The sequence below is a fragment of the Streptomyces sp. NBC_01264 genome (assembly GCF_026340675.1).
In the GTDB taxonomy this organism is placed as follows: Bacteria; Actinomycetota; Actinomycetes; order Streptomycetales; family Streptomycetaceae; genus Streptomyces.
The window spans coordinates 1-56,016 of the sequence record NZ_JAPEOX010000006.1; the positions used below are offsets into that span (position 1 = coordinate 1).

Consider the following 56,016-nt stretch of genomic DNA (forward strand, 5'->3'; position numbering starts at 1 on the left):
TCATGACCGCCGGCCGGTACCGCTTCGAAATGAGGGTCCGCTTCACCATCTGGAACCACATCACCGGCACCACCGGCCTGCCCGTCACGGCCTGAACAGCAGACCGCCGGCACCCCACCACGCCCTGACGCGCCATCAAACGATCATGCCCTCGATAACGTGACAGTGCCTCGCCGCCGGACTCCGCCACGCCTCCTCCGACCCCTTTCAGGAGGCCGGTCCGCCGATTGGAGGACTACGGCAGGGCCAGGGAGGAGGGGACGATGTCGAACCGAACCTCGAGAGACTCCGCAAAGTCGGGTGCCTCCATCCCCTTCAGAAATGGAGTCAATCCATGACTATCAAGACAACAGCTTCCAGGGTTGCCGTACTTCTCGCCACGGCCGCGCTTACCAGTGCCGGTGCCGGTTCTGCCTGGGCCGCCACCCCGACCGCCACGCGGGCCGCCGGCGCGCACTACCCCAATGCCAAGACGGGCGACTACATCTTCTTCAATGGCACGCCGTGGACAGCGAGCCTGGGGCAGAACGAGGACCCCCTCTACGATCCGATCAAGATCGCACCGGGTGCAAGCGCACTCGTCACAGCTGCCCAGATGGCCACTCTGGCCCCTGGTGCCGGCGCCAACGTAGTCATGGCCGTCACACCTTCGGACTACGCGAACGGCCACGATCTGGCAATCATCGACCCCCACGGCAACACGCCAGGCGTTCAGACATGTGCCACCGGGCCCAGCGGTCTCCTGTCCGGCCTCGGCTGCATCGCGCAGAGCCCGAACGTAGTGGCCGGAGAGACGGGCCCCACACAGATCTCGATCTACGGCAAGGACTCCACCAACCAGACCGCGCCGCTGACGCTCGATGCCACCGCACCCGACGGCGACGCGAACGCGATGGGCAACTTCCTGTCCGGCATGGCCCTGCTCGACCCGAACTCGATCAGCTTCACACCCGATCAGGCCAACCCTGTCAGCTGGGGCCATGGCCCGCAGGTCCTTGCCGGGTCGCCGGCCTGGAACTGCGGCGACGGTGAAGCCTCCGAGCAAATTGGCGGCCAGGTCCAGAACTCCGAGACCACCAACATCTCCAGCACGGTCTCCGTTCAGCAGCAGATCAAGCTGTTCGACACGGTCAACACCAGCATCACCGCCAGCGTGAGCGTCGGGCATGCCTGGACTACCACCGACATCACCACCCACACCGAGACCAAGAACGTCGACCCGTGGAACGTGGGATGGATCAACTCCATCCCGAGCACCCAGAACGTCACCGGTAACGTCACGATGACCGGCGACGCCGCCCAGCCGATCAAGTTCAGCAACGTCACGTTCTCCGAGCCCGGCCGCAACGCCTCCAACAACCCCAACCTGAACTACACCTACGTCATGCACTCCCGGAAGATGACCCAGGACGAGATCCAGACCATGTGCGGCGGCCCTGGACCGGATGGCAACCACGTCGTCGTCGGAGGCACCCTGCCCGACATCACCGCCGGCAAGACCAGCCACTGAGGGACTGTAAAAGTAACGGTGTAACTCTGATCATGGAGGATTGCACCTGTGACCAGCGAGAACATAGCGACACCGTCCGAGGCGGAGGCCGTGTCGGCGGGCGTGGATGACCGGTTCCTGAACGAGCTCGTGGCCCGGGCCCAGGCCGAGGGCCTGCAGCTGACGGGCGAGGGCGGTCTGCTCCAGCAGCTGACGAAGGTGCTGTCACGTTGTCGGTGGTGTGATCTCTGGGGGCGTGAGGAAGCCGTCGGCGGCTGGTTGTTCAGGCCGCGGAGGGCATGCCGGCGACGCCGGTGATCTGGTTCCAGATGGTGAAGCGGACGGTCATCTCGAGGCGGTGGCGGCCGGCGGTCATGAGGTGGCGTCCGGTTCGGAAGTGGGGCGAGATCCCGGTGAACGCGGACAGGAACCGCTGCGCCCCGCCCATGCTGCGGAAGCCTTTCATCGCACGTTCGCGCTGACGGGTGGGCTGGTGGGAGTTCTCCGCCCGGTTGTTCAAGCCCTTGTGCGAACGGTGCTCCACCGACGGCATCACCTCACGGTGCGCGGCCCCGTACGACTTCAGCTTGTCGGTGACGACCACCCGGGGCACCCGCCCGGTAGAGGTGAGGAGCCGACGGAAGAAACGCCTGGCCGCAGCCTTGTCACGCCGGTTCTGGACGAGAATGTCGAGGACGTTCCCGTCCTGGTCGACGGCCCGCCACAAGTACTTCGACGCCCCGTTGATCTTGATGAAGGGCACTGTCACGTTGTCGGTGGGGGTCTGGGATGATCTTGGGGTTGTCCGTCTGGGGAGGGGATCCGTTCGTGTCATCTGGGGTGCCGTCGTACGCGAATCACCGCGACCCGGTGGAGATCATTGCGCACTGCGTGTGGCTGTACTTCCGCTTCCCCCTCAGCTACCGGGAGGTGGAGGAGATGATGCTCGAGCGGGGCGTGGTCGTCTCCTACGAGACGATCCGCCGGTGGTGCCTGAAGTTCGGGCAGGCGTATGCGAACAGCCTGCGCCGCAGGCGGCCGAAACCGGGCGACAAATGACACCTGGACGAGGTCTTCATCAAGATCCGCGGGGAGCAGAAGTACCTGTGGCGGGCCGTGGACGCCGACGGCAACGTCCTGGACATCCTGGTCCAGAGCCGTCGTGACAAGGCTGCGGCCACGCGTTTCTTCCGCCGGCTCCTCACCACCACCGGGCAGGTGCCCCGGGTGGTCGTCACCGACAAGCTCAAGTCCTACGGCGCCGCGCACCGCGAGGTGCCCGACAGGCCCTCCTCGAAGCCGCCTTCCACGAGCGATCTACTGGCCGTGTCCTTGGCGCAGTCGTACGCGTTGGAGGGCATGACGCGTGCACGAGGCTGGACCCCCACGTTGGGTCCTGTGCGGTCCGCGGCTCCGATTCCTGCGCGGCGTCGGAGCCGTGGCAGTTTCCCCGGCGCCGAAGGTCCCTGATCTCCCGAGCGGTCGGGGCCTTCGTGCTGTGGGAGCTGTCCCGTGCGGGCTTGGTGATGGGGGCTGTCGGACCGGGGGCCCAACCACGGTGCCCGTCCGACAGCCTCGGAAGCGCGGCGAAATCGCCATCGCGGAACTATTGGGGCGGAATCAGCGGCTGGGCCAGGGGTAGCGGCGGGCGAGGATCGTCCCCTCCTCGTCCGCGCGGCCTGGCACCAAGCGGCCGGCACTCTTCCAGTGCTCGGGGAGCTCGCTGAAGATCGGTTCCAGGTCGGGGCGCGGAACCGCCGGTGGTTGAAGAGGTGTCTTCAGGGGCTGCCCTGGCCTGAGGTCTTCACGCTGTATGCCCACACCAGCAGTGGTGTGGGCATACAGGCCTGTGCCGCATTTAGGGGTTCGTCAGTCGGCGATCCTGCCGAAGAGGTGGTTGGCGGGAGCGTCTGGATTGTTGCCGTAGAAGAACTCCGTGAGTGCTTGGTGGAATTCGCCGCGGTCCAGCGCGCCGGAGCCGTCCCGGTCCAAAGCGGTGAAGACGGCGGCGCAGTCGTCTCCGGGAACGCCGGCGACCGAGTCGAACATCTGCTGGAACTCCGCCTGGTCGATCTTGCCGTCTGCGTTGAGATCGACGAGGTCGAAGAAGCAGTTGGTGACCGGCTCGATCTGTTCCGGGTACAGGGCGGGGTCGGTCAGGACCCGCCTGAATCCTTCCGTCATCTCCCGCAGGTCGACCTTGCCGTCACCGTCCTGGTCCATGGGGGCGATCACGTTGGTCCAGAACGCGTCCATGCCATCGGTGAGCAGACGGGCGGTCGCGGGGGCCGGCGTGGTGCTGCGGGCGGCGATGTAGCGCTCGCTCATCATGCGGACGTCCCGCTGGGTGATGAACCCGTCGCCGTCGATGTCGGCGCCCCTGAACCACTGGCCGTACTTGAGGTCTTGAAGTGCAGTCACAAATGCGCACAGTATTCATACGGTTACTCAAGCGCAAACGTGCATGTGGAGAGCCTCCCGGCAGGCGGGCGCAGCCTGCCACGCACGTGACGATGGAGGGCGCGGAGATCGGCCCGAAGAGGCCTGCAACATTCGTGTCAGTGTTCGATATCGGGTGGTGTGAAGGCGAGCACCTCAGGAGGGGGATCGGCGTACGGCTCGACGTCGACCAGCGCACTGAGGGCGCTGGGCCCTTGGGAGAGGCGCGAGCAAGGCCGATCTGCCGTGAGGACGTTCGGATTGCCGTGGCGGTCCAAGGTTCCGCTCAGGCCCGGCTGGACCGGATCCCACCATGCTCCGGTGGACAGTTGTACGACGCCTGGCATGACGTCGTCCGACAGGACTGCGCCCGCGAGGCAGCTGCCGCGGTCGTTGAAGACGCGTACGATCATGCCGTTCTCGATGCCACGCGACGCGGCGTCCGATGAGTTGAGGGTCACGGGCTCACGGCCACGGATCTTCGAATCGAGGCTGTGGCCGCCGTTGTCGTACTGGCTGTGCAGGCGCGAGGCGGGCTGGTTCGAGATCAGATGCAGTGGGAATCGGTCCGCCAGGTCAGCGTGGAGCCACTCTGCCGGCTCGTACCAGGTCGGATGCCCGGCGCAGTCGTCGTAGCCGAACGAGTCGATCTCCTCGGAGAAGATCTCGATCCTGCCCGACGGGGTCTGCAGGGGGAAACGCCGTGGATCCGAGCGGAGTGCCTCGAAGCTCCCGGGAAACGGTCCGGCCAGCGCCGGCAGCTCAGCGGTGGAGCTGCGCCAGAATTCCTCGAAACTCGGCAAGGCGGCCTCGTCGCCGAGCTCGGCTCTCGTCTGCTCGTAAAGGTGCCGGACCCATTCGGTCTCGGAACGCGACTGTGTGAACTCCTTCTCGTATTCGAGCCGGGCGGCCAGGGCGGCGAAGATCTGGTGGTCGGTGCGCGACTCGCCTTCCGGCTCGCGGACCTTGGGCATCGCGACGAGGTGGGGGTCGGAGAATCCGGCTGCGAAGTCGTCGCGCTCCAGCCCGGTGGCGACGGGCAGGACGATGTCCGCGAACTTGGCCGTGGTGTTCCACCAGGCTTCGTGAACGATCACCGTGTCGGGCCTCTGCCAGGCACGGGTCAACCGGTGCAGGTCCTGGTGGTGGTGGAACGGGTTTCCTCCGCACCAGTACACGAGGCGCAGCTCGGGCAAGGTGAGCCGTTGCCCGTCGTAGTCGATGGTCTTCCCCGGATGCAGCAGGGTGTCGGCGATCCTTGCGACCGGGATGAAGTCCGCAACGGGGTTGGACACCGCCGGAATCGTTGCCACCGAGGGGCGTCCTGGGGCGACCCCAGTCGCGTCCATCGTCGCGTAACCTGCGCCCCAGCCGCAGCCGGGCCGGCCCATAGAGCCGGCCATGGCGGCCAGTACGACGGACATCCAGATCGGCTGTTCGCCGTGGTCCGCCCGTTGCACCGCGTAGTTGACCATGATGAGGGAACGCTGTGTGGTCAGGCGGCGTGCTAGGTCCGTGAGCGTGTCGCGGCTGATGCCCGTGATCTCCGCTGCCCATGCGGCGTCCTTGGGGACGCCGTCGAGTTCGCCGAGCAGGTAGGAGGCGAAGCGGTCGAACCCGGTGCAGCACCGGCGCAGGAAGTCCTCGTCGTGCCACCCGTTGACCAGCATCGTGTGGGCGATGCCGAGCATCGCGGCGGTGTCGGTGTTGGGGATGACGGGCAGCCACTCGGCGTCGAGGAAGCCGGCGACGTCGCTGCGGATAGGGCTGACGTTCACGAACCGCACCCCGGCTTCACGGCACTGGCGCTGCAGGTCCTGCGTCTGGTGCCTGGCCAGCCCACCAGGGTTGATCTGGCTGTTCTTCAGGGCCAGCCCCCCGAACGCCACCACGAGCTCGCACTTCTCGGCTATCTCGTGCCACATCGGCATCCGGGACTGGTAGCTCCACGGATGCCCGCCGATCACGTGGGGGAGGATGACCTCCAAAGCCGCGGTGCTGTACGTGTTCCGCGAATCGGTGTATCCCCCGCCTAACGACAGGAACCGGTGGAGTTGCCCCTGCGCGTTGTGGAACGCGCCCGCACTCGCCCAGCCGTAGGACCCGCCGAACACCGCACTGTCCCCGTACTGTGAACGCACCCGAGACAGTTCATTACTGACCAGGGTGAGCGCGTCGTCCCAGCTCACTTCCACGAAGGCGTCCGCGCCTCTGGCCGTGTCGTGGACGCGCGGCAGGCCGTTCAGCCAGCCCTTGCGCACCGCGGGGCGCAACACGCGAGCGTGGTCGTTGGCGGCCGTCACCATTCCGGGGCCGATAGGCGACGGTGCAGGGTCGTCGCTCGTCGGCTCGATTCGCACCAACCGGCCGGATTCGACCACCGCGACAAAACTGCCCCAGTGCGTCGCAACCGACATGCGTCGTTCCACCATGCACCAACCCCACCCTGGAAGTTTCCCCTGCTCCCGCACAGCGGCTGCCTACGTCACAGGGACCCCCTGTCCAGCCGACGGTCCGCAGGGCAGAGACTTCCCCTGAGGCCTGCTGATCAACCCCACCTGTCAGTGTTTCGGCGCCGGCGCAGGGGCGTGCCCCTGGTGGCCGCTCCGCGGATCGTGGCGAGTGCCGTCCGCTCCCGCCGCACCCCCTTACCCCGGTCGTCGTCCCCGGCTCGCTCGGTGGTGCGCCGCCCAGTCCGATCCGGTCATGCCCGCGCGGGGCCGGCGGGCCGCGTCGGCGCGCGGGACAGGCCGCGCCGAGCAGCCGGGAGCGGATGAAGCCGGGTCGGGTGTTCACCCTGGCGCGTGGTCCCGAAGGCGGCCGGCCCCTCGGCCAGGGGGCCCGGCTCCAGGGCATCGCTCGATCCTGGGCCGGGCCCCAGGCCCGGATGTGTGCCGCGGGCTGGGCCCACAGCTGTCTCACCGACCAACACCCGCCCCGCCAGGGACGGCCAGGTGGCCGTCATCGACTACGCGCTGGCCTACGCTTCCCGCCCCCGACACGGCTTGCCTGCGAGCTCCGAGCCGGTGGTGCGCCGGGAGTGCACAGGGCCGGGGCCGTGACCAGGATGCGCTCCGGGAGCCTACCGAGTCACCCGCTGGGGCGGTCTCCCGCATGAGGAGGACGAAGCAGACGATACGGATATCGAGGGAACTACCCCGGCATCCATGCCGACCAGGGTGGTTCTACCGAGAACTGTCCGATCGGGAGTGCGAGATGCAGGAAGCCGAGACACTTGAGGAGCGTGTCATGGGGTTCGTTCGGTGGTGGGACCGGGAGCAGGGCAGGGGCGAGATCATCCCTTTGGACTCGCAGGTCCCGGTCCCCGTGGTCCGGGCCGACCTGCGGAGCAGGTCGGGGAGCCTGTCCGCGGGCCAGCAGGTCACCTTCACCCTCGAACTGGGCCCCACACGCTTCGAAGCCAGAGACGTTCGCCCCTGACCTGCCACGCCCCGCCCCTCACAGACTCCAGCCGACACGGCCACAGCCATGCTGCACACTGCACGGCACCGTCCGGCTCCTCCCGTCCTCGCGGAAAGACCTCGTCATGACCGGCAGCCCCGTCCACCTCATCCACATCGCCGACGTACTGGAACGCGCTCTGTGCGCAGTCAGCAAGCCGGACGGCGGACCAGCGCTGATCGTGCCAGTCGTCCTGGCCGACGGCACCCGCGGGGCCTGGCCATGTCGGAGCTGGTGGCCGCCCGTCTGTGGGGTGCTCTCGACGGCCGCGACCCCGCCCTGCTCGACACACCACCCGCACACAGCCCCTGAGGAGCAGACAGATACAGGTCCGCGGAGCGCGTCTTGGCGAACGCTGCGCCATGGTCAGGTGCCATGGACTCCAAGCCGCCCGGGAGAGGCTGGCCGGCGACTTCGAGCCTCATGCCCCGGAAAGCCCTGAGGTCAGGAGGGGGGACCTGCGCTGAGCGGCAGAGGATGCTGCACTCCAACACGAGTACGACGGCATCGAGGGCACCTGATCCGGTTGGTCTCGTCGATCGCGGCGAGGACCTCAGCAGGAGCAGTATGAGGTCCAGACCACCGTACGGTCTGGGTCGGCGCCTCGACCTGTGAGCCCAGCGGCCCGCGTGGGTTTCAGCGGGCGGTGTATCCGCCGTCGACGAGCTCCGCAGCTGGACGCGAACCGTGGTGACGGCCGGGGTAGTGCCACCGCGTTGCCCCGGCATGCGGGTGGGTGCCCCCGCCGACTGAAGCACCCACAACGATCAACCCGGCCCGCGCGGCGGCGCGTTTGCCCGGAGCTCGGGAAAGCCGGGCGGCAGGACTGATCCCCGTACAGGTAACGAACGCGAGGAGAACCGGTTTTGCACTGGAAGTCCGCAACACCCATGGGATCGAATCGAACAGGGTCGGGAAGGTGACTCCTTCCGGGTTTTTCGCTCGCGCTTCGTCTGCGAGGCCGGTCCGCCGCCAGTGACCATGGGGGCCTTGTCCAGTCGGTGAGAGGACCCTGGTGCCCGACCGTTTCGACCCTGTTCTCGACGCCGCCTGGGAGACGGCGGTATGCCGCCTGGCGTCCGGAGCGGAGGTCCTCGGCGGCGTCTACCCGATGTCCCTGGCCGGCGGGGTGGTCCTGCTCGCGGTAGCAGACGACGAGAGCCGCGCGGCCCTGGAGACGGCGGAATGGAAGCCCCGCCTGCTCATCCTCCTCGGTGAATGCCTCGGAGCCAGCCGCAACGTCACCGCCCTGGCCGGGGTCGTTGACCATCATCAGCAGGAACCGTCCTTCAGAACGGTTCCGCGGTGAACACCGGGCCGCCCGAAGCCGCGAGCCACCGCACGGCCCACCCCGCGGGCAGGGGCACTGCCCGCACTGCTGGGGCGGAGGAACCCGCAGACGCGACACCGTTCGCGGATCCTCATAGAGACCGCAGCGCGACGCCCATCTACGACACGGTGGAACGGCTGTGGATTCGGCAGGGCCGCGAGGTCCCCCGCGGTGCGCCGCACGTACGGGAAGATCAGACCTGCGACCTGTTCCACCGGGCCTGACCCGACCTTCTGGCCCTCTGTCACAAACCGCCCGGTCGACACGCTCTAGGGCCGGTGTGATGTCGTGATCAGTCGGCGGCTTTCAGGAGGTCGTCGATCCAGATCATGGCGGCGCGGAGGTGGAGACCGGCGAGGTAGCTGTCCGGGGACTTGTCGTAGCGGGTGGCGATCCCTCGCCAGGCTTTCAGCTTGTTGATCAGGCGCTCGACGGTGTTCCGTTCCTTGTAGAGGTCGGCATCGTGGACGACGGGCCGACCACCTCGTGCGCCCTTCTTCTTGCGGTTGGCTGCCTGGTCCCGTTTCTCAGGGATGACGGCCTTGATTCCGCGTTTGCGCAGGTAGGCGCGGTTGCCGCGGGACGAGTACGCCTTATCCGCGGCGACCGGGCCAGGCGTTGTGCGGGGACGGCCGACCGGCAGGCGGACTCTGACCTTCGCGAGTACGGGGATGAACTGCGGGCTGTCCCCGGCCTGCCCGACAGTCAGGACCAGCGCGAGCGGACGACACCGGCGGTCCGCGGCGAGATGGATCTTGCTCGTGAGTCCGCCCCGGGACCTGCCGAGCAGGGCTTCCTTCAGGCGGAGCTTGCGCCGGTGGCGAATCCGTCGGCGTTCGTCCTGTCCGTTCTGTTCCTCCGTGCCGCCCCCTTTTGCCGGGCTGTCTCCTGCTCCCGCACGGCTTCTTCCAGGGCCTTCATCAGGTGCTTGCTGACCCGCATCCCGGCGGCGTCGTGGTGGGCACGGACCGTGGTGGAGTCCACGCTGACCAGCGACAAGTCCGTCCTTCCCACCCGGGCACCCTCGGCGATCAGGCCTTCCAGCAGGGCCGTGAACACACCGGCGTCCCGCCACACGCGGAAGCGTCCATAGACGGTGGCCCAGGGGCCGAACTCGGCGGGCATCTCCCGCCACTGACCACTGGAGCGGAACCGCCAGATCACACCCTCGAACTGCTCCCGCAACCGCTCCGGATACGGGCCGTACCTACCGATCGGCAGATACGGCTCGATGAACTTCCACTGAGCATTGGTGAGTTGCCTACGCGTCACAACCCCAGTCCTACCGGACCCCACCCCTCAAACAGGCCAGAACCCAGTAGTTGATCACGACATCACACAGGCCCTAGGTCCTCACTGAGGAAGGGCGCCGCCAGACCCAGCACCGTCGCATCGACCGTCACCAGCAGCACACCGAGGACAAGAACCCCCAGTGCCAGCCAGCGCCCCTTCACCAGCGGACCATCCATCACCACCAAAGACCATCACATATCCGGACAGAGGCCGCGTATGTCCTGCCCCGCCCCGATCCGTGTCCTCATCAGGAAAACGAACCTCCCCGGCCAGGGCTCAGTCCGTGTCGATGCCTCGCGTGGCGAAGACCTCCGCCGCGTCCGGCACCGCCAGGACGCCGTCCTCCACGAAAGTGACCTCCCGCAGGTTAGGCAGCAGGACGAGGTCCTCGAGGGAACGGACGTCGAACAGGTCGTCCTCGCCGTCCCATGCCGGGGCGCAGTGCCGGAAGACCTCCGCCCCTGCGTCGAAGCACAGCTCCTCGATGCCGGCGAGCAGCTCGGCCGGTATCTCCAGGGCCTCGAAATAGGACCGGGACTCCGGCAGCACCTCCGCATGGAGGCCGTTGTCCAGGGCGTAGGACGCTGGATCGCCGATCCCCTGCTCGGCCAGCCGCGCGGGCAGGTCGTAGAGCGGGAGGAGCGGCTCGGGGCCATACATGAGCTCCTCGATGACGAGCAGCTTGAAGTTGAAGTCGCGGAACTGGCTCATGGGAGATGCGTACCACGGAGAGACGAAAGGTCCCGAGCCCGGCCCCCGGCCAGGTATAGCCCTCCCGCTGCGCTCTCGGCAGCGCACACACGGACCTGGGCGCCGAGCGCCCTCGCCTGCCCCGTCCTCAGCCGGCCCGCGGTGCGGGGCCGCCCGGACACGGCGATCCCGCAGCCGGGCCACGTGGCAGCCGGGTTTTCACGAAATGGTGCCGGGGACTTCTGCGGCACCGCCGGCCAGGACGGCCTCGACCACCTGCTTGTGGAAGGCGGCGAGGCCGCCCGGTGGGAGCGGGGCGGGGCTGCCGGTGAGGGTGTACCACTCCTCGGCGCCCGTGTACTGAATACGTACCGAGGCCGTTCCGTCCGGGCCGGCCTCGGTCGTCAGGGTGACATCGCCGGTGATGACGCCGACCTCATCGGTCATCGCTCCGCCCGGGCCCGCCTTCACGTGGTCGGTCAACGGGACCGACCCTTCCGGGATGGCATCGCGGTCGGGCTGCGTGGGGTGGTCGGGCTGGTCGGTCACGAGCAGGTCTCCAGCATCTCGTTCAGCTTCTTCTTCTCCGCCTCGGTCACCGTCAGCTGGTAGGTGGACTTCACGTTCGTCCACACCGTCGCGTAGGTGCACCAGTAGCCCTTGGCCGGGGGCTGCCACTCGTCGGGGCCCTGGTCACCCTTGGCCCGGTTCGTCGCCGCCGATACCGCGAGGAGCTGGGGGCGGGTCAGGTCGTTCGCGAACTCCTTGCGCCGCTCCGCCGTCCACGCTCCGGCCCCCGATCGCCAGGCGTTAGCTAGGGGGACCATGTGATCGATGTCCAACTTCCCGGCGTCGGTGACGGTGATCCCGTCGTAGACGGAGACCCAGGTGCCGGAGACGGCCTTGCACGCAGCGTCGCGCTTCACGTTCTTGCCCGCACGCTCCAGGACAACTTCGCGGGTGTCGCAGCTGTCGCCCTGCCCGGCCCAGTGCGTGAACTTCTCCCGGGAGTACCCCGTCATCGCCTTCTGACCGGCGACCTTCAGCCCGGCGAGCTGGGTACGGGCCATCGCGGTCGTCGACAGACCCGGGAGCGCCGGCGCCCCCTGAGCACCCTGCGCTCCGCCCTTGCCCTGACCGGGCAGGGACGGCTTGCCGTCACCTCCAGCGGATGCCCCCGGATTGCAGGCCGCGAGACCCGCCGCCAGCAGAACAGCCGTCACCGTGCGCACACCCGCACGCATCTGACGATGCATGCCGAGTAGCCGGAGGGAGTCTCACCCTCCGGCTCTCACAGAACCGTGCGTAACAGTCTCCCGTTACACGGCTCTTGTCGTTCTGATCATCAGATCGCCACAGCGTTCGCGGTTGGAGTGAGTCGCCAGTGCGCAAACATGCGGGGGTGTCGCCGGGCGATCTCCTGCATTTTCGCGATGGCCTTCCGTTCGGCCGCGAGCCGTTTGTACTTCTGGCGGATCCAGCGCACCAGGTAGGCATTGATGCGCATCACGAGAGGGATCAGCTCTCACGGCCTGAATCGGCTGTAGTAGTTGATCCAGCCCGCCACGACCGGGTTGACCCTGCGGGCGAGCTCGTGGAAGGACAGGTCCGAACGGGTATGCAGGTGCCAGGACCGCAGCTCCCGCCCCATTCTCTTCAGGGCTTCCTTACTGGCTGCCGGCTCGAACGACAGGAACAGGCTCCCGTGCCGACTCCGGTTCTTCCTGGCTCGGAACGTGTACCCCAGGAAGGTGAAAGCCGTGTGCTCGTAAGAGCCGCGACGACTGCCGTCCCTGCAGTAAACGATCCGGGTCTTGTCGGGGTGCAGCCGCAACCCGACCTCGACCATCCTGTCCGTGAGCGCGGCCATCACCTGGCGGGCCTGCCGCTCAGTCACGCAGTGCACCACCGCGTCATCCGCATAGCGTTCGAACCAGACGGACGGGAACTCCCGGCCCATCCAGGCGTCGAACGCATAGTGCAGGAACAGGTTCGCCAGGACAGGAGATACGGGGGCCCCTTGCGGAGTCCCGCACTCCCGCTCCAGCAGGGAGCCGTCGGGCATCGCGAGCGGCGCTTCAAGCCACCGCCGCACATAAAATCTCACCCAAACGGCGTCGGTGTGCGCATCCACCGCCTTGACCAGCAGGTCCCAGGGCACACTGTCGAAGAACTTGGCGATGTCGAACTCCACCACCCAGTCCCGCTTCCAGCATCGCTCCCGGCATTTACCCACCGCGTCCAAAGCGGACCGCCCAGGCCGGTATCCGAAGCTATCCGGGTGGAAAAGAGGCTCCACCCTGCGCATCAGATGCCGGGCCACCACGGTCTGAGCAACACGGTCAGCAACAGCAGGAATGCCAAGCATTCTTGATCACCTACGCCGATACCGGCGGGCGCGACACGAAGCGCGGCCGGCCTTACCGGCCGGAGCTGGCCGCGCAGCTCGGGGTTTCCGTGAGCACCCTGGACCGAACGGTTTTCGGGGGTGAGTGCGCTGGCCTTTGGCGGGTCAAGCCGCGCGTCCACAAGGCGGCGACCGGCAACAAGATGAACGACGCGAACGTCTACTACCTGTTCGACGCCGAGTTCTGGCGCGGTGAGTGGACCGACCCTCTGCGACCCGGGCAGGCGGCGGCAGACGTCGCAAAGGAGCGCTTGGCCGAGCGACGCGCGGCCAAGAAGGCAGCCGGAGTCGAGCCCCTGGGCGGGCGCAAGCGACAGCCCCCCTCGGAGGGGGGTGGCGTCATGGGTGACGCCCATGTCTATATCCCTACTGACTTCAGCTCTTTGGGGTGAATGTTTGCGAAGTCCCTGATGGGTCTGGGTGGGTGGCTGTATCCGTGGTGTGTGAAATATGCGGATGGGGGCGGGCTGACTCCTGCGGGACGTCGGCGCCGGGAGACGGTTCGTATGCAGGCGGCTGAGCTGTTCGAGCAGAAGATCAATCCGTCGGAGGTCGCACGGCGGCTTCGGGTGAGCGTGAAGTCGGCTTATCAATGGCATCAGTTGTGGCGGGATGGTGGTGTTCAGGCTCTGGCCTCCCGCGGTCCGAGCGGTCCACGGTGCCGTCTGTCCCCGCGGTGTCTGGAGAAGCTGGCCGCGTATCTGGAGCAGGGCCCGGCCGCTCATGGCTGGGTGGAGGACCAGGTGTGGACCGCGTCGAGGGTGGCCACGCTGATCGGCCGGAAGTTCCACGTCACCTACAGCGTCTCGGGCGCTACCCGGTTGATGCACCGGCTCGGCTTCAGCCCGCAGGTCCCCGCCCGGCGGGTCGCCGAACGCGATGAGCAGGCCGTGAGTATGTGGCGGGAGGCGACCTGGCCGGAGGTAAAAGGGCGAGGGCGGCCTGCGGGGGCTACGTCTGCTTCGAAGACGAAGCCGGGTTCACCCGCAGGCCGCCCCGGGGGCGTACCTGGGGCCGGCGAGGAGTGACTCCGGTCGTCACCATCAGCGGCCGGCGGTCGGGACGGCTGTCGGTGGCCGGGCTGATCGCGATGCGGCCAGGCTCGAGGACCCGGCTGTGTCACCGCCTACGGACCCATCCCGCGGGCAAGGGAACACGTCGCAGCATGAGCGAGCGGGACTTCATCGCGCTCGTCGACGGAGTCCACCAGCTGGTCAGGGCACCGATCGTGCTGGTCTGGGACCGGCTGAACACCCACGTCTCCCGCAGGATGCGCGACTTCGTCGCCGAGCGTGAATGGCTGACCGTGTTCCTGTTGCCCGCCTACTCACCCGAACTCAACCCAGTCGAGTGGGTATGGGCCCACGTCAAACGCAGCCTCGCCAACCTCGCCGTCATGGCCCTCGACCGCCTCGAAGCCCTCGTCCGCAACCGCCTCAAACGCCTTCAATACCGGCCCCACACCCTCGACGGCTTCATAGCCGGCACCGGCCTGACCCTCGACGCACCACCCTCACCCTGAAAAGCCGAAGTCAGTAAGCGCACGGGACGTGGTGCTGTCGTAGCCGCGGTCGAGGTTGACGTTGACCGCCGTCGGCATTGCGCCGACCTGTGCCTTCGCCGCCTCCAGGGTGGGGCCCAGCAGGGGTGAGTCGTGCCGGTTCGCGCCGGCGGAGACGATTCCGATCGGGACACCGCAGGCGTCGGAGGCGACCGAGCGTTTCAGTCCTTGCTTGCCCCGGTCGACCGGGGAGCGTCCCGCCTTCTCACCGCCGGACGGGGCCTTGGTGATGCAGCCGTCCACCGAGATCTCGCCCAGCCCGAGACCGATCATCCGGTCGTGCGCCTCGAGAGCCAGTGCGTGGACCTTCTCGGATATCCCCAGTTCAGACCACTCCTTGACGCGGCGTCTGATGGTGCGGTCGGAGCATCCGGGGGTGGAGATGCGCTCGTAGCCTGAGCCGTGGACCAGCGCGAGCACGACGTGCTCGAAGACCGTCCGGTCAGCGATCCGGCGGCGGTGGCAGCCCAGCGGGTGGTCCGCAGCGAACTCTCGCCGGGCGGGCAGGAGGGCGGAGAACTGGTCCCAGAGGGGTTCGAGCAGGCAAGATGGCAGCGCGGGCACGGCCGTCCTTCGTGATCACTGAGCGTAGAGAACTCCATGATCACGTGGACCCGTGCCCGCACTGCATCCACCGCGCTCGATCACTCGACAGAGGCTGCCTATTGCCGGTCGGTCTTACAGACTCTGATCTTCCGGACAAGCCCTCGCCCCGCCCGGACACAAGAGCCGTTCAGGATGCGGACTCCCGCTTGTCAGCGCTGGAGGTGGACGATGTGTTCGCCGCCCCCGGGGTCCAGTGAAGTGCGGACGGTGCGGATGTAGCCGCGGGCGGTGGAGTAGGCGCCGGTGCCGCCGGTGATCGCGGCGTCGAAGTCGGTCGGAGGAGTGGTGTGGGGCGGCGCGAAGTGCTGGAAGCTGATCTCGCCGTCGCGCAGGCGGAAGCTGCCCTGGCACACCTCGGCGACGGTCGGTGTCACTTGAGTGCACACGGTCGCCTCCTTCCCGTATTCGACGTCGCCATCGCGGGCAAGGTTGGCAGTGACCAGGAGCCGGTTGCCGATGCCGTCCGACTGACTGCTCGGAATATGGGTGCTGCCCGTATTCGTCGCGTTCAGCGTGAACACTTCGGCACCCGGCTTCGCCTTGCCCGTCTGGCCTTCAGCCTCGTCCGCGAAGGCCGGCCCCGCGAGGGTGGCGGTGGACAGTACGAGCACGGCGGCGCCCCATGCAATGACAGAGAACATGATCCTCACCTGGTTCGGGCCGCTCTCGAGCGGCGATCAGCCCTCCACAGCCGCGACAGGGTCGGAACAGCACGTGGAGGCTCTACTGGTGTCGAGCTTCGCTGCGTTGGAGGCAGGGGGCGAACCGGGAGGGGCCATCGAGGCTCGAGTGCGGCGCCCTCCCGCGACTTCAGCGCTTCTTGAGGAACACCTGATATTCGCCCGGTCCGTCCAAGGAGGTGCGGATGATGTGGGCGTAGCCGGCGGCGGTGGAGTAGGCGCCGGTGCCACCGGTGATGGCGATGTCGAAGCCGGTGGGCGGGGCGGCGTGGGGCGGCTCGTAGTGTTGCCAGCTGATCTCTCCGTCACTCAGTCGCCAGGTCCCGTTGCACAGCTCGCCCCCCGCAAAGGGAGCGGGCCCGGTCATCTGGACGCACATGGTCGCCTCCTGCCCGGTAACGGCGTCGCGGTCGCTGGTGAGGTTGGCGGTGGTGAGGATCTGACTGCCGATCCCCTGGTCAGCCGAGCGTTCGATGCGGGTGCTCTTGACGAGTACCGAGGTCAGCGTGAACGTGGGTTCATGCTTCGGATTGCCCGCCCCGGCCGCGGCTTCGGCCGCGAGGGCCGGGCCGGCAAGGGCGGCCGTGGAGAGTACTAGCCCGGCGGCGGCGCCACGCGCAGCGACAGAAATCATGATCCTCACCTTGTTCACGCCCGGTTTCGGGCAGCCGATGCCCTCCAACGTTGTCCCGGTGGCGGGGTGGCGGTGAGGGCTCTCCGGCGATCCTCCCTACGACACCGGCCGACGGCGACCGGAGGGAGCCATCGGAGGGGCGTTGATGCCCCTATGGATGTCAAGGTGTGGGTGGAGCGGGTGTCGCGGGGCTGGTTGCCGTCGTGGTGGGGATGAGGAGTCGGTAGATCTCTCGTGCGACGTGGCGTTTGAGGCATCGGATGATCTCCCGCTTGGTTTTGCCTTCTGCTGTGCGTCGTTGCAGGGAGTGCTGGGTGTGTGGCTCCCAGCGGAGGCGGGAGAGGGCGGCGCGGTAGAGGGCGGCGTTGGCTTGGCGGTCGCCGCCGCGGTTGAGTCTGCGGCGTTGGGTCTTGCCGGAGGGCTGTTCGACGGGGCTGACTCCGCACAGGGCGGCGAAGGCGGCCTCGCTGGTGAGGCGCTCGGGGTTGTCTCCGGCGGCAATGAGCAGGGCGGCGGCACTGTCGGGTCCGATTCCGCGCACGTCGAGGAGGCCGGGACGGCTGGCGTTAACGGCCCGGGTTATCCGTTTGACCAGGTCGTCGATCTCCTCGGTCAGATGCTGGATGCGGCGGGCGAGCAGGCGCAGGGTGTGGCGGGCGGCGCCCGCAGGGCCGTGGTCGAGCGCGTCGTCGAGTCGGGCGCAGCGTTTGGATCAGGTGGGGGTTGGCCAGTCGGGCGAGGTCCTCGCGCAGCGCCGGGTCGGTGCAGATCAGAAGGCTATTGAGCTGGTTGATGGCCTGGGTTCGGGCTTTGACCGCGGATCCTTTCGCGATCTTGAACATGCGCAGGGTCTCGACCGGGCCGTTGCCTGTCTTCGCGGTTGCGGTGGCGCGTCCAGAGAGGACCGCGCGGGCGGCGGCCTCGGCGTCGACGGCGTCGGTCTTGCCGTGGCGGCGCCGGGCGGCCTTGTCGGGCTGGTTGACCTCGGTCACCTCGATGCCTTCGGCGTTCAGGTGACGGGCCAGCGCCTTGCCGTAGGAGCCGGTGCATTCCACCCCGGCCCGTCGGAGCGTGCCGGCCGAGCGGCCCCAGGCGGTGAGCTGGCGGTATCCCTCGGCCGTGGTCGGGAAGCTGCGGCGGTCCACGATGGCACCGAGGACGGTGATGACGGCCGCGGCGTGGAGGTCCTTGTGGGTGTCGACGCCGAGCACGATCTCTTCGGTGCGCTGGTGCGGGATGTGACACGGGACGGCGGGGTGCGGGATGCTGGGCAAGGCTGCTGGTCTCCTGATCGCCTCGGGAACGGTGGCCGTCGCCGGGCCGGGGGCGGCCAAGACTGTGACGGTGCCTGTCGCGAGGCCCCTATCGGGACACACCCCTCTGCCCGGCGGCAGCAGTACCACCCGAGCGATGGCCGACAGATCAACACCAAGGCACCATGGCCAGTCACGTTGCGGGTCAGACCACCGCCCGAAGCAGCACCTACATCCTCACAGTCACGTTGTCGGCGGCATGATCGTCTGAAGGTACGTCAGGGTGTGTCGAGGCTTTGCGTGGCCCGTTGCTCAGGCCATGGCGGACATGCCGGCGGACCCGGTGATGTGGTTCCAGATGGTGAAGCGGACGGTCATTTCGAAGCGGTGGCGCTTGGCGCTCATCAAGTGCCGGTGGGGCCAGAATTGGGTGAGATCCCGGTGAACGCGGACAGGAACCGCTGCGCGGAGCCGGGGCTGCGGAGGCCTTTCATTGCGCGTCCGCGCTGCCTTGTTGGCTGGTGGGAGTTCTCCGCCCGGTTGTTGATCCCCTTGTGCGCGCGGTGTTCTACCGAGGGCATCACCTCACGGTGCGCGGCCCCGTAGGAGGCGAGCTTGTCGGTGACGACCACACGCGGCACCGTCCCGGCGGCCTTCATCAGCCTGCGGAAGAAACGCCTGGCAGCAGCCTTGTCCCGCCGGTTCTGCACCAGGATGTCTAGGATGTTCCCGTCGGCATCGACCGCCCGCCAGAAGTACTTCTGCACCCCGTTGACCTTGATAAAGACCTCGTCGAGGTGCCACTTGTCGCCGGGCTCTGGGCGGCGCCGGCGCAGCGCGTTGGCGTAGGCCTGGCCGAACGTGCGGCACCAGCGGCGGACCGTCTCGTAGGAGACAATCGCGCCGCGCTCGAGCATCATCTCCTCCACCTCGCGGAAGGAGAGCGGGAAGCGGAAGTACAGCCACACGCAGACACGCAGTGGGAGATGATCTCGGCCGGGTAGCGGTGGTTCCTGTACGAGGGCACCACAGACGACACGAGCGGTTCCCCTCCCCGGACGGAGAACCCCAAGATCATCCCAGACCCCCACCGACAACGTGACAAGGCCCCATCGAGTAAGCAATCAAGCAGTTTCTACTCAATAGCTACGTCGCTTCCCCACCCTCAAGTCCTTATCAGATCACGACTCCACACTAAATGAGGGGAAGGCCATACCGAACCAACAGGGCCCCTCGGGCGCTGGTGTGATGAGTGAAGTCAGCACTCCAGCGACCAGGGGCCCTGCCACGTCACCTTCGGCCTGCCTGACCCCGCGCAGTCATCCCATCAGAGCCGGGATGACTAGGGTTCAGTCACGGCAGCTGTAGTTCTGGTTCAGGGCTGATCGTGGCGGTGGTGTCGTTGCTGGTGGCGGGTGGTCGCGACGGCTTGGTGGTGGCGCCGCCAGGCGATCCAGTGCAGGACGTGGTCACGGTCGCGGGCTGGTGGGGGTAGCACAAGGGCCCGGAGGAGACGGATGAGCTCGGGGCAGGTCAGCGGGACGAGTCCGGGCGGCGGCTCGGAGTCTTCGTGGACGGCTGCGGTGGTGAGGGCGAGGACGGCGGCGGCGATCAGGGAGAACAGTGACCAGCGCATCCAGGAGTTCCAGCAGGTCACCTGGCCCTGGTCGAGTCCGGTGAAGCCCTTGCCGAGCTGGAAGGCTTCCTCGATGCGCCACCTGCGGCAGATCACTTCCACCAGCGTGGCCAGCGAAACGTCGCCGGGCGCCCAGCAGCGGAAGAAGGACACCTCACCGGTGTAGCGGTGCCGCCGCGCGACCAACACACTCGTCCCGGCCCCGGCCCCGGCCCCGGCCCCGTTCTCGTTCTCGTTCTCGTTCTGGTCGGGAGTGTCGTCGGGGCGGACGTCGAGCCAGGCCCAGTCGTACTCCCGGGTGCCCTTGGTGCCATGCCCGGTCTGCCGGCGCATCCACTGCCCGGGCCGCACCCTGTTGACCAGTTTGCGGGCCTCCCGCCGGTGGCCGGCCCCGTCGGTGACCTGGTACGAAGCCGGGATACCGACCACGTAGCCGAGATCCAGCGCGCGTATGCCCCGGCGCAGTTCGCGTCCGCAGTACACCTCGTCGCCCGCGAACCAGCGGGCCTCGATCCCCGTGGCGAGTGCGTCGGTGACCATGGCCAGTGCCTGCTGCGGTTTCGTCGCGAAGGTGACGTGCTCCGGCACCCCGGCCATCTGGCGGCGTTCCTCGTCCGCGGCCCAGTCCGCCGGGAGGTACAGGGCCCGGTCAAGGATCATCTTCGTGGTCGAGGTGACCGCCGCCAGGTGGACCGCCACCTGGCACAGACCCACACCGCCGATCGCCCCCGAGTACTGCCTGCCGGCCCCCACGCAGTCCGTGGACGACTTCGCATCGCCCGTCTCGTCCACCACCAGCACCACTTCCTGCCCGGCGAGTTCACCGGCAAGCAGACCGGCGATCTCCCTGCGGGCCAGATCGTGATCGAACCGGGCCCGGGACAGCAGATGCTGCAACCGGTGCGGCCCCGGATGTCCCAACGCCTGCCCGAGAGTCCAGCAGTTCCGCGTGTCCACCTCGAGCAACAGCCCCGTGACCAGCTCCGCCGCCGTCGCCCGTGCCTCACGCCGCACGAAACAGCCCGCGACCACACTCATCGCCCTTCCGAAGGCCTCGCCCCACGCCTTCTCGGCTACCGTGGCCTCCACGGCCACCGCGTCTCGATACGTCGTCACAAACGTTCATGATCACGGTAGCCATACCCATGCCTGCACCCACCCCAGCAAGTCCCTGAACAGCGACAACGACGGAACTACAGCTGCCGTGTCAGTGCTCAGGTGTCGGAACTTCGAGGTCACTCAAATCTCCACCCACACCGGCTCAGCCCGCCCATACAGGCGAAATGCCCCGGACGTGTCCTTTGTAGCATCCTTTAATTGCAGGATGCGGTGACGGTGGCCGTGCCGTTCGCGGGGCGGCCGGGAAGCTTGACCCAGCTGGACGTGGCGGCGAGTTCGGTGCATTCGTTGAACCGACCCTGCTTCACGGCCGCCGACATCAGGCGGCGGGCTTCGGCGAGAGCTGCCTGGGGGTTTCCGGCCGACCCGGTGAAGGTCTGTATCCCTACGCTGAGCTCGCCGATCCAGCCGTTGGTCACGCTGGCAACGACCCGTGCGGCAGAGGGATCCTGCGTGCTGCCGTAGCGCACTTCAGTACGGGGGACGCTCAGGTCGGGGGCGAAGACAGCGCTCCTCCAGTTGCGCACAGTGGGGCGTGCGACGTCACCGCCGAATATGAACGAGCCGGCCCTGGACTGCGTGTCCGGGTTGTAGAGGAAGTAGACGCCGCCAGGTTCCACCTGCGGGTCCTCGGAGACCTTGAGCATGTGGGTGATTCCGCCGAGCGTGTGTACCAGGGTCCATTCCAGGTTGACGAGCTCTGTTCCCTGGAGGGTGCTGGCGTACGAGGCAGACGCGGAGGAAGGAGCAGGAGCAGCGAAAGCAGCAGAAGCGCCTCCGCCTGCAATCACTGCAGCGGCTGCCACGGCTGTGATGGCACGATTCCTGAGTTTCATTTCATTCTCTCGGTGTGTGAGACGGGTACTTTTACTTCGCTGATGCCGTCGACCGGGCCGGAACGGAGCGTTCCTGACGGCCGCACGGCCGCCGGTCAGGAGTTCCTGGTGTGCAGGAGTGAGGTTCCCCCGGGATGCGGAGAGTGTTGACATCGGGTCAGATGGGACTCATGAGAGGACCAGTGGCCATGGCTGCACCCCGGAAATACTCGCTCGAGTTGCGTGAGCGTGCGGTACGGATGTATCGCACCGCGGAGCCGAAGCCCCAGATCAAGAAGCTGGCTGTCGACTTCGGCGTGCATCCCGAGGCCCTGCGCGGGTGGATCCGCCAGGCGGAGGCGGATGCCGGCGAACGCGATGACCGGCTCACCACCGACGAACGCGCCGAGCTCGCGGCCCTGCGCAAGGAGAATGTCCAGCTCAAGCGGGCCAACGACGTACTGCGGACGGCCTCGGCGTTTTTCGCGGCGCAACTCGACCCGACCCGGCCCAGGTGACGGCGCTCGTTGACGAGCACCCGTGCCTGGGAGTCGAGTGCGTACTTCGGGAACTGCACATCCCCTCCTCCACCTACTACCGCTGGCGCCGTGCAGAGGCCGAGCCGTGCGAGCGAAGGCGCCGTGACGTCGAGCTGACCGAGCGGATCAAAGAGATCCACGCGGATTCCGGCGGCAACTACGGCTCGCCGCGGGTACACGCCGTCCTCAAGCGTGAGGGTGTCCACGTGGGCCGCAAGCGGGTCGAGCGCCTGATGCGCGAGGCCGACATCGCGGGGGTCAGCCCACGGCGCAAGGGCTTCACGCGCCGGGACCCGAAGGCCACCCTGGCCCCGGACCTGGTCAACAGGGACTTCACCGCACCGGCTCCGAACCGGTTGTGGGTCACCGACCTCACCATGATCTCCACCGGTGAGGGGCCTCTGTGGCTCTCGGCGATCCGCGACGCCTTCTCCCGCCGGGTGGTCGCCTGGGAGACTTCCGCCCGCGCGGACGCCGACCTGGTGCTGACCACCCTGGAGTACGCCCTCGCGTCCCGCGAGGTCGAGCCCGGCCAGCTGATTCATCACGCGGACCACGGCTGTCAATACACGTCTATCAAGCTCACAACCCGGCTAATGAGAGCTGGAGTTGAAGCGTCCATGGGCTCGATCGGCGACTCATACGATAACGCTCTCGCGGAGAACCTCTGGATGCTCATCAAAACCGAGGGCCTCCGTGGCCGGACCTTCACCACCCGGGCTGAGGCGAACCTCGCGCTCTTCGAGTACATCGATGGCTTCTACAACTCCCGTCGCATCCAGGAACGGCTCGGCTTCCTCAGCCCGATCGAGTACGAAGAGAAGCACTACGCCAACCAGGCGACGGCCGAACCAGCGAACCTGAACACCCGTCAACCCCTCCTGACCAGCTAATCAGCAACTCCCGAACAACGGGGGAACCTCAGAGCTTGGTGACCGAGCCGACGAACGTGGCGTTCCACGGGTCGTCGGAGTCGCCATGCATCACCTGGAAGAGGCGCATCCCGGATGGCACGGCGAAACGGACATCCTGCCAGTCCTGAACGCTCATCGACCCGTCCTGCATCGGCACGATGCGCCTGGTGAGGATGTCGAACACGAAGAACTCGCCGCCCTCGCACGCCTGCGGCGCGCCGGAGAGCGAATAGGAGGCAAACGCGTTCTTCTTCGGGGCATCCGTGCGGTAGTCGGCACGGATATTGGTCAGGGCGTAACCATCACCGGTCACCGATACGTTTCTCGACTGAACAGCACACTGCTGCGGACCTTCGGAGTCCGCCAGCGCTGCCGTGGCGGTACCCATGCCGATCGCTCCGGCGGCCACAGCCGCAATCGCTGCACCGGTGATTAACTTGCGAACTCTGAGCACGGTCAACCTCTCTTAGAAGTCGGGGGTCTTGCGGGACACGGGGGTGTGTCCTGCCATCCCGAAAACCATATGCCGACAACTGGCTTGGTAAATCCCCCAGTTGGACTCTCACACTGCGAAACCTGTGCATGGAAACAAGCCACCCCGGCAAGCCCGGGGAGGAACCACGGCGTCTCCACACCACAGCCGCGACACCTTCGGCAGACGCCCCTGAACGCTCCGCGCCGGGTCGCGCAGCCATCGCAGACGACACTGCCGAAGCAGGAGCCAGACACACGAGATGGCGAAGACAAGCCACAAGAAGGGCCTAGTGCTTGATCTCTAAGAAGTCATCTCATTTGGGCTTCGCGGTAGGCTGTCGGCCATGGTGGGGATCGTTGAACGGCTGGTGCCGGACGAGTTGTGGGAGCTGTTCCAGCGGGTGGTGCCGCAGGCGCCGTCGCGGCCGCAGGGCGGTGGTCGGCGCCGGCACGGCGACCGGGAGGTGCTTGCCGCGATCGTGTTCGTGGCGACGTCGGGTTGTACCTGGCAGCAGGTGCCTTCGGCATCGTTCGGGCCGTCGGGGGCGACAGCTCACCGGCGGTTCACCGAGTGGAGCAAAGCGCGGGTGTGGGCCAAGCTCCACCGCCTGGTCCTCGACGAACTGGGCGCCCGCGGCGAGTTGGACTGGTCTCGCTGCGCGATCGACTCCGTGAACATGCGGGCCCTGAAAAAGGGGACCTGACAGGTCCGAATCCTGTCGACTGGGGCAAGTTCGGGTCGAAGATCCACTTGATCACCGAGCGGACCGGTCTGCCCCTGTCCGTCGGCATCTCGGGCGCCAACCTGCACGATAGCCAGGCCCTTGAGCCCCTTGTCCGTGGCATACCGCCCATCCGCTCACGCCGCGGACGCCGACGGCGCCGACCCGGCAAGCTCCACGCGGACAAGGCCTACGACTACGCCCACCTGCGGCGATGGTTACGTGAACGCGGAATCAGGCACCGCATTGCCCGCCGAGGCGTTGAATCCTCGCAGCGGCTGGGCCGCCACCGCTGGACCGTCGAGCGCACCATGGCCTGGCTCTCCGGCTGCCGCCGCCTACACCGCCGCTACGAACGCAAAGCCGAGCATTTCCTTGCCTTCGCCAGCATCGCCTGCACTCTCATCTGCTACCGCCGGCTCACCAAATGAGATGACGTCTCAGCTTGAGTTTTATCCTGTTCGGCGGGGTTTGGTGCCGACCTTGTGGTGGGCGGGTCGCTGGTAGGGCTGGCCTGTGACGAGGACTCTTCCCACGTTGTGGCGTGCTGCGGGGTGCCGGTTCTTCGATCCGGGTGGCCGTCCGGGGCCGGGGCGGGCGGGTTTGGGTGCACCGGCTGGTGAACCAGTGGCGGTTCGGATGTTCCTGAACCCGCGTCGGACCCGGGCGGGGGTGAGTCGTTCGGGTGGGGTCGGCTTCTCCCAGGGATGCCGGAGGTCCTGTGCGAGCGGCCGGGCGAGATTGAGCTGGGTGTGGGCGGCAGCCAGGAGCCATGTCCACCGGTCTGCGGCCTCGGGGCTGCGGAGCTTGGGGCGGGTCCAGCCCAGGGTCTGCTTCCAGAAGCGGAATGTGTGCTCGACGTCGAACCTTCGCAGGAAGGCCTGCCAGCAGCGGTCGACGTCAGCCGCGGTGGCGCCGGTCCTGGACCACCACAGCCACACCGGCTTCGGGTCTCCGCCCGAGGGCAGGTGCCCGACCTTCAGGCGGATGACGGTGCCCTCGATGACGGGCAGCTCGGCAGAATGGTCGATCCAGGCCGCCCGGCGGGTCAGCCGAGGATGGAGCCGGTCCCACGCTTGCGCGGTCGCTTTCCCGTAGCGGCGGGTGTCGGTGACGGTGACCGCCTGCTCGCCGCCCCAGGTGTCCGGCCGGCCGAAGACGAACTCGCCTCCGTGCCTGGGCGGGCGTCCGCCGGCGGGGTGGTCCCGGTGGAATTCCTCGCGGGAGGGCGCCGGCCGGCGCATCACCCGGTCCGATCGCGTCCGGCCCAGGATCTCGAGGGGCAGGTCGGCCAGCAGGTGGGCCAGGCGCGGAGCGTCATAGCCCGCGTCGACCACGATCATGATGTCGGGATCGCCCTCCCGCCACTGGCCCGCTTCGACGAGGCGATCGACGACCTCTCTGATCTGGGCGGTGGTAACCGCGGCGACGTCGGCGCCCGGCTCGATCCGGATCGCGTCCAGCACGGCGGTCCACGAGGTCCGGCCCGTCTCCAGAGCGGCCACGATCTGGTAGGGCCAGCCCGGGATCATCAGATGCTTGTTGTCGCCGTACCCGTAGGTATGGCAAAAGCACCGCTCAGGGGCGGTGTCCGCATCCGGCCGCAACCACGGCGAGACATCGACGGCCAGGACCAGACGGCCGTCGGCCGCCTTCGGCAGCGGGACAGAGACCAGGGCCCTCCGTAGCCGGCCCACATCCAGTCGCCCATGATTCAGCCCGGCATACAGGGCTCCATGGCCACGCCGGTGCTCCGGCGCAAGTGCCAGACCGACCAGCGTCTTCACCGGACCGTCCGCACACAGCACCGCGTCGGTCAACTCGAACAGTGCGTCGCCACGGGCCGTCATCGACGCGTACAACTCCGTCCGGAAGCGTGACAACACCCCGAACGGCTCCCGCTGGACATCGTGATACAGCAGACTCACCCCTACGGCCTTCGGCTGATTTCGTGCCTCTGTGACGGAGCACAGGATCAGACGAAGGCCGCCCTGCCGTACGGGAGTTACCACCACGAGTGGTCGAGTTCGAAGAACGATTCGACCCTCGAGGATAAAACTCAAGCTAAGAGCTTGTAAAACGATCATGATTCGGGCTTGTTTGAGGCGTCGCCAGCAGATGAGGCTGAAAGTCAGGGAGGCGAATGCGGCGTGGAGTTCGGTGCGGCGTTCCCAGCGGCAGGGCGGCTGCAGGTTCCGGGGTGGTGGGGATTGGGGTCATGTCCCCTGGAGTGGTGTACTGATCTTTATGGCTTTGCTTGACCATCTGTCGGTTCGGGCATACGGGCGGCATGGGGACTTGAAATGCCGTGCGTTCGGGGCTGGTTGAGCGGGAGGCGCGGCGGATGCGGGCCGCCGGTCTGTTCGAACAGGGTGTGAGGCAGGTGGAGGTCGCCCGGTTGCTGGGGGGTGTCCCGAAAGACGGTCGGCCAGCGGCATACGGCGTGGCGGGAGGGCGGTCCTGAGGCGCTGGTGGCGCGGTCGGGCCGAACTCACTTCCATCTGACGGAGTAGCAGGAGCATGAGTTGCTGTGCCTGCTGCGGCTGGGGGCGTCGGCGCATGGCTGGGAGGGCCAGGGCTGGACGCTGTCGCGGATCGCGTGGGTGATCGAGGAGAGGTTCGGGGTGCGGTTCTCGGTGCCGGGTGTGTGGTACCTCATGGACCGTCTGGGCTGGTCGTGGCAGGTGCCGAAGACGCAGGCCCTCCAGAGGGACGAGGAGGCGATCGCCGCATGGCGCACGAGGACGTGGCCGGCGGTATCCCATCCGCGCAGGCCGTGACCGAGGGACGCTGGATCGTCTTCGAGGACGAGTCAGGGGCGGCGCTCATCGGGGTCGTGCGGCGTACCTGGGGGCAGCGGGGCGTCACCCCGGTGATCAAGTTGAACGGGTCGCGCGGGGACCGGGAGAACATAGTGGCGTGCGTGGCCTGCCGGCCCGGATCCGAACCGCGGCTGTTCGTGTGGCACAAGAGCGGCGAGGGTACATCAGGAAGCACTTCCCGCTCCTGCTGACCATGCTGCACGCCCGCCTCGGCGAGCCCGTCACACTCGTATGGGACAACTACTCCAGCCACACCAGCGCCGAGGTACGTGAGTGGGCTGCGGGGCAGGAGCGCTGGCCCAGGATTGTCCAGTTGCCCCCCTACGCGCCCGAGTTGAATCCCGTGGAACACATGTGGAAGATCGTCAAGGACCTCCTCGCGAACCGCGCATTCCGTTCGATCCGGGAGCTGGCAGACGCCGCCGACGCCGCGCTCAGCTACGGCAGCTGTAGATAGCAGCTGGCGTGGTTTCTGATCATGGTGTGGTGTCGGAGTGGGCGTGCCATCGCCGGTGGCAGAGGCGGGCTAAGGGCTGTCCCGTAATGATCAAGGGAAAGTGCGGCTCCGCCCTCTGGCTAGTTGACACCTGGGGCTCCGGGAGCGGTTGAATGCAGTGGTGACGGACTGGACGCAGGTGGTGGACGCCCACGGGGAGACTGAGCGAGTGCCGGTGCTTCTCGATTTGGTCGAGCGGGAGGAAGTTCCCGAGGCATGGGAGGAGCTTTGGGATCGTCTATGCCTACACGGTGAGACTGTCTCGCCGGCGAGCTTTGCCGCTCTGTCCCGGTTGGCTGGCCTGGCCCCCGCAACTGCGCAGGCTCTTGAACTGGCGGGCGCCATCGCGCGCGGCACTTTGCAGCATCCTGACGGGGAAGTCCTGCTCGCGGGCCGTCCAGAGGTGCTCAGCCGGCTGCGCGACCTGGCGGACCAGCGACTGCGGAGCCGCCCTGCCGAGTACCACCGGGTCTTCGGTGATCTGCTCGCGCTCGCGGGGCAGTACCACTGGAGTGCCGCCCTGGAGAACTTCGCCGACGACTTCTACACGGTGTCCTGTCCGCACTGCGTGGCGGAGGTGACCATCGCGATCGGGGACTACGGCTTCTACTCGGCCATCCGCGACTGGGATCGCGGCGACGTCGAGCGGCGGGAGCTGCTGCCGGCCAAAGTGGAGGGGCTTCCTGACCCCGGCCGCTGGATGCACGCCACTGCGGTCCGCGACGGGCAACAGCGCATCGCGGAGGGCATCAGGCACCTCTTCGGCCGTGCTGAGTGCCCGACTTGCGCCAGTGTGTTCAGCGTCGCGGACGCCTACACGAGCGCGAACCTTCCCCCAGCGCTGGAAACTTCCTGAGCTGGGGAAAGGCGTGATCTTCGCCTGCCATGATCTTGGTATGGCTGGTGTGATCATGGCTTCGGAGCCTTCGCGGATAGTCCCGTTCACCGGGCTGAGCCCGCAGCTCTTCTGCAAGCTGATCACCGTCCTTCGCCGTGAGGGCGCGGACGAGGTAAGCCGGGGGCGCCCGTGGTCACTGTCGCTTGAGGATCGGGTCCTGCTGTGGCCGTCTACTGGCGAACCAACCTGACGCTGCGGCAGATCGCGCCCCTGTTCGGCATCTCGAAGTCCGCGGCGGACCGGATAGTCACCAGCACGGCACCGTTGCTCGCGCTCAAGCAGCGGCAGCGGTTCCGCAAGGGCACCGTGCTCATCGTGGACGGCACTCTCGTGCCCACCCGCGATCACACGATCGCGGAGCAGTCGAAGAACTATCGATACTCCACGAACCACCAGGTGTTCATCGACGCAGACAGCCGCCAGGTCGTTCTCGTGGGTCGTCCGATGCCTGGCAACCGCAACGACTGCAAGGCCTGGTCCGAGTCCGGCAAAAGCCGCCGTCGGTAGGACTGCAACGATTGCCGACGGCGGCTATCCGGGAACCGGGCTGATCATTCCCCATCGCCGTCCTGCTGGCGGCGACCTGTGCGACTGGAAGCGTGAGCACAACCGCTCCCACAAGCAGGTCCGAGCCCGCGTCGAGCACGTCTTCGCGCGCATGAAGACCTGGAAGATCCTGCGCGACTGCCGCCTCAAAGGCGACGGAGTCCACCACGCCATGCTCGGCATCGCCCGCCTGCACAACCTCCTCCGGGCCGAGCAACAGGCTCAGTCCCATCTCTGCGAAGCAGCCGACCATGCTCCAGAGATCAATTGCGGGACAAACCTTAGGGCAGTCCATTCCTGGCGTGTGCCATGAAATCGTAGGGAGCAGGATCTTCCCCCGGTGCTATATGTGATCGTCGACTGGTCTGGGAAATTTCAGCCTCGTCAAGAATATCCGCATCACTGTCGGAGTCCTCCCTTGCAGGCATGAATGATTGCCCGTAAGTCGGCCTCTAGTGCACCTGTGTGGGCTTCGTGCAGCGTTTAAGTTCCTCTTTAGTGCCTGCTGAAGAGGGAGTGAGTGCGGTGGAAGTGAAGATTAGTACCCTGGCTGGTGGGTGCTTTGGCCGGCTGGCCATGGCTGGCTGGACATCAGCAGTTCCGGGGGGCAGCGTCCCTGCCTACGCTCTTCTCGCAGAAACTGAGGTGGAAAGCGAACCGGATTTCATGCCCTCCGTAGCCAAGGCTTTGGGGATGGATCCTGCACCGGGCGCGCTGACCAGGCACCTAAAGGGAAACTTGGTGTTCGAGCTGACGAGTGACGGGTGGGCGCATCTTGCGCTGCCAGGGAATGAGCGGGTCGAGTATCCAGCGTTCAGGGAATGGCGCGACGCCTGCTGGCGTGAGCGCTACGTATGCCTGTATGTCTCGTATGCAAAATTTCCTGCCGGAGTGCCAGTTGAAGAGCACGTGAAACAGATAGTCGCCTCGGATGCGTATGCGATGGCCATAGTTCCCGTCGCGTGAGCTCTCCTCGACCTGGAAGTCGATCCGAACATCTGTGGCCGTTGTGGAACTTCTCGTTAATTAAAATGTTGCACTCGAATCCTGGAGAAAAGAATGCCTTCTGCGAGTCTTGCTGAAATTGTCGTCAATGCTCTTGGTGGTGTGGAAAATATCGCCGATATCGAGGGCTGCATTACGAGGATTCGAGTGGAGGTTGAGGATCCGGCGCTTATCGATAAGAGTGCCCTCAAGCGGGCTGGGGCGTTCGGTGTCGTAGTGTTGGGGAATTCTGCTCAGGTTGTGATGGGAACGCAATCGGACGCGATCGCGGTGGAGATTCAGGACTGCATGTGACCTTGACTCTGAGTCGGAGATGACCCCGAGGCCAGGGCGACTTCAAGTTCCCGGAGGGGGTGAGCTGTCTGCGATGCCCCAGAACCAAGCGATTTGCTCGGATATCGGCCGGATCGCTCGGGTGATCTTGGGGTGTGTTGCCCATTCCCACAGACGCAGCCTGCCGACGGCCAGGCTGTGCTGGGTACTCGCGACCTACCCGATCCCGGAACTTGCAGCCGCCCGGCTCCCTGGACGATTCAAAGATCATTTGCGGGACAACCCTTAGGCCAACGTTCTGCGTCGGCGACGCCCGCAGCCCGGCGACAAATGGCACCTCGACGAGGTCTTCATCAAGATCAACGGGACGTCGAAATACTTGTACCGGGCCGTCGACCGGGACGGCAATGTCCTGGACATCCTGGTCCAGAGCCGGCGGGACAAGGCTGCGGCCAGGCGCTTCTTCCGTCGGCTCCTCACCACCACCGGGACTGTGCCCCGGTGGTGGTGAGGAGCCGACAAGCTGAAGTCGTACGGGGCCGGGCACCGTGAGGTGATGCCCTCGGTGGAACACCGTTCCCACAAAGGATTGAACAACCGGGCGGAGAACTCCCACCAGCCCACCCGGCAGCGCGAACGGGCGATGAAAGGCTTCCGCAGCCCAGGCGGAGCCCAGGGGTTCCTGTCTGCCTTCACCGGAATCTCACCCCACTTCCGATCCCACCGCCACCTCATGACCGCCAGCCGGTACCGCCTCGAAATGACGATCCGCTTCACCATCTGGAACCACATCACCGGCACTGTCGGCATGTCCGCGGCAGCCTGAACCACGCCACCACCAGGCCTCAGCACACCCTGACACACCATCAAACGATCACACCGCCGACAATGTGACAGTGCCCGTACCCGTCCCACATGGGCGAATTCGCGGACAGCGCCACCAGCGCCGGCAGCCAGCCGCGGATGCGGTTGAGGACCTCCACACCCGCTTCCCGATCTGGAATGCCGATGTGGACGTGCATGCCGTTGAACAGGCGCTCCTGGACAAGCTGCGGAGCGCAGGACCGCATGCCGACGTATCGCGCGGTGGGCGTCACCGGGACGGGTCCGGTGTCCCTTATCGCAGCGGTCCCTGTCGTGGCAAGCCGGCAGCCGTTTGCCTCGGCGGCCAGGCCAGGCCAGGCCATGGAGTGCCGCAGCCGCAGCAGGTGTCCGTCGACCTTCGAGAGGCTGTCGCACCTCGATCTGGGCCTGGAGCAGCTCGGTCTGTACTTCCTGCGCGCCGGCGAGGGCGGACTGCTCCAGCAGCTGACTCAGAGGATCCTCGAGTCCGCCCTCGAGGGCGAGATCACCGACCACCTCGGGCATGAGAAGCACAAGGTGTTCGAGGGCATGCACGAATGGCAGAACCGGCCTCTGGACTCGGTCTACCCGGTCTTGCCCCTGCTGCCGGTGCTGTCACGTTGTCGGTGGTGTGATCGTTTGAGGGCGTGAAGAAGCCGTCGGCGGCTGGTTGCTCAGGCCGCGGAGGGCATGGCGGCGACGCCGGTGATCTGGTTCCAGATGGTGAAGCGGACGGTCATTTCGAGGCGGTGGCGGCGGGCGGTCGTGAGGTGGCGTCCGGTTCGGAAGTGGGGTGAGATCCCGGTGAACGCGGACAGGAACTTTTGCGCGGACCCCATGCTGCGGAATCCTTTCATCGCGCGTTCGCGCTGTCTGGTGGGCTGGTGGGAGTTCTCCGCCCGGTTGTTCAAGCCCTTGTGCGCGTGGTGCTCGACCGAGGGCATCACCTCACGGTGTGCCGCCCCGTACGCCTTCAGCTTGTCGGTGACGATCACCCTCGGGACCTGCCCGGTGGTGGTGAGAAGCCGACGGAAGAAACGCCTGGCCGCGGCCTTGTCACGCCGGTTCTGGACCAGGATGTCGAGCACGTTGCCGTCCGCATCGACGGCACGCCACAAGTACTTCCGCACCCCGCCGACCTTGACGAAAGCCTCATCCAAGTGCCACTTATCGGCGGCCTGCGGGCGCCTGCGGCGCAGGGCGGTGGCGTAGGCCTGGCCGAACTTTCGACACCAGCGGCGGAAGCTCTCGTAGGAGACGATCACGCCCCGCTCGAGCATCATCTCCTCCACCTCGCGTAAGGAGAGGGGGAAGCGGAAGTACAGCCGCACACAATGCGCGATGATCTCGGCCGGGTAGCGGTGATTCGCATACGACGGCGTGCTCGGCGACACGACAGGCTTCCTCCACAGACGGACAACCCGAAGATCATCCCAGACCCCCACCGACAACGTGACAATGCCGCAGCTCGTGCAGCAACTCCTGCTCCTGCTGCTCCGTCAGATGGAAGTGAGTTCGGTCCGACCGCGCCACCAGCGCCTCACGACCGCCCTCCCGCCACGCCGTGTGCCACTGGCCGACCGCCTGCCCGGACACCCCCAGCAACCGGGCGACCTCCGCCTGCCTCACAACCTGATCGAACAGGCCGGCGGTCTGGCATCCGCCGCGCCTCCCGCTCAACGGGCCCCCAACGCACGGCACTTGAAGTCCTCATGCCGCCCGTATGTCCGAACAGACAGATCGTCAAGCAAGGCTATAAAAAACAGTACCGCTGATGAATCGAGGCAAATCACCACATTCATACACGAAAACGCGATCGGCGGGATATTCGTCAACAGTCCTTGGTTTTGGCTTGAATGTGCATTGTTTTTTGGCTGCATCCAACAAGTGGGGCGCATTTTTTTGTCTTTATACCTACTCTCTTTGGGTAGCGCCAATGGGGGATGCCGGGCTGGATTTTCTCCGACACGATGTGCCGCAACGGATCTTGTGAGGAGATATTGATATGCGAGTCAATCGAATAGCCACCTCCCTCGGGGCGGCTGTTGTCATCGCGGCCATGGTGGCTCCCGCCGGATCGGCGGCAGCGAAGGGTACGGAAAGGGTGGCAGCCGTCAAGCCCACGGTGGTGCTCGTGCACGGGGCCTTCGCGGATTCCTCGAGCTGGAGCCGCGTGGTTCAACAGCTTCAGGGGAATGGCTACGCCGTGATCGCTCCTGCGAACCCCCTGCGTGGCCTGGCGCAGGATTCCGCGTACCTTGCGAGTGTTCTCCGGGGGATTGACGGCCCTGTCGTCCTCGTCGGTCACTCGTACGGCGGTGAGGTGATCAGCAATGCCGCTGCTGGTGCAACGCAGGTGAAGGGCCTGGTCTACGTTGCTGCGATCGCTCCGGACAAGGGAGAAAGCGCGAACGACATTCTCGGCGCATTTCCCGGAAGTGAGCTTCCCAACGCCACCACCACCCTTCCCTACACGAACGCCAACGGGGGTGCCGGAACGGATCTCTACATCAAGCCCGACAAGTTCCGCGAAGCCTTTGCGGGTGACCTTCCCGCTGTCCAGACCGACGTCATGGCAGCGACCCAGCGGCCAGTCGAAGCGTCGAGCCTGGGCGAACCGAGCGCCGAGGCTGCCTGGCGGGACATCCCCTCCTGGTACCTCGTCGCCAACGAGGACAAGGCGATCCCTCCCGCTGCCCAGCGTTTCATGGCCCAGAGGGCCAAGTCCCAGACCACTGAGGTGAAGGCCGCTCATGCTGTCGCGGCCTCCCGCCCCGATGCAGTGACACAGGTGATCCTCAAGGCCACCAGGACCATCGAATCCCAGCCCGGCCGCTAGTGCTGTGGCCGGAAAGGTTCACCGGAGTTCTCTCCGGCGGACCCTTTCGACTGGTGGAGCCTCCTGCCCGCATGGACTAGGCGCATGGACTAGGCGCATGGACTAGGTATGTCGCCGGTGCGATCCACCGATGTGCCGCTGCCCGAGCCCTACCTAGAGTCGCGGGGTCGGTTCCCGGCTAACACGCTGCCCGGGTCCCGCACCGGCAGGCGGCAACCGGGTGCAGGGCGGCGGTGTCGTGGGGTAGCGCTGCGCTGCACTCTCCCCTTCCTTTGTCCGGGCTGGTTGGCTCACGGGGAGGTGATGGCGTTCGGTGCAGGGCCGAGGGTCGTGCACAGTGACCGCGTGAGGGTGAAGACGGCGTAGACCGTTTTGCCGCCCCGTGGCGTTGTCCCGGGCGTGGTTTCGTCTCGGGGAGTGACGCCCCAGCGGTCCGTGAGGGCGGTGATCAGCTGGTAGCCGTATCCGCCGGCTTCACCCCGCGCTGCCTCCGCGATTTCCTCGGGCGGTGCGTCGGAGGTGTCTTCGACTTCCACCGTCAGCTGTCCGTCCTGCCACTGAACGCGTATCTCCTCGGCTCCGTCGGCGTGCCTGTGGGTGTTGGTGACCAGCTCGGAGACCACCAGCAGGATGTCATCGGCTCGGCTACGAGCTTCCTCGCAGGCCAAGAGGCCGTACGTTGCAAGCAGGCCGCAGACCATTCTTCTCGCGTCGCGAACGGGCTCGTCACGCCCGGCCAGGCGAAGGGTTACGGGTGGGGTGGTGAAGGTCCTGGCGCTCATGGCCATCCTCGTTCAAGCAGCACGGCGACGTCAGGTCGACGCGGAAGGTAAATCCTCCCTTCATGACAGCGGAAGGCTTCTCTTCAGACATCGGCCATAAGGCGGTGTGGAAGGGGGTGAGGAATGGTCTGCGAGGGCGTCCGCCCATCCCCCACTCGCCTCCCCCCTTCGGAACGCAAGCCTCCGGTCCATGAGTCCGGCAGCAGGGAACCAGGCTTGGCGTAGCCACGCCAAGCGACCCAACCCTGCTGCAGAATCGAGGTCAGGTGAGGATTCCACGCCTCATGGCTTCGGCGACGGCCGCAGAACGGCCGGAGACTCCGAGTTTGCCCAAGACGTGCTGCACGTTGGATTTGACTGTTGAAGGTGCGAGGAACATGGTGCGTGCCATTTCGGGGGTGGACATGCCTGCCGCCAGCATTTCCAGTATCTGCGTTTCCCGATCGGACAAGTGTGGGCGGCGCGCCTCGGCTCTGATCCGTATCTCGGAAACGAGAGCGGCTGTCAGTTGGGAGGGCAGGACAGTCTCGCCTCGGGAGCAGGCCATGACTGCCCGGGCGATCTCGTCCGCCTCGGCTGTCTTCGTGAGGTAGCCGGAAGCGCCGTCCTGCAGGGCCTTGTAGACGATGGCAGCCTCTGTAAACGCGGAGAGGATGAGTATTTTGGTGGGCGAGTTTTTTTCTGACAGAGCCCGAGCCACTTGGCTGCCGTTGAGCAACGGCATCCGGTAGTCGAGAACGGCTACGTCCGGCTTGACCTCGCGGATTGCGGAGAGGGCGGCTTGCCCGTCCTGGTATTCCCCCACCACCTCGAAGGAGTAGCCGCCGGCCAGAACGCTCCGGAGACCGCTGCGGTAGACGGGGTGGTCGTCCGCGATGAGGACGCGGATCCTGGCAGGGACACGGGGGGAGGGGTGTATGGGGTGGCTCCAAAAGGGAGGGAATCGCCTCAATGGGCTGTTGAGGTAGCAGTATTTCGTGCCAAGTTGCCGACCAGGTGACGGGCGAAATGGACCCGCTTGCTCGCATGGGGGTGGCCACGTGGCACTGCCGGGCTCGCGCGCATATCGATCTCATCTCTGAAGCTTCCCAAGTCAGGCAGGAGGCGGGATGAGTAAACGCGCATCCGGGAAGGCGCCAAGTGAATCCGTTGTCATACCAGGTCGGCAGATGTGTACGAATCTTGCCCGTCGAGGTTCCAGGCAGGCAACGGACTTGAGTCAGTTCTGAGCTTGTGTCCTGGAGTTCACCGTGCCAGGTACCGATTTTTATAGCCTTGCTTGACGATCTGTCGGTTCGGGCATGCGGGCGGTATGAGGACTGAAAGTGCCGTGCGTTGGGGGCCGGTTGAGCGCAGGGCTGATTCATAGTCCTGATGGCCTGGCGAACCTGCTGGTCACAGGGATGTGACGAACCTTCAGTACGGCATTTGGGCATGCATCGAAGCTCCGATGATCAAGGGGACCGACCAAGTCACCCGATCACCGGAGCTCCGATGTGTCGTCAGTCTGACATCGCCTGTCTGTTCAAGTCGCCCTCGCGTGAACTGCGTGAGCTTCCCGGCACGGCGGCGCGGTTGGCCTGCCTGCCGTATCCACGCGCTCGGCGGGGTCGGCTTCACAGCCTCGTCTCGGTGCTTTGACCGCTGGCCGGCGCCCGTTCCTACGCCGCGATCGGGCAGTGGGCCCGCCACGCACCCCAGGACACCCTGGCCTGCCTGGGGTTTCACCCTCGAGGGCCCCTCGTGGTCGGCCATGGCGTAGCCGACGATCTCGCGTGTGGCCAGGTCGAGCCAGCAGGCGAGGTAGAGACAGCCCTCGGCGGTGGGCAGGTAGGTGATGTCGCCGACCAGCTTGGTGCCGGGGATTTCGGCGTGGAAGTCGCGGCCGATCAGGTCGGGGGCCGGCCGGGCCTTCTTGTCCGCGCGGGTCAGTGAGCGCCGTTTGCGGCGGGTGACGCCCTGGATGCCGGCCTGCCGCATGATCCGGGCGACGCGCTTGCGGTTCGCCTTCCGGCCCAGACGCCGTAGCCCCGGCGTGAATCCGCGGGACGCCGTAGGTCTTGCGGGAGGCAATGTGGAGCACGGTGATCTCGTGGGCGAGCGCGTCGTCGGCTGCCTGGCGGGCGGCTTCACCGTCGCACCAGGCGTAGTAGGAGGAACGGGCGATCTTCACCGCGCGGCACAGCAGGGACACTGGACAGCAGACCTTCTCCGCGTGGATGAACCGGTAGAGCTCGCTCACCGGTCGCTCTCCTTCACGAAGAAGGCCGTCGCTTTTTCAGGATCTCGATGGTCTGCTGCTGCTCGCGGTTCTGCCTGCGCAGGCGTTTCAGTTCCTCGCGTTCGGCGCTGGTCGGCTCGCCCGGGGCCCCCTCGCCGCGGTCGGCCTGATCGCGGCGGACCCAGTTGCGCAGACTCTCCGGGCTGACCCCGAGCTCCCGGGCGACCTCCGTCACCGTCCTGCCCGACGAACAGACGAGCGCGATCGCGTCCCGCCGGGTACCGCTTCGTGTACTTGTTTCCCACCCGGCACTACTTCCTCTGGAACCTCACGTCCCAGTCTCCAGGTGTCCAAGACCAAGGGGAAGCTTCAGTTTGGTGTTCCTCCAGAAGTCTGCATCGGCGTGGTGGTAGGGCTGGCTCACTGGACCCCTGGCGTGCGTTCGGCCCGGGGCTCCCGGTCGGAGCAGGTCGCTTAGGCCGTGTCCTATGTGGTGAGGCGGGCGAGCCGTTTGTAGCAGCAGATGGCTGCGGCGAGGCTCAGAAAGGCCAGGTAGTTGCGGGGGTGGCGTTCGTAGCGGTGGTTGAGGCGGCGGTAGCCGGTCAGCCACGACATGGTCCGCTCGATCACCCACCGGCGCCGGCCGAGTCGTTCCGATGACTCGACGCCCTTGCGTGCGATACGGACCCCGATCCGTTTCCCGCGTAACCATTTTCGCAGGTGGGGAATGTCGTAGGCCTTGTCGGCGTGGAGGCGCCGGGGCTTGAAGTAGCGGCCACGATGGGGGTCGTGTCTCGTTTGGTGGCCCGTGATCATGGGCTTGAGCGCGAGGCTGTCGTGGGTGTTGGCGGCGCTGATGCCGACGAGGAGGGGCAGTCCGTTCGCATCCGACAGGACGTGCATCTTGGAGCCCGGCTTGCCCCGGTCCACGGGGCTCGGACCTGTGAGTTCGCCCCCTTTTTAGCGCGGACGTGGGCGGAGTCCAGGACTGCGCGGGAGAGGTCGAGGAGGCCGGCGTCGTCGAGGCGGTGCAGGATCTCCTCGTGTAGCCGGCCCCACACTCCAGCCCTCGACCAGACCAGGAACCTGCGGTGGGCGGTCGACTTCGATATCCCGAAGCACGGCGGCAGCGACCGCCAAGCGCATCCGCTGACCAGCACGTAGATGATCGCTGCGAACAGCGTCTCATCAGGCGTATCCGCAGTTCCGCCACCCTGCGCCCGCACCTTCGAGGGCGGGATCAGCGGCTCCGCGATATCCCACAGCCCGTCCGGAACAATCCAACTCCAAGTACCCCGCCCCATGCAAAGCTCAACGACGCCTCACCACATAGGACACGGTCTAAGTAAGCCGATTGGCGGGCCGGGGAACCCGCCGTCGCGTCCGTCAGTCGGGGGAGACACCACCCGGCCGATCTCGCCGAGTCTTGTAGAGACCGCACCACACCACACCTCCGCCATCGGGCGGCCACGGGAGCATGTTCATTCACCGTGGCTACGAGAACGGGGTGCACGACCGCGAAGGGGGCCGCCTTCATGTTCATGCCTCTGAGAAGCGCCCTTCTGTTCGCCACCGCGTGATGATCGAGTCGCTCACGTCCGTACTCCGCCGTGACTGGCGCAGGTTTCTGCTGCCTCCCGCTGTCGCCTGGCTCGTCTCGAACCTGATCACCTGGATGATCGCCAAGGCCTCCATCGCCGGTGACGGTTCCAGCGTGGCCTACTGGTCCACGGCGGGGCGTCGGCGATGGGATTCCGAGCACTACCTGTCGATCGCCAAGACCGGCTACGAGATGTTCTGGTGCCATGAGCGCTACCCGAACTTCCCGGATGTGATGTGCGGGAACGTGGCCTGGTTCCCCGGGTATCCCATGATGGTTCGGGCGTTCTCCGCCACTGGGCTGTCGTACGAGATATCCGCTGTGGTCATCACCGAAGTGGCCTTGCTCGGCATGTTCGCGGTGCTGTGGTGGCTGCTCGGCGGCAAGCTCAGCTGGTCCACCGGCCTCACGCTAGCCATCGGTGCGGTCTTCCCCGGCGGGATCTACTTCCATGCGATCTTTCCGATCGCCACCGGCACGCTCGCCCTCCTCGCTTGTGTCGTCGGCGTCAAACGCGGGTCCTGGGTCATCGCCGCAGCGAGCGGGTTCGTGGCCACAGCCTGTCATCTCGTCGGCGCGGTCGCCGTGGGCATGCTGCTGGCCAGCGTGCTCTTCGCTTGGCGCAAGGACCCCTGGCCGGTACGGTGCGCCAAGGGCGCGGGAGCGGCGGCCATCGCCGGCAGCGGCGTGCTGTGGGCCAAATGGCTGATGTGGCAGGCCACCGGCAAGTGGGACGCGTACGAGATCATCCAGGAGTCCAGTTACAAGCAGGGCGGCCTGCACGAGCCCTTCTCCGCGATGGCCAAGGCCTACGGCGTCCCGTTCAGCGAGTGGTACCGACCCAAGGGCCACCTGCCCTGGCTGGTGGAGCACAGCCAGGCCGCGCACCACACCCAGTTCTGGCTGAATGTCCTCTTCGTCCTGCTCGTCGTGGCGACGGCCGTCGTCCAGCTCGTCCGGCACCGGCGCCTGGAGGTCGAGCAGTGGGCCGCCTTGATCCTGACGGTGGGCGTCTTCCTTACCCCGTTCCTCGCCGACGCGCAGATGTCCTGGTACCGCAACCACGCCCAGATGTTCGTCGCGCTCATCCTGGTCCCGCGCATGCCCCGATGGGTCCAGGTGGTGCTGCTGGCTCTGTGCGCCGTTCAGTACGCCCTGCTGGGAGCGATGTTCTTCTCCGGCGTCCTCGTGTAGTTCCGACCGCGTCCGTCCCCAGTAACCCGCCTGACATACCACCGCCCGGAGAGTCCCGCATGACGACCGCCGCGAACGACGAGACATACCTGGGACCGTTGACACTTTCGGTCGTCGTCCCTATGTACAACGAGGAAGAGGCCCTGACCGCGCTGGCCGCGCGGCTGCGGCCCACCCTGGACGGGTGCGGTGAACCGTATGAGGTCCTCGCCGTCGATGACGGCTCGACCGACGCGACCGCCCGGATGCTGGAAGACCTGCGTGTGCTCTGGCCCCAACTGCGTGTCGTGTCCCTGCGGCGCAACAGCGGCCACCAGGCGGCCCTCACCGCCGGGCTACACCGGGCACGCGGCTCCTACGCGGTCAGCATCGACGCCGATCTCCAGGACCCGCCGGAGGCCATCCCGCGGATGCTGGCCCTCGCCCGGGCGGAGGGGCTGGACGTCGTCTACGGCGTCCGAGCCGACCGCTCCACCGACAGCGTGTTCAAGCGCCGGACCGCAGCCGCGTACTACCGGCTGGTGCGCCGCACGGTCGGGGCACACGTCCCGGCCCAGGTCGGCGACTTCCGCCTGCTGTCCCGGCCGGTCCTGGAAAGTCTCAAAGAACTGCCAGACCAGCGGCAGGTCTACCGCCTGCTCATACCCTCACTGGGCTTCCCGAGTGGACAGATCACCTACCGGCGCGAGGAACGCGTGGCCGGCGCCACCAAGTACCCCCTTCGCAAGATGGTGATGCTGGCCCTCGACAGCATCACCGGCTTCTCGGCCGCCCCGCTGCGCCTGGCAACGGCGATGGGCGCTCTCAGCCTCGTGGTCTGCTTCCTGTTCCTCGCCTGGACGATCACCGTCTACACCCTGGGAAAGGCCCTGCCCGGCTGGACCTCCCTGGTCATCACGGTGCTGTTCTTCGGCGCCGTCCAGCTCTTCTGCCTGGGCCTGCTCGGCGAGTACCTGGCCCGCATCTACACGGCCGTCCAGGCCCGACCCACCTATGCCGTCGCCCACGACACAGCCGAGGAGCAGCAGGTGAGCGACTTCGCTGGAGCGTGTCTGAAAGATCGTGTAAGTCCGTGATGTGGAAGCCTGGCCCGGGGCTCGGCCTCGGGCCTGTGGGCCAGGCGGATCGGACGAGTCATGGCAGACAGAAACGAAGCGGCCGCGTCCCTCATCTTCGCCACCCTGGGCAAGCCCGACATCCGCTTCACCAGCGCCCTAGACAACGACATCGAGATAGCCGAACGCGCCGACGAGGTGCTGGTCTACGACCGCCCCATCGGCAAAGAAGGACTCCTCTGGCGAGATCTCCTGTCCTGGTGGCAGGAAACCCGGAAGATGACCGATCAGGAGCAGGCGACACGGGCCCTCTACAGCCGCATGGAGGCTTCACTGCCACCAAACTCCCCAGGACAGAAGAACCTGTTTGAGGTTCCCCCGTTGTTCGGGAGTTGCTGATTAGCTGGTCAGGAGGGGTTGACGGGTGTTCAGGTTCGCTGGTTCGGCCGTCGCCTGGTTGGCGTAGTGCTTCTCTTCGTACTCGATCGGGCTGAGGAAGCCGAGCCGTTCCTGGATGCGACGGGAGTTGTAGAAGCCATCGATGTACTCGAAGAGCGCGAGGTTCGCCTCAGCCCGGGTGGTGAAGGTCCGGCCACGGAGGCCCTCGGTTTTGATGAGCATCCAGAGGTTCTCCGCGAGAGCGTTATCGTATGAGTCGCCGATCGAGCCCATGGACGCTTCAACTCCAGCTCTCATTAGCCGGGTTGTGAGCTTGATAGACGTGTATTGACAGCCGTGGTCCGCGTGATGAATCAGCTGGCCGGGCTCGACCTCGCGGGACGCGAGGGCGTACTCCAGGGTGGTCAGCACCAGGTCGGCGTCCGCGCGGGCGGAAGTCTCCCAGGCGACCACCCGGCGGGAGAAGGCGTCGCGGATCGCCGAGAGCCACAGAGGCCCCTCACCGGTGGAGATCATGGTGAGGTCGGTGACCCACAACCGGTTCGGAGCCGGTGCGGTGAAGTCCCTGTTGACCAGGTCCGGGGCCAGGGTGGCCTTCGGGTCCCGGCGCGTGAAGCCCTTGCGCCGTGGGCTGACCCCCGCGATGTCGGCCTCGCGCATCAGGCGCTCGACCCGCTTGCGGCCCACGTGGACACCCTCACGCTTGAGGACGGCGTGTACCCGCGGCGAGCCGTAGTTGCCGCCGGAATCCGCGTGGATCTCTTTGATCCGCTCGGTCAGCTCGACGTCACGGCGCCTTCGCTCGCACGGCTCGGCCTCTGCACGGCGCCAGCGGTAGTAGGTGGAGGAGGGGATGTGCAGTTCCCGAAGTACGCACTCGACTCCCAGGCACGGGTGCTCGTCAACGAGCGCCGTCACCTGGGCCGGGTCGGGTCGAGTTGCGCCGCGAAAAACGCCGAGGCCGTCCGCAGTACGTCGTTGGCCCGCTTGAGCTGGACATTCTCCTTGCGCAGGGCCGCGAGCTCGGCGCGTTCGTCGGTGGTGAGCCGGTCATCGCGTTCGCCGGCATCCGCCTCCGCCTGGCGGATCCACCCGCGCAGGGCCTCGGGATGCACGCCGAAGTCGACAGCCAGCTTCTTGATCTGGGGCTTCGGCTCCGCGGTGCGATACATCCGTACCGCACGCTCACGCAACTCGAGCGAGTATTTCCGGGGTGCAGCCATGGCCACTGGTCCTCTCATGAGTCCCATCTGACCCGATGTCAACACTCTCCGCATCCCGGGGGAACCTCAGTTCTCGCACTACCACCACGCCAACCGCGACCACTTGAACGACGTGCCCGCCCTCTTGCCGGAGATATGGCTGCACTGGGACCCCAAGACCCTCCGCCAACGCGGCGCACCCGCCATGCCGAACCTGCGCATGGACTTCCTCATGCTGCTCCCAGGCACCCGGCGCGTGGTGCTGGAGGTCGACGGCATGCAGCACTACACCCGCAACGAAGGAACCGAGCCCGACAGCGCAAAGTACGCCGCCACCATGGCCGCCGACCGCGACCTGAAACTCCACGGCTACGAAGTGTTCCGCTTCGGCCACGACGAACTCCGCGACCGCGACCGGCCCCTGCTCGCCCGCTTCTTCAACACACTCGTCGGCACTCGCCCATCCGCCTCGAGTGCCGCGGTCAGGCCGAAATCTGCGGAGCAAGAAAGCTCAGGTCAGCCTGGGTGCCGGGCGCTCTCGCGCTGTCGGGGTGCGGACCCCGTCGCGGCCCCGGAGGCCAGGGCCGTTCCCCGTACGGTCGACGCACCCCGCCTTCGGGCGAGCTGGCAGCACTGTCCGTGAAAGCCGCGCTCTGCTCCTCGGCCATGAGGCACCCGTCGGACGCGGCAAGGTGCTTGTGGGGAGGGCGGGGGAGTGGCCGCACGTCCGCGAAGCGGATCGTCTACCCGCCCTGCGCGCTGGGCTGGGCGGGCGCCGGGTGTGCGTAGCGGCGTCGACATCGGGGTCGCGTACCGCCCAGCTGACATGGGGTGCTGGTAAGAACGCTGTCACCAGCCGCAAACGAGGGACGTCACGTCCGGCGACGTCCGGTGGGGTCTCGCTCGGCGACATGACGGGCGACAGCGTCAACGCCGGGGCGGGCTAGCGCTCCAGTGCGCGGACGGAGGCGTGGCGGGAACAGGCCTAGAGCATCGGCGTGGACGTGCCACTCTCGGCGTCGTGTGTGCGGGCGCTGTGGCGGAGTCGGTGAAGGGTCCAGCCGTCCAGGTCCTTGATGTCGTCGGGTGATGCGAGCGGGTTGGCTAGCAGTCGGGTGTTCTCCTCGAAGATCTCCTCGGCCCGGCGGTAGGAGAGCCGGGCCTGGCCTAGTCGCGCTGCCAGTCCTGGCGCTCGGTGTCGAAGACCTGGAAACGGACCCACTTCGCGATCATCACGGGGTCGCGGGGGGCCGCGAAGCGGAGCAGCAGCCGGGTCTCCTCCTCGTCGTCGGCGGGTGCCTGGCCGATGGACGGCGACGGGTCGACGATGCGTTTCTGGTTCTCCTGCGGAATAGCGAGCATTTCCACAGCCTTTTCATCGTGAGCCCGGAGCCCTTCCAATACCCGGACCAAGCCCCACCGCCCGGTGTGCCAGCGCCTCCACTGCCCAGATGACGAGCGCGCCCTTCCTCACCCGCCGTAGGCGAAGTACCGGCGGTAGAAGCTGTGGACGCCGCGGAGAAAGCGGTTCGGGTCGCGTCGATGTCATCGAGAAGGCCTCGCCGGCCGGCGGAGGCCGCCGCTGGGCAGCGGGAGCGCTTGCGATGGGCAGTTCGCGCGTTGGCCCTACCCGGCAAGGTGGTTCCTGGCAACATCAATGGGATTCGAACATAGGGGGTCCCATGCGCTTCGGCGTCCGCTTGCTCACTGTCGCCACTGCTACCGTCGCCACCGGAGTGCTGCTCGTCGGCTGCTCCTCGAGCCCGGCCGAGGAGTTGGAGGACTGGTGGTCTTCGGGGGGTGACGACAGCGTCAAGGCGCTGTCCGACAGCTCGAGCCAGGTCAACACGGCGAGCATGCAAGTGATGGACGACAAGCGCACCGCTTGTCAGGAGCTGCTGGCAGCGGTGGCCAAGGCGAAGAAGTACGGCACCCCTCCGAGCGAGAAGGCCAAGGGTTTCTGGGCGGAAGCCCTTACCGACTTCGAGCAGGGAAGCAAGGCGTGTGTCGCCGGGGTCGACCAGAAGGACGAGCCCCAGACCAACGAGGGCATCCGCGAGGTGCAGAGGGCCATCGGCATCCTGGCTTCCGCGGTGTCCATGATCAGGAGCGACTTGGAGGCCAAGTGATCCGGTGATCCGCCGGTATCGCCCGAACCTCTGATCGCCAGAACCCCGGTGGCGCCCGGCCGGGCGCCACCGGGTGACGTGTCGCCGGCTCCGCTGTCCCCATCGGACACCCACCCGCGTTGGGCCAGGCGGCCCGGATGGCCGTCGACTGCTGGGTCCTGCCCCGGTCCGTACGCACCGATGGCAGCCGGAAGGGTCCGGTACACGAAGAGGCGAAGTACCAGCACTGGAGGCATGGATCCCGCAGCCCGGCACTGTCACGTTGTCGGTGGTGTGACCGCGGGAGGGTAGAAGGGGCCTAGCAGCCCGCCGACCGGACCGAACACCGCCTCGTCACGGACCAGCGCGACCCGCAGCGCCGTGAGCACCCCGTCCCTGCTGGGCGCGTGCGCGGTGACTGACGCTCCGGTGATCACCTTGTGTGCGCAGTCGATGAACCACGTCACCCACGGAGTGACCAGCTCTCCTCCAGGTCCACCTCGACGGCCAGGTGTTTGTGATCGCCCTCCCACGCCGCGTTGCGGTGGGACGGCGGCCGCTTGCCGAACACATCGTTGGGCACGGCGCGCCGCCTCACCGGACCGCACGTAGGCGCCGTACGCGCATCGTCTCGGCCAGAGACAATGACGCCCCACCCATCCCGAGACTTGAAGGAACCCTTGTCAGTCGGTCCTGCTGGCCGACGCGCTGGGCCCGGCGGCTCCCTCCCTTCGGTCGCGCCGGGCTGGCTGCGGCCCTGCGGGAACTCCCACCGAGCGGCAGACAGCAAGACGATCACGGTGATGGCCCGGCGTGTCGGCGCGCACCCGGTCCCCGTCGCCCCACATCCGTGGTGGCTATTTCGAGGAGGGCCCGGCGAGCCCGGTCGTCCTCAACGGTGGGCCGCGCCCCGGCTGCAGGGAAGGGGCCATGAGCGCGTTCGGGATCGCCTTCGACGGCCGCTCGGCAGGCAATTCGTATGAGCCGGCCACACCAACGAGAAGCCCTCGAGCCGACCGAGCAGTTGACACCGCCTTCGTGCTTCTTCGCCACTCACCAGCACTGCCCCCCAGCAGTGGGCCAGTTGAGGCGGTGCCGTGCCCCGATCGAGGGGACCCGGCGTCGGGTCCGGGTACATCGCACCAGCCGTGTGGAACGGTCCCCCTCACAGGGTCGGCACCCGGGGGTGCCCCGGCGGACAGCAGCGACGGGACGGCACGTCGGCCGGCCCCCAACGGAGCGGAAGGAGCCGGACATGTATGAGGCGGACTCGGTGAGGCGAAGCGGCAGAGCGGCGCTGGCGGTGGTGGCAGCCACGGTCGGGTTGACGGCGGTGGGCTCGGGGGCGGCCGTGGGGAGCGTCGCCACCCCCGAGCCGGCCGGTACCCGCTTGGTCAATTGCAGGGAAGACCCCGGGGCCCTGCGGACAGCGATCGCAGCCGCCGCTCCGAAGGCCCGGCTGGAGGTAAAGGGCACCTGCGTCGGCCCCTTCGTCATCGAGAAGGACCTGTCCCTGATCGGCCGCCGGGGCGCGGTCCTGGACGGAAACTCATTGAGCTCAACGGCCCCGTCCAGGTGCTGCTGGACCACCTGAACATCGTCCACGGCTATGCCCGGGTCGTGAGTCCCGGTCCTCCCGACCAAGGTCTGGGAGGCGGCATCCACAACCAAGGCGCCAGCGTGACGGTGACCCGTTCCACGGTGCGCGACAACCGGGCCTCGTTCGGCGGCGGTATCTCCAACGGGGCCGGCGGTACCACGAAGCTGAAGCGGACCACTGTGCGTGACAACACCGCATCCGCCCGCGGCGGAGGCATCTTCAACGACTTCGTCGGCAACACCACGATCACGCTGTCCGATTCGGCGGTGCACCACAACTCCGCCGCACAGGGCGGGGGCGTCTTCAACACCGGCACCGCCTCGCTGTCGAACACCAGGGTGTACGCCAACACAGCGGGGAGCGGCGCCGGCATCACAGCCGACGTGGACTCCGTCATGACATTGATCCGCTCGTTCGTGGAGCGCAACACCGCAACTCTGTCACCCGGTCCGGGAGGTGGGGGCATCCTCGCCATCAGCGGCGGCTCGGTGGCGCTGGAGCGGTCGCGGGTGCGCCACAACCAGCCCGACAACTGTGCTCCGCCGGGCGCGGTCCAGGGCTGTACCGGCTGACGACCCCGGCGGGCCCCGCCCCGGCCCCGGCCCCGGAGGACGGCCCCAGGGGACGCGCGCTTCGGACAGGATCTGCGGGGGACCCCGGTAACTGCCTTGTAGGTGCTGTCACGTTGTCGGTGGCGGGGTGGGATGATCTTCGGGTCGTCCGGCCAGGGAGGGGTTCGATCATGCCGTCTGTGGTCCCGTCGTACGCGAATCACCGCTACCCGGTGGAGATCATCGCGCACTGTGTGTGGCCGTACTTACGCTTCCCTCTCTCCATCCGTGAGGTCGAGGAGCTGATGCTCGAGCGGGGCATCGTCGTCTCCTAAACTTCGGCGTGCAGCGGATATGCCGTGTCCTTCGGGTTTCGCGCTCGGGCTTTTACCGGTGGCTGGCCGGCGCCGAGGCCCGTGCGGTCCGCCGCGCGGACGACGACGCCCTGGTCGCGGAGATCCGCGAGATCCACGCCAGCCACAACGGCACCTACGGGGCGCGCCGCGTCCACGCCGAACTGCGCGGGTTCGGGCACACGGTCAACCGCAAGCGCGTCGAACGGCTCATGCGCCGCGAGGGGATCGAGGGCTGGCACCTGCGCAGGCGCAGGCGCAGGCGCACCACCGTTCCCGACCGGCTCGCCCCGCCCGCCCCGGACCTGGTCCGACGCGATTTCACCGCCGGGAACCTGGACGAGAAGCGGTGCGGCGACATCACATACGTGCAGTTCGGCGGCACATGGCTCTACCTGGCTTGCGTCCTGGACATCTGCTCGCGCCGGGTACTCGGCTACTCGATGGCCACGCACATGCGGACCGAGCTGGTCACCGACGCGCTCACGATGGCGGTGGCCACCCGCGGCGGCCGGGTCGAGGGAGTGATCTTCCCTGCGGACAGGGGCTCGCAGTACACCTCCGCGGCGTTCGCCCAGGTCAGCGACCATTTCGGCATCCGCAGGAGCATGGGGCGTGTCGGGTCGAGCTACGACAACGCGCTCGCGGAGAGCGTCTGGCACGGGTTGAAGAGGAAGCTCTGCGGGGAGCGTTGACGACGGTCCGTCAGGCCCGGCTGGAGATCTTCCAGTGGCTCACCTACTACAACACCCGCAGGCGCCACAGCCTTGGCTACCTCTCACCCGCCGAGTTCGAACAGCAGCACCAGCGAGGCCGTAGACCCACACTCGCAGCATGAACCCCCGTGTCCACACTCCGGGGGACACCTCACTGTGGCGGGCCGTCGATGCCGACGGCAACGTCCTCGACATCCTGGTCCAGAACCGGCGGGATGAGGCCGCGGCCAGGCGCTTCTTCCGCCGACTCCTCACCTCCACCGGACAGGTGCCGAGAGTGGTCGTCACCGACAAGCTCCGCTCCTACCAGTCGGCGCACCGGGAGGTGTTGCCCTCGGACGAGCACCGCTCCCACAAAGGCTTGAACAACCGGGCCGAGAACTCCCACCAGCCCACCAGGCAGAGGGAACGCGCGATGAAAGGCTTCCGCACCGTCGGCGGAGCGCAACGCTTCCTGTCCGCGTTCACGGGATCTCACCCCACTTCCGGGCCCGCCGCCATCTGATGACCGCCGGCACCGCTTCGAAATGGGGTCCGCTTCACCATCTGGAACCAGATCACCGGCGCCACCGGCATCCCCGCCACAGCCTGAGCGAAGAGCCAGAGCGGCCCCCATGCCCTGGTGCGCCATCAGGCACCAATGCCCTCGACAACGTGACAGCACCGGCCACAATGGTCGTGCACTTGCGGGGAGTTGACGACCGCCGGTTCGAACGTAAGCTCGAAACTTTGTTGAAGTGAACACGATCCAGGCTGCCAGTACCCGCCCCCTCCCGCCGCAGCCGGAGAGGCGGGGTCTACGGGTGCATACCGTGGGGTGGGCAGGCGCGTGGGAACCATCGGGTGCGGACGCCGGCACGGTTGATGTGCCGCTCACCCAGGTCGATGGCGGTTCCGTTGTCGAGGTGGATGCCGCAGTGAACGCAGGCGGTGCCGCGGACTTGCCGCTCGCTGAGCCCGCTGAGGGGCGGGAGGGCGGGCTGGGGTTGTGTTTTGGGCATGGTGTGCTCCGGGAGGGTGCGGTCTCCGGTTTTGGTTGGAGCTTGTCATGTGATGACCGGCTGCGCTTCCGGTACTGACCGGTACCCTGTGGACCATGTCCCCCACCCCTCCCGACCGCAGCCCTGTGCGCTCTGCGGCCGAGGTCAATGCTGAGATCCGGGTGCTCGTCGCCGCGGGCCGGGCTGGCGAGGCGCGGTACGAGGAGCTGCTCGAGGAGTGGTCCGCGGCGATCCGGGCCACTGTCAGACCTGCCGCCTAGGATCCGGCCGTGGCAATCGAACTGAACGATGACCTGCTGGCCCTGCAGCGGGCCGCGGATGCGCACGCCCAGCTCAAGGCCCTGTCGGAACGGTACGGGCGGCCGACCCAGGTAGGCGGCTGGACGAATGAACAGCATCAGACCTGGGATGCGGCATTGGATGCGTGGCGGGAGCGGGCGGCCGACGTGCAGGCCGCGGTAGCCGATCATGCGGCGGCGACCGGCCAGGACCGGGCGCAGCTTGAGGCCGCAACGAAGAAAGCTGTCCGTCACACAGAGCCCGGCGAGTAGCCCAGATAGGCGGAAGATGGGGGGCCTGAGGCTGCTTGGGCCGCCCCGCCTGGGCCAGGGCTGCCGTTCCAGGCGGGGCGGTGTTGTTGGCCGGCCGGGCCCCTCGGGGGAGTGAGGGGCCCGGCCGATGCTCCTGCGGTCACGCACGAGGGAGTGGGCGTGTCGCAGGTCGCACCCAGCAGCCCCTGACCTGGCCGCCGGTGCGGAGTCGCTGGCCTTACCCGGGTGTGCATGCCGTGACCGGGCCAGCTCGATGACCATATGCATGGATCATGCCTGGTGGTGGGCTTCCTGGGCTGAATGGTCCGCCGGTCTATGGGGTGGCGGCCGGTTGGTGGAGGGTGATCGGCGTAGACGGCACTCCGTCCCACCGGGCGCTGTTCCGGATGGGTGCCGCCTCCGAATGTCATCGCTCTCCGGCACCCGGGCAGCAGCGCGTTGCACCCTTCGCCACCAGGGCAGCAGCCTGTGCAGCGCAGGTGGTCTTCGTGCCCGTCCCCGTTACCGGCTGGCGGCCGCCTCGGAGCCTCCGCCAGCACCTCGTGAGGCACCAGCCCTGCACCCCATGAGAAGTCATCTCATTTGGTGAGTCGGCGGTAGCAGATGAGGATGCTGGCGAAGGCGAGGGAATGCTCTGCTTTGCGTTCGTAGCGGCGGTGTAGGCGGCGGCAGCCGGAGAGCCAGGCCATGGTGCGTTCGACGGTCCAGGGGTGGCTGCCCGGCCGCTGCGACGATTCAACGCCTTGGCGGGCAATGCGGTGCCTGATTCCGCGTTCACGTGACCATCGCCGCGGGTGGGCGTAGTCGTAGGTCTTGTCCGCGTGAAGCTTGCCGGGTCGGCGTGGTCGGCGTCCGCTGCGGGATCGGATGGGCGGTATGCCGCGGACGAGGGGCTCAAGGGCCTGGCTGTCGTGCAGGGTGGCGCCCGAGATGTCGATGGACAGGGGCAGACCGGTCCGCTCGGTGGTTGAGTGGATCTTCGATCCGAACTTGCCCCGGTCGACAGGATTCGGACCTGTCAGGTCCCCTTTTTCAGGGTCCGCATGTTCACGGAGTCGGCACACGCACGCCGTCGATGTCTACGGTCATCTGCCCGCCGGCATCCGGGGCAGCGGCACGGCCACCTTCCAGACGTGTTCGCGGACTTCGGCCCGCGCGGCCCGGATTGCAGTCAGGGCCTTCGGTCCGACCCCGGCGAGGGTGTCTACGAGACCGGAGACCGTCGGATCGGAGGCCACCGGCCCAAACACACCCGGCTCGGCCCGCAGCATACCCACATCGGCCAGACCGTCCCCGCCGATCGCGACCGCGAGTGCGATATCCAGCGGGACCTTCCCCGGGTCGTGCACCGCCCGCGGCTTCCGCCAGGGCGCCATAGCCGCCGATATCGACTGATCCAGCCCGATCTTGCGGACCGTCTCCGCCATCAGCGCCGACCCGGCCTGCGAGACCACTCCGCGGCCACCGCCCTCGACACGGACACGCGGGTACGACCCGATGCTCTTCTTCACCTGAGGAGTGCAGCTTTCTTGACGACGACCAGGACCCTAGACAAGCCCCATCGTCCCAGGTCAGAGGCATTCCTCTCCTTCTTGATCACGCTTCGGACGGACCTATTCGTGAAAGCGCGAGGTTAGCCTTCGGCCGCTCGAGCTCTTCGATCTGCCGCCCAAGCGCGATCAGTTCCGATGCCGCCATGGGCTTGCGGTGGAGCGGAAGTGTGGGGGCGGCGGCTGGGGTCGTCACCCTCGTCCAAGGTGCCCAGCCGCCGCTCCTGCGGTCCACGCACGGGGGAATGGGCGTGCCGCAGGTCGCGCCCAGCGGCCCCTGACGTAGCCGCTGGCGCGGTGATGCTGGCCACGGCCCGTGTGAACGCCTTGACCTGGCCAACTCGTTGAACCTATGCGACGCGGGACTCTGACGGGAGTTTCGGACCGAGATGTGGCTAATGGTCTAGTCCCGGCCTGGTCGCGGAGCGTCCGCCTGGAGGAGGCCCGGCGGACAGGGGGACATCGGGGCCGCTGTGGCCAATGGAGTGCTCTGTGATTCTTTGCGGCGGCCGACCGAAGCGATAAGGGCGGCCGCCGCGGAGCGCCCCGGAGGGCCGTCGGCGCACGTTCGGGATCTTGGCGCCGACTGCCGGGAGCGCAGCCCTCCCCAGCGCGCCATTGAGCTGGAGAGGGGGTGCCGGTGTACCGGCAAGGCGGACGCTAGCGGTCGAGAGGCTGCCTCAGATCCACTCTTCGGAGGTTGGGGTGGTCTAGTGACCTGAGTCAGAGATTCGGTGGCAGTAGGCGGCGACTTTGTCGATGGTTTCGTCGGCGGTCTTCGTCCAGACGAAGGGCTTGGGCCGGTCGTTCCAGTCGGTCAGCCAGGCCCGGATGTCGCGCTCGAGGGCCTGGACGGAGCGGTGGACTCCGCGCTTGAGCTTCTTCGGGGTGAGCTCGGCGAACCAACGCTCCACCAGGTTCAGCCACGACGCACTCGCCGGCGCGAAGTGCAGGTGAAAGCGAGGGTGCGCCAGCAGCCACTTCTTCACGTCCGGCGGCGCTGTCACGTTATCGATGTATGACATGGACGCGTCAGTGGATCTTTCGTTGGGCGCCCCGGATCGCATCGTCAGGCGAGAGATTTTCCGTGTCGGACACCTCGGAGGTGCCCAGATGTCCTGACGTGGCCACGCCAATCTCGATAACGCAACAGTGCCCTTTTCGTGAATCGAGGTAGCGCACGGGCGCTGCCTCCACACCGTGGCCTACCACGTACGCTTCAATGGCGCTTCTTGCCGTGAGGCGAAGATCACGGAATCCCGGGGATTGAATTGCGCCGCTACCGCTTGCTCTGGCTGTTTGTACCGTACGTGCTTTTCCTGGCGCCACTGCCCTGGGTCAACAGGTCAGAACCGGCGGTGGGGGGTGTGCCCTTCCTCATGTTCTGGATCATGTGCGCCACTCTGGCCACGCCCCTTGCCATCCTGGCGGCTGGTCAGCGGGGCGCACGTTGAAGGCCGGTGTCGCCACGGCCGTGCTGGCCGCGTTCCTGGTCCTGGCCGTCGTCCTTGGGCTACTCGCGGCCCGGGGCCGGGACTCCGGCGCCGGCACTGGTCTGGCGCACTGGTCGCTGGGCGGCCGCAGCATGGGGCCGCTCTTGAGCTGGGTGCTGCTGGCGGGCGAAGGGTACACCAGCTTCAGCTACCTGGGTGCGGCCGGGTGGGGATACGCCTACGGGGTCCCGGTGCTGTACGTCGTCGCGTACATGTCTTGCGGATTCGCTGTCCTCCATTTGGTCGGACCACTGCTCTGGAAGTACGCGCACACCCATCACCTCATCGGCATGAGCGATATCGTGGCCCACCGCTACCGGCGTCCCTGGCTCGGAGCGGTAGTGGCTGTCACGGCGACCGTATTCATGTTGCCCTACATCCAGTTGCAGATCATGGGTATGGGCGTCGTCGTCTCGACGGTCACCTACGGTGCGGTGAGCATCAACTGGTCCTACGCCGTGGCGTTCGTGGTCAGCACGGCTTTCATTATCGGCAGTGGGCTGCGCGGCAGCGCCTGGGTCTCGGTCCTCAAGGACGCGCTGGTCATCGGTACCCTCCTCTTCCTCGCGGCCTACCTGCCGTGGCACTATTTCGACGGATTCGGAGGATTGTTCGAGCAGGTGGCGGCCGATTACGCGCAGTGGCTTACCCTGCCGGGTCACGGCGCCGGGGCCGACGGCCGCGGAGAACTCGGCGTGACCTGGTTCGTCACGACGGTGGTCGTCAACTCTCTGGTCCTGATGGTGTTCCCCAGCACGGTCGCCGGGCTGCTGGCGGCGCGGGACGCCGATGTGGTGCGGCTCAACACGACGTGGCTCCCCTTCTATAACCTGCTGCTGTTCGTGCCGATGCTGCTTGGTATGACCGCCCTGTTTGTGGTGCCGGGCCTCACGGGGACCGAGACCGACCAGGCCCTGCTGCGGCTGGTGGTGGACGGCCTGCCCGCATGGGTGGTCGGCATCGTGGGCGTGGCCGCCGCGCTGTCCGCGCTGGTACCCATGGCGGTCTTCATGCTGGTGATCGGTACGATGTGGGGGCGCAGCGTACTGCCCCTCCTGTTTCGCACGATCTCCGACACCCGTCAGCACCAGAGCGCGAAGGCGGTCGTACTCGTCACGGGGGCGGTGGCGTTGGCGGCGACCTATCTGGCCCCCAGCACCCTGGTCCGCTTGTCGCTGGTCTCGTGCGAAGCCATGGCTCAGTTGCTTCCCCTGGTCGTACTGGGGCTCCTGTGGCGAGGACTGCATTTCACCGCCGGGGTGTCCGGCCTGGTGGTGGGCGCTCTGTTCGTGTTCATCCTGGTCTCCACGGGCAACGACCCCCTCGCCGGGGTGAACGCTGGCCTCATCGGCCTCGCTGCCAACCTGCTCACCGTCCTCGCGGTCACCGCGTCGAGGAAGGCGACACAACGTCACGATGACGACGACAGGCCGGATTCAGAAGTCCTGGCTTGGACACGCAACGTTTCCATCTGAGCTGTGTGACGACGAATCAGAACGCGGTGGCCGCAGCGGCCACGGTAGTGCACGAGGTGTGGGCCGGTTCCTTTGAGGGGCGCTGTCACGTTATCGATGCATGGCATGGACGCGCCAGTAGATCTTTCGGTGAGCGCCCCGGATTGCGTCGTCGGGCGAGAGATTCTCCGTGTCGGATACCTCGGAGGCGCCCAGAGTTCCTGACGCGGTCACGCCAATTTCGATAACGTGACAATGCCCCGAAACTCAATCAACCTGACAACGTCGGCTGCTCACCAGCTGGTTTCGCCCGCAAAATACTACGCGGCCCTCCGCAGGGTCTCCCGCTCGAGCTCGAGTTCCTTCACCCGCGCCCGCAGCTGCCGGTTCTCCTTCTCCATCGCGCTGGCCTCACCTGCCCCGGGCCGGGCGGCCTGCTCGCCCTCCCGCACCCCGACACGCAACGCCTCGTGGTGGACACCCCGGTCCTTGGCCACCGACACCTAGCTGCCTCCGGGCGTGGCCCGGTACAGCGCGACGGCATCGGCCCGGAACTCAGGCTGTACTTCGACGTCCCCAACGGGAACTCCTGTTCCTCGGATCTAACAATCCAATGATCAGGGTGTCCACGAGCAAGGGTCAGGCCCCGAGGTCGTCGAGGATGCGCAGGAACGGGCGGCGCAGGGTCACCACGGCGGGGCGAGAGTCCGAGTGCACGTACGCGGTGAGCAGACCCCGAGCGGTGGCCACGGCCGACTGTGGGTCCGCACCGGACAAGGCGTGAACGATCGCCTGGGTCGTGGGGGCGGCGATCTCTGCAAGCCGGGGCCGGGCGTCGGCCAGGACGGAGGCCAGGTCGAGCCGGTCGGCGAACGCCGCGACATCCTGGGCCAGCACCGACACGTGGACGGCCAGCCGATCGGCGGTCTCGACGGCGAGGACCAGGCGCTGCACCTCCCCTCGGTGCCGGCGATGCAGGGGGTTGAAACGCATGAGGCGCGCGGCCTCCTGGGCCCGCGCGGCGTGGCCGCGGACCGCCGCACAGTGCTCGGTGGCGGCGGCGAGGTTCTCGCGGGCGAGGACGAGGCCTGCGCCCACGGCGGCCACAGAACCGTCGATCCCTTGGATGAGGCGCGTACGGCAGTCCTCTACGAGGACGGGCAGGAAGCGGCGGGGGTCGGGGGGCCAGAGCAGGGGGGCGAGGAGGATCGTCACCACGGCCCCGGTTGCTGTCTCCCACAGGCGGTGGAAGGCGTACGCGTCGGGGGAGGGGTTGGCGAAGACCAGCAGGGATGAGACGGCCACTTGGAGGTTCAGGCCTCCAGCCCGCAGGATCATGCCCAGGGTCAGACCCACAGCCAGCACCAGGGCCAGGGCAGCGGTCGAAGGACGCATCAGGTTGAGGACCGTGATGCCTAGCAGCACACCCGCGACAACGCCGAGGACTCGCTGGAACGACACGGTCAGGGCACTCATGGGATCCCCACGCAGGGCCACGAGCGGCACGATGGCCGCGTAGACCGGCGGGCTGTCGGCGCCCAGCCAGAGGGCGGCCTGCCAGCCGACTACGCCGGTGACGAGGATCCGCGCCGCGGTGGGGCCATCCGTGGCTGCGATCTCGCGCACGCGGCCCGGGCGCGCCGCACGGGTGGTACCCACGCTGCTCATCCGTCCCTTTCGCCGTGTCGTTGAGGAACTGTACGAGCAGTGTGGCGCACGTGAGTCCGCGGCCGTGTGAACCGCCCCGGTGGGCGCTGTCACGTTATCCGGGTGGAGATGGGACGCAGGGCCCCGGCGAGTGCCTGGATCGTCCCGGTCTGGGGTGTTGATCTCGATGGTGGACCCCGGAAGTAGGTGAACACGGCACCTGTGGATCATGTAGTTCTCTATGCTGCAAGATCCACGAGGGTGCCGTGTTCGTTCCTCCATCATCCCCTTTTGCTGTCCCCGTGCCTCATGCGCCCTGCCTGGAACCCCTCGGGGAGGGCGCCGCCAAGGAGCAAGTCCGCTGCCTGGTCGCCGAGTTCGAGTCGGTCACCGACCCGAGAGGGGCGTTCGGGGTGCGTTACCGGCTCTCCTCGCTGCTGGCCGTGGTGGTCTGCGCGATGACTCCGTCCGGCCACGACTCGATCACCGCGGCAGCGGAGTGGTGCCGACGTGCGACGTCGGAGGAACTGGCCGCCTTCGGCCTGCCATACCACCCACTCCTCGGCCGCTACCGGGTGCCGAGCGAGAAGACCCTGCGCAGGGTCCTGGGGCGGCTCGATCCCGGTGAGATCGGCGCGGCCGGTTACGACTACCTCCGGCCTCTGCTGTCCGCACAGGCCCGCCGGCCGGAGCCGGTGATGCCCGACGGTGGCGCCGAGCGTGAACAGCACCGGGCCCATCGGGCGGCCGCCCG

The 56,016-nt window shown here is 67.0% G+C and carries 53 protein-coding genes and 16 pseudogenes (1 of these 69 only partly in view); 34 read left to right on the forward strand and 35 right to left on the reverse strand.

Features of this window, described 5'->3' with window-relative positions:
* Positions 1-334 precede the first annotated feature (334 nt).
* A complete protein-coding gene (locus OG435_RS47850; protein ID WP_266888015.1) occupies positions 335-1,510 on the forward strand; it encodes a hypothetical protein in 1,176 nt (391 codons plus the stop codon).
* Positions 1,511-1,600: 90 nt separating this feature from the next.
* A pseudogene (locus OG435_RS47855) lies at positions 1,601-1,714 on the forward strand (transposase); the annotation flags it as partial.
* A 58-nt stretch (positions 1,715-1,772) separates the two neighbouring features.
* Here OG435_RS47855 and OG435_RS47860 read toward each other — a convergent pair.
* Positions 1,773-2,222: pseudogene (locus tag OG435_RS47860) on the reverse strand (IS6 family transposase); the annotation flags it as partial.
* Positions 2,223-2,278: 56 nt separating this feature from the next.
* On the opposite strand from OG435_RS47860, the pseudogene OG435_RS47865 reads away from it, so the two are divergent.
* Positions 2,279-2,767: pseudogene (locus tag OG435_RS47865) on the forward strand (IS6 family transposase); the annotation flags it as partial.
* A gap of 591 nt (positions 2,768-3,358) precedes the next feature.
* On the opposite strand, the gene OG435_RS47870 reads toward OG435_RS47865, so the two are convergent.
* Both OG435_RS47870 and OG435_RS47875 read right to left on the reverse strand, forming a co-directional pair.
* Positions 3,359-3,910: an EF-hand domain-containing protein gene (locus OG435_RS47870; protein WP_266888017.1), complete on the reverse strand. Its 552-nt coding sequence runs from the start codon at positions 3,908-3,910 to the stop codon at positions 3,359-3,361.
* A gap of 137 nt (positions 3,911-4,047) precedes the next feature.
* Complete coding sequence (locus tag OG435_RS47875) at positions 4,048-6,345, reverse strand: molybdopterin-dependent oxidoreductase (protein ID WP_266888019.1); 2,298 nt, start codon at positions 6,343-6,345, stop codon at positions 4,048-4,050.
* An 832-nt stretch (positions 6,346-7,177) separates the two neighbouring features.
* Here OG435_RS47875 and OG435_RS47880 point away from each other — a divergent pair.
* Positions 7,178-7,369 (forward strand): cold shock domain-containing protein, encoded by a 192-nt coding sequence (locus OG435_RS47880; RefSeq protein ID WP_266888021.1) that lies wholly within the window; start codon positions 7,178-7,180, stop codon positions 7,367-7,369.
* 1,036 nt (positions 7,370-8,405) lie between these two features.
* Entirely contained in the window at positions 8,406-8,699 is a 294-nt protein-coding gene (locus OG435_RS47885) for a hypothetical protein (RefSeq protein ID WP_266888022.1), read from the forward strand.
* A gap of 313 nt (positions 8,700-9,012) precedes the next feature.
* On the opposite strand, the pseudogene OG435_RS47890 reads toward OG435_RS47885, so the two are convergent.
* The 6 genes and pseudogenes from OG435_RS47890 to OG435_RS47915 form a co-directional block, all read right to left on the reverse strand.
* A pseudogene (locus tag OG435_RS47890) lies at positions 9,013-9,992 on the reverse strand (IS5 family transposase).
* 297 nt (positions 9,993-10,289) lie between these two features.
* The gene (locus OG435_RS47895; protein WP_266888024.1) at positions 10,290-10,724 is read right to left on the reverse strand and encodes a DUF6892 domain-containing protein; all 435 of its coding nucleotides are present in this window, start codon (positions 10,722-10,724) and stop codon (positions 10,290-10,292) included.
* Between the two features lie 198 nt (positions 10,725-10,922).
* On the reverse strand, positions 10,923-11,252 hold the full coding sequence (locus tag OG435_RS47900; RefSeq protein WP_430625870.1) for a hypothetical protein: 330 nt from the start codon (positions 11,250-11,252) through the stop codon (positions 10,923-10,925).
* Entirely contained in the window at positions 11,249-11,947 is a 699-nt protein-coding gene (locus OG435_RS47905) for an HNH endonuclease family protein (RefSeq protein ID WP_430625871.1), read from the reverse strand. The genes OG435_RS47900 and OG435_RS47905 overlap by 4 nt, the downstream gene beginning before the upstream one ends.
* Before the next feature lie 101 nt (positions 11,948-12,048).
* Positions 12,049-12,210, reverse strand: a complete 162-nt coding sequence (locus OG435_RS47910; RefSeq protein ID WP_266888029.1) for a hypothetical protein — start codon at positions 12,208-12,210, stop codon at positions 12,049-12,051.
* 18 nt (positions 12,211-12,228) lie between these two features.
* A complete protein-coding gene (locus OG435_RS47915) occupies positions 12,229-13,071 on the reverse strand; it encodes a reverse transcriptase domain-containing protein (protein WP_266888032.1) in 843 nt (280 codons plus the stop codon).
* Positions 13,072-13,073: 2 nt separating this feature from the next.
* On the opposite strand from OG435_RS47915, the gene OG435_RS47920 reads away from it, so the two are divergent.
* Positions 13,074-13,502, forward strand: coding sequence for a hypothetical protein (locus tag OG435_RS47920; RefSeq protein WP_266888034.1), 429 nt, complete (start codon positions 13,074-13,076; stop codon positions 13,500-13,502).
* A 51-nt stretch (positions 13,503-13,553) separates the two neighbouring features.
* Positions 13,554-14,632 (forward strand): IS630 family transposase gene (locus tag OG435_RS50880; protein ID WP_430625547.1). Its coding sequence is split into 2 segments (ribosomal slippage): positions 13,554-14,055 and positions 14,055-14,632, totalling 1,080 coding nucleotides; the frame shifts between segments, so codons are not numbered across the junction.
* Here OG435_RS50880 and OG435_RS47935 read toward each other — a convergent pair.
* The 7 genes and pseudogenes from OG435_RS47935 to OG435_RS47965 all read right to left on the reverse strand — a co-directional run.
* A pseudogene (locus OG435_RS47935) lies at positions 14,627-15,235 on the reverse strand (transposase); the annotation flags it as partial. The gene OG435_RS50880 and the pseudogene OG435_RS47935 sit on opposite strands and share 6 nt — an antisense overlap.
* Positions 15,236-15,426: 191 nt before the next feature.
* Positions 15,427-15,918: a hypothetical protein gene (locus OG435_RS47940; protein ID WP_266888036.1), complete on the reverse strand. Its 492-nt coding sequence runs from the start codon at positions 15,916-15,918 to the stop codon at positions 15,427-15,429.
* Between the two features lie 169 nt (positions 15,919-16,087).
* Positions 16,088-16,591, reverse strand: coding sequence for a hypothetical protein (locus tag OG435_RS47945; protein ID WP_266888039.1), 504 nt, complete (start codon positions 16,589-16,591; stop codon positions 16,088-16,090).
* Positions 16,592-16,751: 160 nt separating this feature from the next.
* A pseudogene (locus OG435_RS50885) lies at positions 16,752-17,865 on the reverse strand (IS110 family transposase).
* Between the two features lie 413 nt (positions 17,866-18,278).
* Positions 18,279-18,922 (reverse strand): annotated as a pseudogene (locus OG435_RS47955) (IS6 family transposase); the annotation flags it as partial.
* A 297-nt stretch (positions 18,923-19,219) separates the two neighbouring features.
* Positions 19,220-20,596: an IS701 family transposase gene (locus OG435_RS47960; RefSeq protein ID WP_266887788.1), complete on the reverse strand. Its 1,377-nt coding sequence runs from the start codon at positions 20,594-20,596 to the stop codon at positions 19,220-19,222.
* A gap of 197 nt (positions 20,597-20,793) precedes the next feature.
* Positions 20,794-21,246: a hypothetical protein gene (locus OG435_RS47965; RefSeq protein ID WP_266888041.1), complete on the reverse strand. Its 453-nt coding sequence runs from the start codon at positions 21,244-21,246 to the stop codon at positions 20,794-20,796.
* 377 nt (positions 21,247-21,623) lie between these two features.
* Between OG435_RS47965 and OG435_RS47970 the strand changes: the two genes are divergently transcribed.
* Positions 21,624-21,932 (forward strand): transposase, encoded by a 309-nt coding sequence (locus OG435_RS47970; RefSeq protein ID WP_266874686.1) that lies wholly within the window; start codon positions 21,624-21,626, stop codon positions 21,930-21,932.
* Positions 21,929-22,846 carry an IS3 family transposase gene (locus tag OG435_RS47975; protein WP_266874687.1) on the forward strand — a complete coding sequence of 306 codons (918 nt, stop codon included), beginning with the start codon at positions 21,929-21,931 and terminating at the stop codon, positions 22,844-22,846. Before OG435_RS47970 ends, OG435_RS47975 begins: the two co-directional genes overlap by 4 nt.
* A gap of 28 nt (positions 22,847-22,874) precedes the next feature.
* Here OG435_RS47975 and OG435_RS47980 read toward each other — a convergent pair whose 3' ends face one another.
* The gene (locus OG435_RS47980) at positions 22,875-23,321 is read right to left on the reverse strand and encodes a hypothetical protein (protein WP_266888044.1); all 447 of its coding nucleotides are present in this window, start codon (positions 23,319-23,321) and stop codon (positions 22,875-22,877) included.
* Between the two features lie 364 nt (positions 23,322-23,685).
* Between OG435_RS47980 and OG435_RS47985 the strand changes: the two genes are divergently transcribed.
* Positions 23,686-24,494 (forward strand): IS5 family transposase gene (locus tag OG435_RS47985; RefSeq protein ID WP_430625872.1). Its coding sequence is split into 2 segments (ribosomal slippage): positions 23,686-24,034 and positions 24,034-24,494, totalling 810 coding nucleotides; the frame shifts between segments, so codons are not numbered across the junction.
* 21 nt (positions 24,495-24,515) lie between these two features.
* Here OG435_RS47985 and OG435_RS47990 read toward each other — a convergent pair.
* On the reverse strand, positions 24,516-25,991 hold the full coding sequence (locus OG435_RS47990) for an NF041680 family putative transposase (protein ID WP_323188038.1): 1,476 nt from the start codon (positions 25,989-25,991) through the stop codon (positions 24,516-24,518).
* A 597-nt stretch (positions 25,992-26,588) separates the two neighbouring features.
* Between OG435_RS47990 and OG435_RS47995 the strand changes: the two genes are divergently transcribed.
* From OG435_RS47995 to OG435_RS48025, 7 genes and pseudogenes are all read left to right on the forward strand, one after another.
* Complete coding sequence (locus tag OG435_RS47995) at positions 26,589-26,843, forward strand: helix-turn-helix domain-containing protein (RefSeq protein ID WP_266888048.1); 255 nt, start codon at positions 26,589-26,591, stop codon at positions 26,841-26,843.
* Between the two features lie 67 nt (positions 26,844-26,910).
* Positions 26,911-27,342, forward strand: coding sequence for a transposase (locus tag OG435_RS48000; RefSeq protein ID WP_266888194.1), 432 nt, complete (start codon positions 26,911-26,913; stop codon positions 27,340-27,342).
* Positions 27,343-27,502: 160 nt separating this feature from the next.
* Positions 27,503-28,237, forward strand: coding sequence for a hypothetical protein (locus OG435_RS48005; protein ID WP_266888051.1), 735 nt, complete (start codon positions 27,503-27,505; stop codon positions 28,235-28,237).
* Positions 28,238-28,277: 40 nt separating this feature from the next.
* A pseudogene (locus OG435_RS48010) lies at positions 28,278-29,036 on the forward strand (transposase); the annotation flags it as partial.
* 314 nt (positions 29,037-29,350) lie between these two features.
* Positions 29,351-29,791, forward strand: coding sequence for a hypothetical protein (locus tag OG435_RS48015; protein ID WP_266888054.1), 441 nt, complete (start codon positions 29,351-29,353; stop codon positions 29,789-29,791).
* 93 nt (positions 29,792-29,884) lie between these two features.
* Positions 29,885-30,124 carry a glucose PTS transporter subunit EIIB gene (locus OG435_RS48020; protein ID WP_266888056.1) on the forward strand — a complete coding sequence of 80 codons (240 nt, stop codon included), beginning with the start codon at positions 29,885-29,887 and terminating at the stop codon, positions 30,122-30,124.
* Between the two features lie 268 nt (positions 30,125-30,392).
* Positions 30,393-30,929 (forward strand): annotated as a pseudogene (locus OG435_RS48025) (IS6 family transposase); the annotation flags it as partial.
* Between the two features lie 40 nt (positions 30,930-30,969).
* Here the strand turns inward: OG435_RS48025 and OG435_RS48030 are convergent.
* Positions 30,970-31,290, reverse strand: coding sequence for a glutamate-cysteine ligase family protein (locus OG435_RS48030; protein WP_323188058.1), 321 nt, complete (start codon positions 31,288-31,290; stop codon positions 30,970-30,972).
* Here OG435_RS48030 and OG435_RS50290 point away from each other — a divergent pair.
* Entirely contained in the window at positions 31,289-31,597 is a 309-nt protein-coding gene (locus OG435_RS50290; protein WP_323188065.1) for a hypothetical protein, read from the forward strand. The genes OG435_RS48030 and OG435_RS50290 overlap by 2 nt on opposite strands.
* Positions 31,598-31,620: 23 nt before the next feature.
* Here OG435_RS50290 and OG435_RS48035 read toward each other — a convergent pair whose 3' ends face one another.
* Together OG435_RS48035 and OG435_RS50510 are read right to left on the reverse strand one after the other, a co-directional pair.
* Entirely contained in the window at positions 31,621-32,340 is a 720-nt protein-coding gene (locus tag OG435_RS48035) for an IS6 family transposase (RefSeq protein ID WP_266888058.1), read from the reverse strand.
* 34 nt (positions 32,341-32,374) lie between these two features.
* The gene (locus OG435_RS50510; protein ID WP_353962812.1) at positions 32,375-32,647 is read right to left on the reverse strand and encodes a helix-turn-helix domain-containing protein; all 273 of its coding nucleotides are present in this window, start codon (positions 32,645-32,647) and stop codon (positions 32,375-32,377) included.
* 304 nt (positions 32,648-32,951) lie between these two features.
* Between OG435_RS50510 and OG435_RS48040 the strand changes: the two genes are divergently transcribed.
* Positions 32,952-33,785, forward strand: coding sequence for an alpha/beta fold hydrolase (locus tag OG435_RS48040; RefSeq protein WP_266888060.1), 834 nt, complete (start codon positions 32,952-32,954; stop codon positions 33,783-33,785).
* Positions 33,786-34,075: 290 nt separating this feature from the next.
* Here OG435_RS48040 and OG435_RS48045 read toward each other — a convergent pair whose 3' ends face one another.
* The 5 genes and pseudogenes from OG435_RS48045 to OG435_RS48065 all read right to left on the reverse strand — a co-directional run bounded on the left by OG435_RS48045 (position 34,076) and on the right by OG435_RS48065 (position 38,092).
* Entirely contained in the window at positions 34,076-34,567 is a 492-nt protein-coding gene (locus OG435_RS48045; RefSeq protein ID WP_266888063.1) for an ATP-binding protein, read from the reverse strand.
* A gap of 262 nt (positions 34,568-34,829) precedes the next feature.
* Positions 34,830-35,519 carry a response regulator transcription factor gene (locus OG435_RS48050; RefSeq protein WP_266888065.1) on the reverse strand — a complete coding sequence of 230 codons (690 nt, stop codon included), beginning with the start codon at positions 35,517-35,519 and terminating at the stop codon, positions 34,830-34,832.
* A gap of 464 nt (positions 35,520-35,983) precedes the next feature.
* The gene (locus OG435_RS48055; RefSeq protein WP_266888067.1) at positions 35,984-36,700 is read right to left on the reverse strand and encodes an IS3 family transposase; all 717 of its coding nucleotides are present in this window, start codon (positions 36,698-36,700) and stop codon (positions 35,984-35,986) included.
* 122 nt (positions 36,701-36,822) lie between these two features.
* Positions 36,823-37,065 (reverse strand): annotated as a pseudogene (locus tag OG435_RS48060) (transposase); the annotation flags it as partial.
* A 209-nt stretch (positions 37,066-37,274) separates the two neighbouring features.
* Positions 37,275-38,092 (reverse strand): IS5 family transposase gene (locus OG435_RS48065; RefSeq protein WP_266888069.1). Its coding sequence is split into 2 segments (ribosomal slippage): positions 37,275-37,750 and positions 37,750-38,092, totalling 819 coding nucleotides; the frame shifts between segments, so codons are not numbered across the junction.
* A gap of 275 nt (positions 38,093-38,367) precedes the next feature.
* Here OG435_RS48065 and OG435_RS48070 point away from each other — a divergent pair.
* The 3 genes from OG435_RS48070 to OG435_RS48080 are packed head-to-tail and all read left to right on the forward strand — an operon-like array spanning position 38,368 to position 41,036.
* The gene (locus tag OG435_RS48070; RefSeq protein WP_266888071.1) at positions 38,368-39,582 is read left to right on the forward strand and encodes a hypothetical protein; all 1,215 of its coding nucleotides are present in this window, start codon (positions 38,368-38,370) and stop codon (positions 39,580-39,582) included.
* 59 nt (positions 39,583-39,641) lie between these two features.
* A complete protein-coding gene (locus OG435_RS48075; RefSeq protein ID WP_266888073.1) occupies positions 39,642-40,658 on the forward strand; it encodes a glycosyltransferase family 2 protein in 1,017 nt (338 codons plus the stop codon).
* Between the two features lie 60 nt (positions 40,659-40,718).
* Complete coding sequence (locus tag OG435_RS48080) at positions 40,719-41,036, forward strand: hypothetical protein (RefSeq protein ID WP_266888075.1); 318 nt, start codon at positions 40,719-40,721, stop codon at positions 41,034-41,036.
* Here OG435_RS48080 and OG435_RS48085 read toward each other — a convergent pair whose 3' ends face one another.
* On the reverse strand, positions 41,037-41,954 hold the full coding sequence (locus tag OG435_RS48085) for an IS3 family transposase (protein ID WP_266874687.1): 918 nt from the start codon (positions 41,952-41,954) through the stop codon (positions 41,037-41,039).
* Positions 41,951-42,259, reverse strand: coding sequence for a transposase (locus OG435_RS48090; protein WP_266874686.1), 309 nt, complete (start codon positions 42,257-42,259; stop codon positions 41,951-41,953). Before OG435_RS48090 ends, OG435_RS48085 begins: the two co-directional genes overlap by 4 nt.
* A 103-nt stretch (positions 42,260-42,362) precedes the next feature.
* Here OG435_RS48090 and OG435_RS48095 point away from each other — a divergent pair, with 103 nt between their 5' ends.
* Positions 42,363-42,881, forward strand: coding sequence for a hypothetical protein (locus OG435_RS48095; RefSeq protein WP_266888077.1), 519 nt, complete (start codon positions 42,363-42,365; stop codon positions 42,879-42,881).
* Positions 42,882-43,405: 524 nt separating this feature from the next.
* Here the strand turns inward: OG435_RS48095 and OG435_RS48100 are convergent.
* Positions 43,406-43,600, reverse strand: a complete 195-nt coding sequence (locus tag OG435_RS48100; RefSeq protein ID WP_430625873.1) for a hypothetical protein — start codon at positions 43,598-43,600, stop codon at positions 43,406-43,408.
* A 320-nt stretch (positions 43,601-43,920) separates the two neighbouring features.
* On the opposite strand from OG435_RS48100, the gene OG435_RS48105 reads away from it, so the two are divergent.
* The gene (locus OG435_RS48105) at positions 43,921-44,367 is read left to right on the forward strand and encodes a hypothetical protein (RefSeq protein ID WP_266888079.1); all 447 of its coding nucleotides are present in this window, start codon (positions 43,921-43,923) and stop codon (positions 44,365-44,367) included.
* Between the two features lie 257 nt (positions 44,368-44,624).
* Here the strand turns inward: OG435_RS48105 and OG435_RS48110 are convergent, their stop codons facing one another.
* Positions 44,625-44,813 (reverse strand): hypothetical protein, encoded by a 189-nt coding sequence (locus OG435_RS48110; protein WP_266888081.1) that lies wholly within the window; start codon positions 44,811-44,813, stop codon positions 44,625-44,627.
* 788 nt (positions 44,814-45,601) lie between these two features.
* Here OG435_RS48110 and OG435_RS48115 point away from each other — a divergent pair.
* From OG435_RS48115 to OG435_RS48145, 7 genes and pseudogenes are all read left to right on the forward strand, one after another.
* Entirely contained in the window at positions 45,602-45,940 is a 339-nt protein-coding gene (locus tag OG435_RS48115) for a hypothetical protein (protein WP_266888083.1), read from the forward strand.
* 86 nt (positions 45,941-46,026) lie between these two features.
* Complete coding sequence (locus tag OG435_RS48120) at positions 46,027-46,518, forward strand: hypothetical protein (protein ID WP_266888085.1); 492 nt, start codon at positions 46,027-46,029, stop codon at positions 46,516-46,518.
* A 170-nt stretch (positions 46,519-46,688) separates the two neighbouring features.
* A pseudogene (locus OG435_RS48125) lies at positions 46,689-46,829 on the forward strand (IS6 family transposase); the annotation flags it as partial.
* Between the two features lie 5 nt (positions 46,830-46,834).
* Positions 46,835-47,688, forward strand: a pseudogene (locus OG435_RS48130) (IS3 family transposase); the annotation flags it as partial.
* 32 nt (positions 47,689-47,720) lie between these two features.
* A pseudogene (locus OG435_RS48135) lies at positions 47,721-48,158 on the forward strand (IS6 family transposase); the annotation flags it as partial.
* 504 nt (positions 48,159-48,662) lie between these two features.
* Positions 48,663-48,827, forward strand: coding sequence for a hypothetical protein (locus tag OG435_RS48140; protein WP_266888087.1), 165 nt, complete (start codon positions 48,663-48,665; stop codon positions 48,825-48,827).
* A 9-nt stretch (positions 48,828-48,836) separates the two neighbouring features.
* Entirely contained in the window at positions 48,837-49,118 is a 282-nt protein-coding gene (locus tag OG435_RS48145) for a hypothetical protein (RefSeq protein WP_266888089.1), read from the forward strand.
* A 578-nt stretch (positions 49,119-49,696) separates the two neighbouring features.
* On the opposite strand, the pseudogene OG435_RS48150 reads toward OG435_RS48145, so the two are convergent.
* The 3 pseudogenes from OG435_RS48150 to OG435_RS48160 form a co-directional block, all read right to left on the reverse strand.
* Positions 49,697-50,187: pseudogene (locus tag OG435_RS48150) on the reverse strand (transposase); the annotation flags it as partial.
* Positions 50,178-50,629: pseudogene (locus OG435_RS48155) on the reverse strand (transposase); the annotation flags it as partial. The pseudogenes OG435_RS48155 and OG435_RS48150, both read right to left, overlap by 10 nt.
* A 749-nt stretch (positions 50,630-51,378) precedes the next feature.
* A pseudogene (locus OG435_RS48160) lies at positions 51,379-51,663 on the reverse strand (IS630 family transposase); the annotation flags it as partial.
* 315 nt (positions 51,664-51,978) lie between these two features.
* Between OG435_RS48160 and OG435_RS48165 the strand changes: the two are divergent.
* On the forward strand, positions 51,979-52,122 hold the full coding sequence (locus tag OG435_RS48165; RefSeq protein WP_430625882.1) for a DUF3311 domain-containing protein: 144 nt from the start codon (positions 51,979-51,981) through the stop codon (positions 52,120-52,122).
* The gene (locus OG435_RS48170) at positions 52,119-53,636 is read left to right on the forward strand and encodes a sodium:solute symporter family protein (protein WP_266888092.1); all 1,518 of its coding nucleotides are present in this window, start codon (positions 52,119-52,121) and stop codon (positions 53,634-53,636) included. Before OG435_RS48165 ends, OG435_RS48170 begins: the two co-directional genes overlap by 4 nt.
* 299 nt (positions 53,637-53,935) lie before the next feature.
* On the opposite strand, the gene OG435_RS48175 is transcribed toward OG435_RS48170, so the two are convergent.
* Positions 53,936-54,118: a hypothetical protein gene (locus OG435_RS48175; RefSeq protein ID WP_266888094.1), complete on the reverse strand. Its 183-nt coding sequence runs from the start codon at positions 54,116-54,118 to the stop codon at positions 53,936-53,938.
* Between the two features lie 136 nt (positions 54,119-54,254).
* A complete protein-coding gene (locus tag OG435_RS48180) occupies positions 54,255-55,274 on the reverse strand; it encodes an FUSC family protein (protein WP_266888096.1) in 1,020 nt (339 codons plus the stop codon).
* A 290-nt stretch (positions 55,275-55,564) separates the two neighbouring features.
* On the opposite strand from OG435_RS48180, the gene OG435_RS48185 reads away from it, so the two are divergent.
* Positions 55,565-56,016, forward strand: partial view of a transposase family protein gene (locus OG435_RS48185; protein WP_323188060.1) — the 5' portion only. It continues 382 nt past the right edge of the window; 452 of the gene's 834 nt are visible here — the first part of the coding sequence; the start codon lies at positions 55,565-55,567; its stop codon lies beyond the right edge, outside the window.

Bases quoted from the DNA above. Each gene is read 5' to 3' on its own strand.
- OG435_RS47970 (WP_266874686.1), top strand. From the start codon at position 21,624: ATGGCTGCACCCCGGAAATACTCGCTCGAGTTGCGTGAGCGTGCGGTA.
- OG435_RS47880 (WP_266888021.1), top strand. From the start codon at position 7,178: ATGGGGTTCGTTCGGTGGTGGGACCGGGAGCAGGGCAGGGGCGAGATC.
- OG435_RS48090 (WP_266874686.1), bottom strand. From the start codon at position 42,259: ATGGCTGCACCCCGGAAATACTCGCTCGAGTTGCGTGAGCGTGCGGTA.
- OG435_RS48045 (WP_266888063.1), bottom strand. From the start codon at position 34,567: ATGAGCGCCAGGACCTTCACCACCCCACCCGTAACCCTTCGCCTGGCC.
- OG435_RS47915 (WP_266888032.1), bottom strand. From the start codon at position 13,071: ATGCTTGGCATTCCTGCTGTTGCTGACCGTGTTGCTCAGACCGTGGTG.
- OG435_RS48140 (WP_266888087.1), top strand. From the start codon at position 48,663: ATGTCCCCCACCCCTCCCGACCGCAGCCCTGTGCGCTCTGCGGCCGAG.
- OG435_RS47850 (WP_266888015.1), top strand. From the start codon at position 335: ATGACTATCAAGACAACAGCTTCCAGGGTTGCCGTACTTCTCGCCACG.
- OG435_RS48040 (WP_266888060.1), top strand. From the start codon at position 32,952: ATGCGAGTCAATCGAATAGCCACCTCCCTCGGGGCGGCTGTTGTCATC.
- OG435_RS48030 (WP_323188058.1), bottom strand. From the start codon at position 31,290: ATGGCCTGGCCTGGCCTGGCCGCCGAGGCAAACGGCTGCCGGCTTGCC.
- OG435_RS47875 (WP_266888019.1), bottom strand. From the start codon at position 6,345: ATGTCGGTTGCGACGCACTGGGGCAGTTTTGTCGCGGTGGTCGAATCC.
- OG435_RS47905 (WP_430625871.1), bottom strand. From the start codon at position 11,947: ATGCGTGCGGGTGTGCGCACGGTGACGGCTGTTCTGCTGGCGGCGGGT.
- OG435_RS50290 (WP_323188065.1), top strand. From the start codon at position 31,289: ATGGAGTGCCGCAGCCGCAGCAGGTGTCCGTCGACCTTCGAGAGGCTG.
- OG435_RS47940 (WP_266888036.1), bottom strand. From the start codon at position 15,918: ATGTTCTCTGTCATTGCATGGGGCGCCGCCGTGCTCGTACTGTCCACC.
- OG435_RS48105 (WP_266888079.1), top strand. From the start codon at position 43,921: ATGCGCTTCGGCGTCCGCTTGCTCACTGTCGCCACTGCTACCGTCGCC.
- OG435_RS47945 (WP_266888039.1), bottom strand. From the start codon at position 16,591: ATGATTTCTGTCGCTGCGCGTGGCGCCGCCGCCGGGCTAGTACTCTCC.
- OG435_RS48070 (WP_266888071.1), top strand. From the start codon at position 38,368: ATGATCGAGTCGCTCACGTCCGTACTCCGCCGTGACTGGCGCAGGTTT.
- OG435_RS48080 (WP_266888075.1), top strand. From the start codon at position 40,719: ATGGCAGACAGAAACGAAGCGGCCGCGTCCCTCATCTTCGCCACCCTG.
- OG435_RS47910 (WP_266888029.1), bottom strand. From the start codon at position 12,210: ATGCGCATCAATGCCTACCTGGTGCGCTGGATCCGCCAGAAGTACAAA.
- OG435_RS48115 (WP_266888083.1), top strand. From the start codon at position 45,602: ATGTATGAGGCGGACTCGGTGAGGCGAAGCGGCAGAGCGGCGCTGGCG.
- OG435_RS48075 (WP_266888073.1), top strand. From the start codon at position 39,642: ATGACGACCGCCGCGAACGACGAGACATACCTGGGACCGTTGACACTT.
- OG435_RS48020 (WP_266888056.1), top strand. From the start codon at position 29,885: ATGCCTTCTGCGAGTCTTGCTGAAATTGTCGTCAATGCTCTTGGTGGT.
- OG435_RS47895 (WP_266888024.1), bottom strand. From the start codon at position 10,724: ATGAGCCAGTTCCGCGACTTCAACTTCAAGCTGCTCGTCATCGAGGAG.
- OG435_RS47965 (WP_266888041.1), bottom strand. From the start codon at position 21,246: ATGCTCAAGGTCTCCGAGGACCCGCAGGTGGAACCTGGCGGCGTCTAC.
- OG435_RS48100 (WP_430625873.1), bottom strand. From the start codon at position 43,600: ATGCTCGCTATTCCGCAGGAGAACCAGAAACGCATCGTCGACCCGTCG.